Source organism: uncultured Succinivibrio sp. (genome assembly GCF_902756765.1).
GTDB lineage: Bacteria > Pseudomonadota > Gammaproteobacteria > Enterobacterales > Succinivibrionaceae > Succinivibrio.
Genome location: NZ_CACVSS010000007.1, coordinates 1 through 57,671 on the forward strand (window position 1 = coordinate 1; position 57,671 = coordinate 57,671).

The following is a 57,671-nucleotide window of genomic DNA, read 5'->3' on the forward strand; positions in this document are numbered from 1 at the left end:
AAAAAAAGTTGGACGATAAGTTTTTTTCCATATCGTCCAATGTATGTTATTTTTCGAAAAGAATTAGTTTGAACTGGTTTTAAGAGCTTCTTCAAGGGCATATGTCAGCTGATCTGCACATGAGGTACCCTTGTTTCTACATTCATTTCCTCTTAATAATTCAATTATATCCTTTGCTTCCTTGCCAATAACAAGTTTGCGAATTGCTTTAAGGTTACCATCGCAGCCACCGATAAATTTAACATCTTCAATAATGTTCTCATTCAGTTGCACGAAGATTTTCTTACAGCAGGTTCCGTGTGTTGTATATTCAAACATGTAATAACCTAGTCAATTGATGAAATAACTTCATCATAGCTTAATCGTGATTTAGGTCTATCGGCATTTGAATCGTTTTCTGCTCGATATCCTAGGGCGACAATCATAACAGATTTTAGGTTTTTATTCTTAAGATTTAAGATTTCATCTGTTTTCTCAAAATCCATTCCCTCAATAGGAGTGCTGTCGATGCCTTTTGACGCTGCTGCATAGAGCAGGGCAGTCATTGCAATATATGTCTGTTTGGCCGTCCATTGTGCAAAATCTCCCTGCTCCTCATGCATATGAGCAAAGATTTTTCTGTGCGAATCAACGGTATCTCTGATTTCTTTTTTAGGATATCTGCCATCCTGATCTTCTTTCTGAGTAATTGCTGTTAATTCCTGATCTGTAATCTTGTTTTTTGCACAGAGAACCACGAAATGTGAGCAGTCCTGTATTCTAGGAATATTGAAATCTGGAATTGCAGGAAGGATCTTCTCCTTGGCTTTCTTTGTTGATCCTACGTAGAAATGCCATGGCTGAATGTTTACTGCAGAAGGTGCAAGTCTTAGCACTTCTAGTAAATCTTTCATATCCTTATCTGAAATTTTTCTTGTTGGATCATAATGTTTTGTTGTATAGCGTTGCTTTGATATATCAAGAAAATCCATAATTATCTCCGAAATCGATTGTATTAAATTATTATTGTTTTTGATATTTTATTACAAAAAAATCAATAATTCTTATTAGCTAGCGAGAGAATTTATTAGTTTTTTTGATACATATCACTATTTATTGTAAACGCTTACATGTTTCAAAAGAATTCTGTTTATAATGACCGCTGTATGTAAAAATGAAGAATATAAAAATATTCACAATAATAGACAACATGATAAGGAATACAAAATGAGCGAACAGTATTCAGTAAATCCAAATCTGGAAACAATCTCAAATTCTAAGGGAATGTCTGTAACTGTAATGGACTGGGGTGCAACAATCATTTCCTGTAAGGTTCCTGTAAAGGGCGAATCTTCAAGAGAAGTTGTATTAGGACTTAAAGATCCTTCTGACTGGTCAAAGCAGAGCTGTTTTTTCAATGCAACTATTGGAAGATTTGCAAATAGAATAGCAAATTCTGAATTCGAAATTGATGGCAAAAAGTATAAGTTGAATTCAGGGGCAAAACACTGTCTGCATGGTGGTGTTGACGGTTTTGACAAGAGACGTTTCAAGCTACTTTCAAAATCAGCAAGTTCATTAACCTATACACTGCATTCTCCTGATGGTGATATGGGATTTCCTGGCAATTTCGACCTGACTGTTGTTTATACTGTGTCAGAGGAGAATGAGCTTAAGGTTGAGTATGTTGGAAAATGTGATGCCAAGTGCTATGCATGTATTACCAACCATGCATACTTTAATCTGAATGGTGTTAACAGCTCTGTGCTGAATCATACCGTTAAGATGGATTCTACAGAATTCCTTCCTTTAGATGACACTTCTATTCCTACAGGAGAGGTCAGAAAGGTAGCAGGTGGAGCTTTTGATTTTACTTCCGAGAAAACATTAGCCCGTGATTTCAGAAAAGATGACCAGATGACTGCAGCTTTAGGCTATGATCATCCATTCCTGATTAAAGGTGACATTAACAATCCTTTCATCAAGCTAACTTCAGACGACAGAAAGCTTTCTCTTGAAATGTATACTGATTATCCTGCATTCCAGATGTATACCGGTAATTATGTAAATCAGGGGGATAGTGCTATCGAGGCAAGAGATAATGGTTTAATTTATAAGGATCAGTGCGCAGTTTGTATTGAGCCAGAATTCTATCCTGACTGTCCTCATCTTCCACAGTTTGCTGATTTAAATCCAATTGTTACTCCAGAAAAGCCTCTGGTTAAGTCAATTATTTATAAATTCAGCTAATTTTTCAGAATGCAGGCTCTATATCCATCTATAGATCCTGTTATACATATAGTAAAATATGTCTAAGACTGAGGTAAAAAAATGGTTTTAGACATATATTTCTTCCTTGTTGCTTGTCCTCTTATCTTTCTTGCTGGCTTTATTGATGCAGTCGGAGGCGGAGGCGGATTCATTTCTCTTCCTGCTTATCTATTATCCGGACTTCCCCCTCATCTGGCATTGGGAACGAACAAGCTCTCAAGCACTATGGGAACCTTTCTTGCGACTCTAAGATACGCAAAACTTGGTTATATCAGATATAAAGATGCTGCTGTAGCTGTAATTTTTGCTATTCTCGGATCATCTATCGGAGCTGAACTTGTACTGTGGATACCAGATATGGCTCTTAAGATTTCTATCATGGTTATCCTTCCCTTAACCGCTTTTTATCTTCTAAGATACAGAAAATTCGGTGAGCCAGATCAGAGTAAATACAGTCGTCTATACGTAGTCTTAACCTGCGCAATGATAGCTTTCTTTGTTGGTATCTATGACGGAATTTATGGGCCAGGTACTGGTACCTTTCTGTTATTAGGTTTTTGTGCTTTGGCAAAATACTCAGTACAGAATGCTAACGGCTTAACAAAGGCAATTAATCTGACTACAAACATTGCCGCTTTATCAGTGTTCCTTCACCATGGTTCTGTTGTTATATATATGGGACTAATTGCCGGCTTGTTTAATATCGCTGGAAACTATGTGGGATGTTCTTTCTTTGTCAGAAAGGGAATGAAGGGAACAAAACTGATAATGCTTCTTGTGATTGCTCTTTTTGAGGCTAAGCTCTGCTGGGATTTACTTTCATAGAAATTCAGCACCAGATTTGGTGCTGAATATTAGATGTTTTTATTTTGTCCCGTGAGCCATCCACTCTGGCATTCTGGACTCGTAATCACTGATTTCCTTTTCATGCTGCAGGGTTAATGAAATTGCATCTAAGCCCTCAAGCATACAGTGTCTGCGGAAAGGATCCAACTCAAATTTAAAATTAAGCTCTCCGCATTTGACTGTCATATCCTCAAGAGAGATGGTTATTTCTGTACCAGGTTTCTTTTGCAGTACCTTGAATATCTCATCAACTTCCTGCGCTGTCAGTTTCAATGGCAGCAGACCATTTCCAAGTGAGTTGTTGTAGAAAATATCTGCAAATGAAGGGGCGATAACAGCTCTAAAACCATAACCCATTAAAGCCCATGGAGCATGTTCTCTTGAAGAACCATTTCCAAAATTGTCTCTTGCTACCAGAATACTTGCTCCTTTAAATTCAGGTTTATTCAGATTAAATTCTGGATTTGGCTGTTTTTCCTCATCATCAAGATAGCGCCAGTCATGAAACAGATGTGCTCCGAAACCATTTCTGTCTACTGCAAGCAGGAACTGCTTAGGAATAATCTGGTCTGTATCAATGTTTGCTGAGTCTAGTGGAACTGCAACACCTGTATGAACTGTAAATTTCTGCATATTTTCCTCCTAGATAAATTCTCTTACATCAGCAAGGGCGCCTTTAATAGCACAGGCTGCAGCAGTTGCAGGACTCATAAGATGAGTCTTTGAGCCTTTTCCCTGTCTTCCAACGAAGTTTCGGTTTGATGTTGAGGCAACACGAATGCCTGAAGGAGCCTTATCATCATTCATGGCAAGACACATTGAACAGCCTGGCTGTCTCCACTCAAAACCTGCCTCAATAAAGATTTTATCTAGACCTTCTGCTTCGGCCTGTCGTTTTACCCATCCTGAACCTGGAACTGCTATTGCCAGCTGAATGTTTTTAGCAATCTTATGCCCTTTCAGAACCTTAGCAGCTTCTCTGAAATCTTCTAATCTTCCGTTTGTACATGAGCCAATGAAGACATAATCAACTGGAGTTCCAATGAGTTTATCGCCACTTTTAAGTCCGATATAATCAAGCGCATCTGAGCAGGATTTTGCTACAACCTGATCGGTGTAATCTGAAGGAGAAGGGACTGTGGAGGTGATTGGTGCTCCCTGTCCTGGATTTGTTCCCCAGGTTACGAAAGGTTCAAGTTCAGAAGCTTCTATGGTTACTTCCTTATCAAAAACAGCATCATCGTCTGATTTTAAGGTCCTCCAGTATTCAACGGCCTTATCGAATTCTTCTCCCTTAGGAGAGAACATTCTTCCCTTCAGGTACTCAAAGGTGGTTTCATCTGGTGCAATCATGCCAGCCTTTGCGCCAAATTCAATAGCCATGTTGGATAGTGTCATTCTTCCTTCCATAGATAAGGCTCTTACCGCTTCACCACAGAACTCCACTGCATATCCGGTTCCACCTGCTGTGGTAAGCTTTGCAATGATAGCTAGGATCAGATCCTTTGCATAAACTCCTTTTTTGAGAGATCCTCTGCAGTTGATTTTCATTGTCTTAAGGCGTCCCTGTTTCAAGGTCTGTGTTGCCATTACATGCTCAACTTCTGAGGTACCGATTCCAAATGCCAGGGCTCCGAATGCACCGTGTGTTGCTGTATGAGAATCTCCGCATACCAGGGTAGTACCAGGTAGCGTAAAACCGGTCTGAGGTCCAATGATATGAACAACTCCCTGGTTATCATCGCCAAAGCCAAAGAACTTAACTCCAAACTTCTCTGTGTTTCTCATTAATGCACGAATCTGTTCCTGAGCCATTGGAGAGCATGCTTCAATTGTCTGTTCCCTAGTGGAGATATCATGATCCATGGTTGCCAGATGTAAATCTGGTCTGTGAAGTTTTCTTCCTGAATTCTCTATTCCTGAGAATGCCTGAGGAGAGGTAACTTCATGTACAAGCTGTCTGTCTATATATAGGGTTGGTAACTCGCCTTCCTGTTCAAAGACAATATGGCTGTCATAAACCTTCTGATAAAGTGTTTTTCCCATTTTAAAAACCTATGTGTTCTAATAATCTTATGAAAGCCTATCTGCTTATTTCTTCTGCTATTCTGTTGCCCATATCTGAGGTTGACTGTGCTGGATAAGGTGATGCACCGCTTTCCATCAAATCAGTGGTCAGATAACCGTTCTTAAGTACTTTGGCAACTGCATCTTCGATACACTGTGCTGCATCATATTCTTTTAATGAGTAGCGTAACATCAGAGCAGCAGAGAGAATTTGAGCAACAGGATTTGCAATGTTCTTTCCTGCAATATCAGGTGCGGAACCACCAGCAGGCTCATAAAGACCAAAACCGCCTTCTCCAAGAGATGCTGAAGGTAGCATTCCCATTGAACCGGTTATCATTGCGCATTCATCTGAAAGAATATCTCCAAACATATTTGAGCATAGCATTACGTCAAACTGAGATGGAGCCTTAACAAGCTGCATGGTTGCGTTATCCACGTAGATGTGTTCAAGCTCAACATCTGGGTAGTCTTTTGCGATTTCGTTTACAACCTCTCTCCACAGAACAGAACTCTGAAGAACATTTGACTTATCAACAGAGGTAACTTTCTTTCTTCTCAAACGAGCTGCTTCAAAAGCGATCTTTGCAATACGTTCAATTTCAAAACGGTGATAAATTTCGGTATCGAAGGCTTTTTCCTGAGGTCCAGTGCCTTCTCTTCCCTTTGGCTGACCGAAATAAATGCCTCCAGTCAGTTCTCGAACACAAAGCATGTCAAATCCACGCATTGCGATATCTGCTCTCAATGGAGATAGTGAACCAAGTCCCTGATAAATCTTTGCCGGTCTGAAATTACAGAATAAGGAAAACTCTTTTCTTAAAGGTAGAAGAGCACCTGCTTCTGGTCTCTGTGAATTTGGGAGGTGGTTCCATTTAGGTCCGCCTACGGAACCGAATAAGATTGCGTCTGCCCATTTACAGGCTGCCATTGTCTGCTCTGGCAGAGGAGTACCGCATTCATCGATTGCACAGCCTCCAACAAGTTCTTTTTTATATTCAAGAGTAAAGCCGAATTTTTTCTGTACAGCATCAAGAACTTTTAATGCTTCTGCCATTACTTCTGGACCAATGCCGTCACCAGCCAAAACTGCAATCTTATAATTATTAGCCATTTCTATACGTTCTCCTTTTCATTCTTTTCTTCTTTAACAAGCTGGGCTCTGTAGATACTGTTACATGCTGAAATCAATGCCAGAGCTGATGACTCGATGACATCAGTTGAAAGTCCTTTTCCGTGGTAATGGCTGCCATCATAGATTACGTCCACGTCTACCTGACCCTGGGCATTCATACCTGAACCCTTTGCGGAAATCACAAAATTGTCCAGCTGAAGCTTAATGCCTGTAAGTCTTGCAATGCAGTTGAATACTGCATCAATAGGACCATTTCCTGTACCAGAGTCAGTTCTGGTTCTCTTTCCTATCTTCAGTCTAACAGTTGCAGTAGGAATGATATTCTTTCCTCCGGAAAGTACTGTCAGGTTATCAAGCTCAAACTGTGATTCTTCCTCCTGTTCATGTGAGAGAAACAGTAATGCTTCAAGATCGTAATCAAATACCTGTCCTTTACGATCTGCAAGCTTTAGGAATCTTGCATATACATCATCTAGATTGTATGAATTTTCTCTATATCCAAGTTTTTCCAGTACAGCCTTGATCATATGTCTGCCAGAGCGTGCTGTCATATGCATATTGTTTTCTTTAAAGCCAACGCTCTGTGGTGTTAGAATTTCATATGTGCTCTTGTTCTTGAGTACACCATCCTGATGAATTCCTGAACTGTGAGCGAAGGCATTTGAGCCAACAATAGCCTTATGACTTGGTACTGGTTCATTGGTAATGCCTGATACAACCTGAGATGCTCTGGCAATATTTTCGGTAACAATATTGGTATATACACCTTTCATATACTGTTCGCGAAGCTTCATTGCCATTACAACTTCCTCTAATGAGGTATTTCCGGCTCGTTCACCAAGTCCGTTTACTGTACATTCGATCTGACGAGCGCCCTCAATTACAGCTGAAAGTGAATTTGCTGTTGCCATACCCAAATCATTGTGGCAGTGAACAGAGATTGTTGCTTTATCAATGTTAGGCACTCTGTTGAATAAAGTCTTGATAATGCCACCGAACTCATATGGTAGGGTGTAACCTACGGTATCGGGGATATTGATAGTGGTGGCACCTGCCTTGATTGCATTCTCCACCATTCGGCAAAGGTGGTCTATAGGTGTTCTGCCGGCATCTTCACAAGAGAACTCTACATCATCAGTGTAGTTTCTTGCTCTTTTAACAGCTTTTACTGCCATTTCTACAACGTCGTCAAAACCTTTTTTCAGTTTATCTTTAACATGCACATCAGAGGTTGCAATAAAGGTGTGAATTCGATAGTGGTCGATTCCGTGGAGAGCCTCGTAGCAGGCGTCAATATCTTTATCCAAAGCTCTTGAAAGACCACATACTGTAGAATTTTTCACTGCAAGTCCAATCTCTCTTACAGATTGAAGATCTCCTGGAGATGAAATAGGGAAGCCTGCTTCAATAACATCAACACCCAGCTGTTCAAGGCATAGCGCAATCTGAAGTTTCTGTTTCGCTGTAAGAGACTGCTGAAGAGCCTGTTCACCGTCTCTTAGTGTTGTATCAAAAATAATGACTCGGTTTTTATCTGAAGTTCCCATATTACCGTTCCTTATTTTGCAAAATTCGTTTGTTTTGTAAAAAAATAAATTAAACAGTGTATTTTATTTTTGACATCATAACACTAGAGAATTGCAATTCAATAAAATAATACAAAAATATATTTAATAAAAAATCAACTTATTGAAATTGCTAATTAAAATAATGCAATTAGTGTTAAATATGTAATATTTTAGTGCAACATTAATATTGCAAAAATAGGTTATTTTGTAAAAAAACGTATAAATGTGACGCAGAGAAAATTATTCGCAAAAAATATGCTTTTTGTAGTGAATGAAGCTAATGGAAGTTTAGCTTATAAATCAATATATAAAAGAGTTTTGTATAATTAACTAAATAAAATATTGCAACATTGGTCACAATTTAAGTATAATTGCACGATTAGTTTTGAGGCGTGTCTATTTTTCTTTTCTTGAGCCGCGGGTTTTTGGCTCATTTATGTGTGTCTGTATAGTATTTTCAGATTAGTTAATCTATAGGTCATATAGATCATATCGTTAAGAAGGGACGCTCCTCTTTTTTCGGAGCAAAAATGTCAGAGTTAATTGAAAAAAATATCGCTACCACTGTTGGCGGCGACGAGAGTTTATTGGTTTCACAGTCTGAAGAGGCAATCGTTACATTTGACGATTTAGGCTTAAGTAAAGAAGTACTTCACGCTGTTCACGACCTTGGTTTTGAATCTCCAACCCCAATTCAGGAAAGATCAATTCCGGTTGTTCTATCTGGAAAAGATATGATTGGTCAGGCTCAGACCGGTACCGGCAAAACAGCAGCCTTCTCACTGCCAATTCTTTCTAGAATAGACTGCAAAAGAAACTGCATTCAGGCCTTAATTCTTGAGCCTACTCGTGAACTTGCAATTCAGTCAGCTGAAGCATGCCAGAGTTTTTCAAAGTATATTAAGGATTTTAGAGTTGCACCTATTTATGGTGGTGCCTCATACGAGAATCAGATCAGAACATTAAGACACGGAGCTCAGGTTGTTGTTGCAACACCAGGTCGTCTTATCGATCTGATTGAGCGCGGCAAGGTAGATCTGTCCAATCTTTCATTTATGGTTATTGATGAAGCTGATGAGATGCTTAGAATGGGCTTTATCGATGACGTGGACTGGATTTTGAGCAATACACCTGATTCAAGACAGACTGTACTTTTCTCAGCAACCATGCCTCCTGTTATCGCTAAGATTGCCAAGAATCATCTAACAGATCCTGTTGATGTGAGAATTGAGTCTAAGACTACAACAGCAACAACCGTTCATCAGAGATACTGGATTGCATCAGGAGCTCATAAAATTGATGCAATGACTCGTATTCTGGAGGTTGAGAACTACGACGCAGTAATTGTGTTCGTTAGAACCAAAACTGATGCTGAAGATGTCTCTAATAAGCTTATGGCCCGTGGTCTTGCCTGTGCTGCTTTACATGGTGATATTCCACAGCGTCAGCGTGAGAAGATTATCGACAGACTGAAGGCTGGTCAACTTGATATCATTATTGCAACGGATGTTGCAGCCCGTGGTCTGGATGTCGATAGAATCACTCACGTATTTAACTACGATATTCCTTATGATGCCGAGTCATATGTTCACCGTATCGGCAGAACAGGACGTGCCGGCAGAACTGGTGAGGCAATTTTGTTTGTATCACCTCGAGAGAGAAGAGCTCTTCGCTTGATTGAAAGAGTAACCGGTCAGAAGATTGAACCTATGCAGATGCCTTCTGTTGCCGATGTTAACAAAGCTCGTCTTGAGAACTTCAAAAATCAGGTTATGGAAACCATTGCCGAAGGCAATCTTGAAATGTATGAAGAGGTTATCTCAGAACTTCTGTCTGATGACTCAATTGAGGTTGAAACCCTGTGTGCAGCCTTAGCAAAGATGGTTCAGAAGGATGGCACTCTACTTTTAGATGATTCTAAGCCTGAGCCTCGTATGAGAACCTTTGACGATGACAATTATTCAGAAAGAGGTCAGAGAAGAGGTCTTCCATCAGCTGAAGCCGCTCCATTACGTGAGTATCCTGAGATGGCAATGGTTCGTTTCAGAGTTGCTGTTGGAAGAAAGGATGGCGTAAAACCAGGTCAGATCGTTGGTGCTATCGCTAATGAAGGTAATATCGAGTCTAAGTTTATTGGTGAGATCTCCATTTTCGATACTTTTACCACAGTAGATCTTCCAGACGGTATGCCAAAGGACACCATGCATATCCTTGCTCAGGCAAGAGTTTGTGGTAGACCTTTAGATCTGCGTTTATATACTGCAGAACCTCCTCGTTCCCGTGGTAGCAGAGATAGAAACAGAAAGGGCGGTCGCTTTGGTGAAGAAAAATTTGATCGTCAGGGACAGCATTCTGGAAGAGATTTCAAAAAATTTGAAGGAAGTTCAAGAGGATCCCGTTCTGATAGAAGAGAACGTCTTGATTTCGGCTCAGACAGAGGTCGTTTTAAGAGAGGTGATAAAGGCTCTAAATCAGGATTCAGATCTTCATTCTCAGGAAGAAGAGAAGGCTTTTAAAATCTGATATAAGACATAAATAATCCCACTAATACAGTGGGATTTTAAAACTTGGAAAAGGCCGTAAGTCCTTTTTTGTTAACCGATTCTCTTTAATTTTGCCATGTAGAAACCATCAAATCCTGATGATGGCATAATGTGTTTATCTTCTACAAGTTCAAATTTACCCTGATTGTTTTCAAGGAACTTTTCGATCTGCTTTTCATTTTCTGATGGCAGAATTGAACAGGTTGAATAAACCACGAATCCACCGACTTTAGCCATTTTGCTATATCGTTCAAGGATATCTGCCTGTATTTCTCTTAGCTCTTTTAAGTGTTCGCGACCATCTCTCCACTTTGAATCTGGCATTCTTCTGATTACACCTGTTCCTGAACAAGGAGCGTCAATCAGTACCTTATCTGCGGATTCGGTCATTCTTTTGATAACTTTAGTTGAATCAATCAGTCTTGGTTCAATATTAAAGGCTCCTGCTCTCTTTGCTCTCTTTTTCAGATCCTCAAGTTTCCATCCTTCGGTGTCCATGGCAACGATAACACCTTTACCTTCCATGGATGCTGCAAGCTGGAGAGTTTTACCTCCTGAGCCTGCGCAGGCATCAATAACCCTTTCTCCACTCTTGGCATCGACAAACTGTCCAATCAGCTGAGAACCGGCATCCTGCTGCTCGAATAAACCTTCCTTAAAGGACTTTGTTCTGAATAGTGCAGAATTTGAGGTCACTTCCAAAGCAAGAGGTACTCCTGCTACAGATTTTGTAACAACCCCTTCTTCTGTCAGTTTATGAGCAAGCTCATCACGAGTTCCCTTGATAGTGTTGGTTCTGATGTAGCGATGAGATTCACCTCCCAAAGCTTTACGTTCCTCATCCCATTTAGCTTTTAATTCAGAGTAGCCAAGTTCCTGTAACCACAGAGGACAGCCATCATTGTATAAAGGATCGTCTTTAGCTTCTGCGATACGTTTTTTTAAACCTCTTCGATCAAATCCCTCTTCCCCCTCAAGTTCAGGAAGCGGCCAGTCTTTGTATGCACAGTAGGCAAAGGTAAGTCTGCCAACATGTCGTTCAAAATCGGAAGGTCTCTTTAAATTAGACACAAAGGCAAATAAAGATAGTCTTGAGAACATAAAGTTAATCTGTTTAATCAGGAATCCCTGTTCGACAGGATCAATTTTTACCTTGTTAAACCAGAACGCATAGGCTCTATCCAGAGAGTTGTGCATTACAAGTACATCCTCAAGAATTGAGGTTACAAGTCTTAACTGGAATTCGGAAAAACCTTTGCGTTTTACATGTTCTGTATGTGCCTGAGTATCAGCAAGTCTACTTTCTTCTCTCAATCTTGTTTTATCTGTATTTCTTGGTTTGAATGAGGCTCTCTTGTTATCGCTGTTTCTTGCAAAATCCTTCTTGCCTGAGAATTTTCTGTCCTTTTTGAATTCGGTCTGATTATCCTTTTGATTATTTGAGTGTGCTACAGTTTTATTTTTGTTTTTATAACTTGCAGAAGTTTTTCTGCTTTCTTTCTTTTCAAATGTCATAATGACCTCTCAATTCTTATTTAGCACGCTTGTTTTTCTTTAGTCCGTAACCAGATTCCTTTAAGGTGAATCCTTCTCTGTTTAACCATACATCAAGTCCGTTTCTTACGTTGCCTGCAACTATTGCAGCAGCGGCACTTGCACTTTTGAACTTGAGATCTTTTGCAAAAATAAAACAGTTATTTACAGGATCTAATTCCAATGTCCCGTCAGAAAGCAAAGCTTCTCTTATATTGCTGATATTCTGTGGTACTGATTCGACTGGCTGTAGAACTGCCTGAGAACCTTTTAATACCACAAAATGAGGTTTGCTTCGTGTCCCTTCAGGGTATCCTTTTGCACTTATGTTTCTGATACTGAATGTATAAATTTCGTGAGCTCCCAAAGGTGCGGTGTTTTTTACAAGCTCACGCAGGGCAATCAGCTGGTTATATACGTTGATAGGCAAAATAGCGTGTGTTTTCTTGCCCTGAAGATCTGTTATAAAACTTACTTCTTTTTCTGCCATAAATAGATGCTGATTATTATTACGTTATTTATGACAATTTTATCATAGAAAAGGGACTGCATAGGCAGTCCCTTCTGTTAATAATGTGATTTTTCGTAGCTTATTGACGATATGTCTTTAAGAAATGTTCAAGTCGATCACAGGCATCATTAATGATGTCAATTGAAGGCAGGAATACCATTCTGAAATGGTTTGGCTCTGGCCAGTTGAATCCTGTACCCTGAACAATCAGCATTTTTTCCTGACGTAGCAGATCCATAGCGAATTTCTGATCATCTTTAATATTGAACTTCTTGTCAATCTTAGGGAACATGTATAGTGCACCGTGAGGTTTTACAACTGAAATTCCATCAATGGAGTTCAGTCTCTCATACATTGCTGCTCTCTGCTGATATAGACGTCCGCCTGGAATAATCAGCTCGTTGATACTCTGATATCCACCTAAAGCGGTCTGAATGGCATGCTGCAGAGGAACGTTGGCACATAGTCTCATTGCCATCATGATCTTGATTCCATCCAGGAAGCCCTTATTTCTCTTCTCTGGACCAGTAATCAGAATCCAGCCCATTCTGAAACCACATGCACGGTATACCTTTGAAAGACCATTGAATGTTACAATTGTAACGTCATCTGCAAGGGTGCAGATACTTCTGTGGGCAACATCATCATATAAGATCTTGTCGTAGATTTCGTCAGCAAAAATAACTAAATCATTCTGTCTTGCAAACTCAACAATTTCCTGAAGAATTGGAGTAGGGTAAACTGCACCGGTTGGGTTATTTGGGTTGATTAGAACGATACCTACAGTTCTTGAGCTTAATTTCTTTTTCATATCTTCAAGATCTGGATACCAATTAGCCTGTTCATCACACATGTAGTGAACAGCCTTACCTCCGGCAAGATTGATTGCTGCAGTCCATAGAGGATAATCTGGGGCAGGAACTAACACCTCGTCACCATTGTTTAGCAGTGCGTTCATGGTCATGGTGATAAGCTCTGATGCGCCATTTCCAATAAAGATATCATCAGCATCAACGTTTTTCAGTCCTTTCTGCTGATAGTACTGAGCAATAGCCTTACGGGCAGAGAAAATTCCGTTTGATTCGCAGTAGCCCTGAGAGTTTGGAATATTTCTGATTACATCACGGACTACTTCTTCTGGCGCCTCAAAACCAAATGGCGCGGTGTTACCGATGTTTAATTTGAGGATTCTCTGTCCTTCTTCTTCCATTCTTAAAGCTTCTTGATGGATTTTTCCTCGGATGTCATAACAAACATTATCAAGTTTGTGAGATTTTTGTAGTAATTTCATATTAAGTTTTTACACCGTATTTATTATTGGTTTTGAGTAAACTTGATTTTACAACATAAAGCCCTTTTAGTGAACATGAAGCTCACGGGGCTTAAAAATAATATTAGTTAGATCAGAAATCTCTTCCCATAACTTTCTCATCATAAATCTGCTCTAGTACATAACGTTCATAGCCTAAATGAGGAGAAGCGATCTTGTGATATTTAACCAAATCTCTGGTTTTCTGATCGTATGACAGAGAATTTGTATAGAACACAAATGGAACTCTAGTGCCGGATTTTGTTCTCATAAATCCCATGAGATTTGAAACATTCTGTAGTGAACCGGTTTTGGCGGTAACGTTCTTTCCCAGAGGAGGATTCTTTGTTGAAGCTCTCCAGTGAAGTGTTCCAGATTCATCTGCAACAGGTAGCAGTTTGATAAAACCGATTTTGTCATCGTTAAGATTGATGAATTCAAGAATTTCCAGCATTTTGTGAGGTGTTACCAGGTTGTGAGGAGACAATCCGTTGCCGTCAACAATGTAGGTGTTTCCTAGATTGATATTGGCATATTTCTGAAGAACTGCTCTTAAGGCTCTGGTAGTACGAGGATAAGTTGCAGGTAGCTTATAGAATTCTGCTCCAACGGTTTTTGCGATAGCATCTGCATATAGGTTATTTGAACGGTACAGCATATATTTTACCAGCTCTGACATAGGCTTTGATTCAATTGAGCCTACGGTTGTGTATCCATCTTGTGGCGAACGTGCGATTTTTATGGATTTAACTCTGATTCCTTTTTCCTTTAGGATCTGGTCAGTCCAGTCAACTGCCCACTGATCAGGATCAGATACTGATAAAGATAATGGCCAGGGCTGATTCTTTCCTATAACTGGTACACATCCTGTTATGTGGTACTGATTTTTCATATAAAGGTTGGCTTCGAGTTCACAGTTGCCGCCGTAGTTAGACTGTTTAACTCCGATAGCATCTGACTGAATGGATATTGGACTTGCAGAAGTCAGCTTTGCAGTTGCTATCTCTCCAATTCCATTTGGCTGGAGCTGGGCAAACACACAGTTTCTGTTGATGATTGCGGTGCTGGCAGGAGAGGTAAAACAGATTGGAAGATCATTCCATGACCAGCCTTCACCCTTGGACATACCTGCAAACTTACTTACATCGATAATAACATCCCCTGTGATCTGTTTGACTCTTGCAGTGGCAAGGGTATTTAAGAGGGTTCTGTATGACTGAGTTGTGAAGCTAGGATCCCCGTCGAATTTAATTAGGACATTTCCCTGCAGAACTCCATTGCTGTCTACCTTGATATTACCCTGTGAGCTTACTAGTCTCGTTGAAACTTCAAGATTTGTTTTGAAGCGGTAATCGTGTCCTAAATACAGAATTGCAGCTAGTCCTGTTATCACCTTTAAGGTTGAGGCAGGATGCATGTAGGTATCTATATTTTGTCCATAAATATTGTTGTCATTTGGTCTTAAATACGCAACACCGATCTGAGAGCCAGGAATTGGATTTGGAGTAGATTTTATAGCTATGGATGAAGATGAATATAGGAGCACTGATGCTGCTAGTAATTTTAAATATTTGTTCATTTTTTTTCGTAAGTTAAGTTATCTAATGTACTAGCGGAGAATTATACACTAAATAATGGTTCTAAGAGGCGGTTTTAAACGGCATATCACAGTGTTTGTGACGCATTGGCGGTCGTTGTGTTTAAAATATGATAAAATCTCTGCAGTTTTTATAAATACGCTCATTAAAGGAGATATTTTTCATGATTATCGAGCCAAAGGCACGTGGTTTTATCTGTGTTACAACTCATCCAACAGGTTGTGATTTAAACGTAAAAGATCAGATTGAATTAGTTAAAAAGAAAGGTCCTGTAGCAAACGGTCCTAAGAAAGTTTTAGTAATCGGTGCTTCAACTGGTTATGGTTTGGCTTCACGTATCAGTGCCGCATTTGGCTCTAACGCTGCTACTTTAGGTGTATTTTTTGAGAAGCCTGGTTCAGAGAAGAGACCTGGTTCTGCAGGCTGGTACAATACCTGTGCATTTACAAAATATGCAAAGGAAGCTGGATTATATGCAAAGAACATTAATGGTGATGCCTTCTCTGATGAGTGTCGTAATAAGGCTATTGAGATTATTAAGGAAGACCTTGGTAAGGTTGACCTTGTTGTATATTCTCTAGCTGCCCCTGTTCGAAAGATGCCTCAGACAGGTGAAGTTGTTCGTTCTTCACTAAAGCCAATCGGACAGACCTACACCTCAACAGCAATTGACACCAATAAAAATGAGATTATCACAGCATCTCTAGAGCCTGCAACTCAGGAAGAGATTGAGAATACCGTAAAGGTTATGGGCGGACAGGACTGGGAACTGTGGATAGAGGCTCTTAAGAATGCAGATGTTCTGGCAGAAGGATGCAAGACTGTTGCATACAGCTATATCGGAACAGAAATTACATGGCCAATCTACTGGCATGGTGCTTTAGGTAAAGCCAAAGAAGATCTTGATAGAGCAGCCAAGGCAAACTCAGAGCGATTAGCTTCTGTTGGCGGTGAGGCAAAGGTTGCTGTTCTTAAGAGTGTTGTAACTCAGGCTTCATCAGCTATTCCTGTAATGCCTTTATATATTTCTCTTTGCTTCAAGGTTATGAGAGAGCAGGGCATTTACGAATCAGTAATCGAGCATATCTACAGAATGTTCTCTGAAATCTATTCAAAGAAAGTAGAAATTGATGATATGAACCGTATCCGTATGGACTCATGGGAGCTTCGTGATTCTGTTCAGAGCAAGTGCAAGGAATTATGGCCTAAGGTAACAACAGAGAATCTGTTTGAGATGTCAGACTATGCTGACTACAAGAAACAGTTCCTACAGCTGTTCGGTTTCGATGTGGAAGGTGTTGATTACGCAGCAGACGTAAATCCAGATGTTCCAATGGATAACCTTGAGAATATGCTTTAATTCTAAGAAAGAGAGTTTCTTTAAAAATAAAAATGCCAGCAGTATAGTACGACGCTGGCATTATTTTTGACTCCTAATCGAAGAAGCTAAACTCTGCTCAGATATGAGGTAACAGTATTCTGCATTAGAGTTGCAATAGTCATAGGTCCTACGCCGCCAGGGACAGGTGTAATGTAGGCTGCGTGCTGAGATGCCTTCTCAAAATCCACATCACCACATAATTTTCCGTCTGGCAGTCTGTTGATACCGACATCAATCACTGTAGCCCCGTCTTTTACCAGATCTCCATCTAGGAATTTAGCCTTTCCAACAGCTACAACCAGAATATCTGCATTCTTAATCAGAGCCTTCTGATCTTCAGGCTTAGAGAATCTGTGGGTAACTGTTGTTGTACAACCTGCCAACAGTAGTTCAAGAGCCATTGGTCTGCCTACGATATTAGAGGCTCCTACAACTACGGCATTTAATCCTTTGAGATCATCTCCAAGGGTTTTCCTTAGAAGGGTCATGATGCCATGAGGAGTGCAGGCACAGATGTACGGAATTCTCTGGACAAGACGTCCGACATTGTATGGGTGGAAACCATCTACATCCTTTTCAGAGGAGATTAGTTCAACAATTCTTGATTCATCCAAATGTGCAGGGAGAGGGAACTGAACTAATATTCCATCGACTTCTGGATTATTGTTCAGTTCTTCAATTAGAGCATCCAGCTCTGCCTGAGAGGTGCTTTCAGGAAGATCGTATGCAAAGGATTTGATTCCAACATCTTCACAGGCTTTTCTTTTATTTCTGACATAAACCTGAGAGGCAGGATCAGAACCAACAAGAACGACTGCCAAACCAGGACGGCGGAAACCTTTTTCAACCTTAGCGTCTACAGTTTTTCTGAGTTCTTCTCTTAACTGTTTTGCAATGTTCTTACCGTCAATGATTTGGGCTGTCATTTATTTCTCCTCGATAAACTGCGATTGTTCAGGGGCTGTTTCTTCAATCTGCTGTACAACCTGAGTTTGAGAAACCTTAGTGTAGTAAGTTATTCCTTTGTACAGCATGTTTGCGCTAATTATAAACAAAGCTACAGCAAAAATGCGTTTTAATGTTACAGGAGCTATTTTTTTACCAATATTGACTCCAAGTGGTGCACAGAAATAAGAAATTGGAACAACACATACTGCAGCTAGAACATTCACAAGACCAAATGTTCCTAAAGGAGCACCTGCTGGAGTAGAGTTTAGATTGGTGAAAAGCATCAGTAGAGCTCCAGGAACACAGACAAATAGTGATACTGCGGAGGAAGTTCCAATTGACTTATGTGGAGGTACAGAACAGGCATTTAATACAGGTACTGTGAGGGTACCGCCACCGATTCCCAGCATTGATGAGAAACATGCAATACAGAAGGCAATGCAGTTTTGACCAAATTTTCCTGGAAGACTGTCAAATGCAGGTTTTGCCTTTGCTCTGAATAGAGTATTGATTGAGTTTAAAATCATCACGCCGCCAAACAGAATTGTCAGCCATGCTCCACCTAGGAATTTAGAAATCATGATTCCTACAAATACACCAACTAGCATTGCGACTGACCATGCTTTTATAACATTTATATCGGTGTTACCTTTTTTATTCTGGGATCTTGCTGCAGATATAGATGTGGGGATCATACACAGCAGGGAAGTTCCGGTTGCAATGATTACTGCAACACTCAGTGGAGCCTTAAAGAAAACAGTAAATACAAAGGTAAAGCAAGGAACGAAGATGATTCCTCCTCCAACACCAAGTAATCCTGCTAAAAATCCTGCCACAACACCACATAAAGCAAGAATAATAACTGTTTCAATTAGTTCATATAGGGGAATACCTAAAATCATTTTCCCTCCTTTTATTTATCAATAACTAAAAAAACAAGGCTATTTTACAGTAATTTAATAATGATGATTAAAAGAGTTGTGTATTAAGAGATTTTTTTTGAGAAAACTGGAAAAGTATTGTTACTACGAATTGCGTCTGGGGTCGGTATTAGATCCGATATAAATGACGTTTATCTTATATTGATAGAAAGAGGAAAGTTAAAAATGAGAAAAAAGTCAAAATTTTTGTTGACGTACTCATATCTCTCTTGTATCATATCACACCGTTAAATCACTTCAGCGTTATGAAGTGTGGTGTTAGGTTTAGTCCTAATTTCCTTACCTTTGCGTCCTTAGCTCAGTTGGATAGAGCAACAGCCTTCTAAGCTGTGGGTCAGAGGTTCGATTCCTCTAGGACGCGCCAACGCTCAATGATTTAATACAATGGTGGCTATAGCTCAGTTGGTAGAGTCCCGGATTGTGATTCCGGTTGTCGAGGGTTCGAGCCCCTCTAGCCACCCCATCTTAAGCACTGATTTTGCGGGAGTGGCGAAATTGGTAGACGCACCAGATTTAGGTTCTGGCGCCTTCGGTGTAAGAGTTCGAGTCTCTTCTCCCGCACCATCCAGGTGTTTCGGTTCTTAAGATTCTTCAAAGTTACAATTTTGCGGGAGTGGCGAAATTGGTAGACGCACCAGATTTAGGTTCTGGCGCCTATGGTGTAAGAGTTCGAGTCTCTTCTCCCGCACCATCCTTAATTTCCCTTTTTTATTCTAAATATTAAGAAGCAAACTTCTTTTCATTTCTAATTTGTGTATTTGATTTTTGACACTATTGTCTGCAGATTTTGTTTGGTCATCTGTGGGTTTAGTACATCAACAAGTGTGTCAAAACTCAGATAGACCATCTCATCTATACAGTCCTTTAGCGAAATCTTTCTATATGTAAGCTCAATGTTATGGAGTCTAGGATCGGATTGTGCCTTTAATCTTTCTTTTATACTCTCAAGTGTATCGAGATGTTCTTTAAAACAGTTTCCGGTAATAATGACATTTGACAGATTATAAATTGGAGCCATTACACTGATCGCAAAATACAGTGCATCCTCTGTATATTCTCCGTAGTTTCCAAGTGATTTTTCAAAGCCGTGAGGATAGGGCAGGTGAGAGCACTCTGGGAATGAACAGTTTTTACCAAGCTGAATTTCTCCATTAAGAAATATTCCCAGAGCAACAGATCCTTCTCCGTTGTTAATAACGAGCGCGTTCTCCGTGTCGATTTCTGAACTGTTTTTTAATTTTAGAAGGGTTCCATAGGCAAAATTGTAAATAAAGGTTCTTATTTTTGTCTGTTTGTACACAATCTGGCCTAAAAGAATATTCTCGTCAGTAAGATTATTGTTTCTGTACATGACACCTTTCTCTCCCTGCTCAACCGTGGCATGAGTTGCAATCACAATTGATTTAATGAGAGCTCTGCTTATAAAACAGTTTTTGGTTAGGGTATCAACAGCAACATCTATGGTTTTTGCAAACTCTTTTGCACTCTCCACATGAGGCAGAGTAACTGCTGCCAGTTCTCTTTTGTGCCCGAAAACATAGACATGTGCAGAAAAATCAGACCTAGTATGAATAATAAGTACTGTACAGTACTGCATATTATCTGATATCTTCAGGATCTGTCTTGGTCTACCTAGATTGTTTTTGTAGTCTGTATCTTCGTGTTTATCGATAAGTTTTGCTTCAAGCAGGTTATTGGTAAGCTTGTGAATCTGTGCTTTGCTCAGGTTTAGTATTTTACATAATACAACCTGAGATGAAGGCTGACGGTGAAGTATTTTAAGTATATTCTGAAGATTGTTGGATGGCATAAAATACCTCTGGCTCAGTCATATTGCAAAAATAATCAGACAGTCATGATATGTTACCTGTCTGCTGTCTAGTATTGTTTTTTTTGTATGTTAGATTGTTCGGAATCAGTGCTGTTTGTTCTGTTCTTCTGAATTAGGATAACAGCCTAAAACCTTTAATGAGGATGTGAATGGTTTTACATCTTCAAGAATATCCTGCATCTCTGGTGAAGACAGATTTCCTTCGATATCCGCAAAGAATATCTCCTCCCAGGTTTCCTTATTTTTATCAAGTCTTGGTCTTGAAATAATCTTTGTTACATTCATCTGATGCTTTGATATTTCATTTAGAACAGAGATCAGTGATCCAGGGGTATATTTCTGAACCCCAAAGGATAGAGAGGTTTTGGCTGGAATTGTTGATGGTACAACTATAGGCGTCATTGATATTACAATGAATCTTGTATAGTTGTTGGTATTATTTGCAATGTTATCAACAATTGGAACAAGATTGTAATAACTTGCCGCCATGTGAGATCCAATTGCAACATGGTGAGGTGAGTTCATATCTCTGATGATATTCATTGCCTCGGAGGTTGCTTTTGTATAGTGAATAGTGGCCTTTGGAAGAATATCTTTTAACCAGTTTGAACATTGGGCAACTGGCTGTGGATGAGAATATACGTCAGTTATATCTTCAAGTTTTGCAGTCGTATTACCAAGAATAGCGTGATCAATCGGAACAAAAAGTTCACCGACAATTGAGGCTGTAGTATTCTGTATAACATCAAGTACGTCGTTAATTGATCCTGAACTTGAGTTTTCAATTGGAAGAACTCCAAATTCAACTTTGCCTGTTTCAACCTGTCCAACTATCTGTTCAAAAGTATCACATCCGCTTGCTGTGATTTTTCCTTTAAAACCATCTAAAAACCGCATAGCTGCAACGTGAGAATAGCTACCGGTTGAACCTAAATGGGCTATCGAAGTATCTCTTACGATGGTAGAACTGTTTGCTTTTGCAATAATGTGCTGCTGTTCAACTGAACAGGTGTTTTTCATGATCAATTTATAAAGATCGGAAATATAGGACGCAGGAAGACCGTGTTCTTTTGCCTGTTCTCTAAGTTTCTGCAGCTTTATATGTTCACGAGATGTATCTGTGATACTTTGATTGTGTGATAACTTGTATTCTGCAATATCCTTAGCTACGTCCATTCTTTTTTCAAGAAGATCCAGAATCTGTCTGTCAATGCTGTCTATATCATCTCTACACTGCAGTAAATCTCGCATGATCATCCTTATTTTGATTAACTTTTTTTGTATTTTACAACAAAAAAAATGCAGACATAGTGTCTGCATTAATTTGATCGATTTTTTTACTCTTTCTTTGAAAGAAGTTTAAGAATTTCAATGTAAAGCCAGCAGATAGTTACCAGCAGAGAGAATGCATTGTAGTATTCAAAGTGCTTTGGTAAGCCCTCGTCAACAGCAATCTGGATGTTCTCAAAATCAAGAATCAGGCTGAATGCTGCAACTGTGCAGACAATTAGTGAAACGATAATTGAAATTGGTCCTGTCTGTGGGATTAGGCTGCCTCCAAATAATGAGAATACAATCTGAATGATGTAAAGTACAAAAATACCAGTAACAGCACCAGTGATGATTGACTTGAATCTCTGGGTTGGAACAACAATCTTGTACTTCCATAAAAATAGCATTGTCATAACAACTACAAAAGTTGACATTACAGCAGTGGTTACGATGCCAGGGTACTGGAATTCAAATACACCTGATAGAGTTCCTAGTGCGCCACCCTCAAGAACAGCGTAGATTGGAGCTGTAATAGGAGCAACATTTGGTTTAAAAATGGTTATAAATGCAACGATCAGGGCTCCAAAAATTGAGCCGTACATGAGCAGTGATGAAATTCCCTGTCCACTGTATATCTGTGCTAAGGTATAGTTCATTGCCAGATAGCCAACAACCATGGTAAGTCCAACCAGCAGAATTGATTTTGTGGTTGTACCAGAAATGGTAGCACCTGCTTCTACACCTCCGAAGTTATAAACACCGGCAGCGTTTCTCATTGCAGAAATTGCTGGATTAGATGACTGCATTATATTCTCCTTAACTTAATGGTCATATTTTATATATGCGGATCTTTTTTGTGTTTTTAAAGTATGCATGTTTATTTTATTTTGAAATTATACAGAATTAAAGATTTCCCATTATACTTATAATCGATTTTTGTGAGTTAGAGTTACTAAGGAATATCTATGAGCAACTGGAAAGATATAATTGGTCCATTGAAAAAAACTGATGCCTTCATTCATGCTTATAATTATCAGAAACTGCAGCGTCAGAAAGGAATAAATGTTTTTCCTCCTCAGAAAGATCTGTTCAATGCTTTTAGCTATACCCCATTTTCAAAACTAAAGGTTGTCATTATTGGCCAGGATCCATATCACGAAAAAGGTCAGGCGATGGGACTGAGTTTTTCGGTTCCTGTTGGAACTCCTATTCCTCCAAGTCTAAGAAACATCTACAGGGAACTTCAGTCCGATATCCCTGGTTTTGAGATCCCTAATCACGGCAATCTAATTCCATGGGCAAGACAAGGTGTTCTGTTGCTAAATGCGGTGCTGAGCGTTGACGAGAATATGGCTGGATCTCATAGAGGTATCGGATGGGAGGAGTTTACAGATGATGTCATTATGACATTAAATGAGAAATGCGATAACCTGGTTTTTATCCTGTGGGGAGGATATGCTCAGAAAAAAGGCTCCAGGATTGATCCTTCAAAGCACCTGATTCTTACTGGCGCTCATCCTAGTCCTCTATCAGCTAACAGAGGAGGGTTCTTTGGTAATCATTACTTTTCAAGAACCAATCAGTATCTTCTATCAAAGTATATCTCTCCAATTGACTGGAGATTACCTCTTTTTCTGGATGGTTCAGAGGAACTTTGAGAACGGTTTTTTATTGAAATATTATAAAAGCTCAAACGATGATTTTTATAAAAACATTGTTTATATGCTTTATTATCATAGTAATTTATTGCCTTTTATTATCAGAGATCTTTAAATAGTTAAAATTATTAAAACGTTTTCGTGAAAATTTTACAGTATACTAAATTATCTTTTTTCTTTTTTTATCTCCGACAGTTAGCATTTGGTTGGTATTTGTAATCATCCCTTTCAATGTGATTTGTATATTTTTGTCAAAAAATATATAGACAAATTTTCTTTATAATCTGAATATTTTTATATAAATACAAAAATCAAAAAAGTGTCATTATCTCTGTAAATTAAAAAATAAATCTTATATTACAAATAGTTAATATAAAATTTATAAGCTAAGTTTAGACCAAAAAATTTTATGTGAAATTGAGAAAATCTTACTTTTATTTAAGTAAAATGTGACGAATGTCGCTAAATTGAGTTTTCGTTTTTGATAACATGATCACGCTATGTAGTTTAGATGGTTTCTTCCCCAAATTGAACCATCCAAGATGATAGCTTTCATAAAGGTGAATTGATGGATGAGTATCTAAAATGGTACTCATCCTTTTCTATTTTAATAGATTACGAATCTCTCTAACTATATTCTCAATACCCCTCTCTTTGATAAAGTTTCTGCAGTTTTTCTCGAATGCATCATAGTTATGGATAAGCTTGTCAAGTTTATCTTTAATATGCTTTGGGTTGTTCAGGTCGGTTACTGTCGCACATTCTCCAAGGTTATATTTTTCAACAATACCTTTGCAGGTTCCAGCCTGGTTATCTGCTATTTCAACATTGACAGATGGAAGTCCTGCCACAATTCTTTCTCTGAACATTCCACCGCAGGCTCCTATAGCTAGATCCATATTAGAGAATACCTGTGGGAGGTTGTCTGAATTTCTGATAAGTGTGATTTGACTGTTATTGGAAAGTATCTCTTTGATGTCATTATAATCAGGATTGGAAAGCCCACTGATGATCGTAAATACATATTTCTTATATAGTTCACCGTTAATGATAGCTTTTGCTACAAGTTTACATCCATGAACGGGATCTGCACCTCCGAAATTGACAAGAACTCTTGGGTGGGAGTAGGGATTTTGGGTTTTCTTAATTTCAAAGAAGTCTTTTTTTATAAAGTTGTATTTATAACCTAGGCACAGTCTGCAGTCAGGAGGTACTAGCTCCTTATATCTGGTTCTGCCTTCAGACTGATCTATCAGCAGATGACATTTATGGCGACGATTCTCAAGATCATCAATGACTACAACTTTTGCCTTTTCATAGATAGGACTCTCAAATTCTTCATCTAGAAAGTAATGATCAACTATGACAAGATCTGGATTAAGGGAAAGAACTGCACTAGACAGTCTGTCTTTATTGGTTACGATTATATCCTGATACTCTTTACACTGTGGTATAAGTTCTTCTGAAAGAGAATCTGCACAAAGATATAGATTGTAATCATTAAAATAAGGCAGTAAGCCTTTTACTCTCATAAGATGACCGGTTCCGATTTGGGAATCTGCCTTAAGAACGACCACAAGTTTTTTATTCATAATTCAGATCGTTAACTGCTTTTGCCATAGCACATGCCATTTTCCAGTCTTCAGGGGTATCTATATCAATAACCCGATATCTTGGCATGATAAAAGGTCTTGTTGTTTTTACAGAATTCTTTTCAATGGCTTCTTTTGAATAGAAATAAAAGAGTCCGCAATCCTGATAGCATTTCTGCAGATCCTGTGAGCGCCGAGGGGCGAATTCCGGCTCACGGTAATTGAGATAACCATTTTGGTCTATTATCTGTGCTCTTTGAATTGGGAAAGAAAACTCACATACAGACATGACACAGTCACATCTGTTGTTTGTAAAATCTTTGTAGGCATGTGCTAAATGCTCTGCTGTCAGTAATGGAGCTGTTGCATATATGCAGCAGATTGCTTCAATTTCAGGATCGATTGTCTGTATTTTTTTGAAAGCGTCTACGGTAACAGGGAATGTTCCCGTGAAATCATCTGCAAGAGACTTGTCTCTTATAAATGGAACCTTTGCTCCATACTTTTCTGAAATCTCTGCAATCTCGGGATCATCCGTAGATACAATTACATCTTTAAAAATACCGCTATTAAGGGCGGCCTGAATTGGATAAGAAATTAAAGGCCTTCCCAAGAAATCCTTTACATTCTTATGGGGAATCCTTTTTGAACCACCTCTGGCAGGAATACAGGCATAAATACTCATCTAAATCTTCTTCTCATCAATCAACCCCAACAGAGTGGCAGCACACATCTGCAGATCAAGTCTTTTTAATTTTGGATAAAGAGGAAGTGAAAGAGTTCTTTCAAAGAAATACTCTGCCCCTGGAAGCGTAGGGTAGTTCTTTATACTCTGATAGTATGGATGCTTATAGATAGGCAGATAATGAACCTGAACGCATATACCACGATGTCTTAATGTGTTGTATACATAATCACGTTTGCCAAAAGGAATACCTACCTGATAAAGATGCCAGGAGCTTATAGAGTTTTCGGTATCAGCAACCGGCAGGGTAAGATTTTTATCCGCTGAAAGTAATTCTTCCCAGTCCTTCGCAAACTCTCGCCTTCTGGCAAGAAAATCATCAACCTTTGATAGCTGAGATATTCCTAGTGCTGCATGGACATCAGACATACGATAGTTGAATCCTAGATACTGCATCTCATAATAATAGTTTGGTCTGCTTTGATCTGTCATATAAATTGAATCTCGTTCTATTCCGTGGCTGGAAAAGAGTCGCATTTTTCTGTACAGTTCTTCATTGTTGGTCAGACACATTCCACCTTCTGCGGTAGTGATGATTTTTACCGGATGAAAGCTGAAGACTGTTATATCAGAATAGAAGCAGTCTCCTATTTTATGTCCTTTATAAACAGCGCCAAGGGCATGAGCTGCATCCTCTATCAGATAGAATCCATATTTGAGTTTTAATGCGTATATTTTCTCAAGATCCACAGGCCTTCCTGAAAGATGGACTGCTACTACCACTTTAGGTAGGCGATTCTGCTTTTCTGCTTCTATAAGCATTTCTTCCAGATGATTAACATCAAGATTTCCGGTGTATTTATCTGTATCAATAAAATCCACCTCGGCTCCAAGATAACGGGCGCAGTTAGCTGAAGCAACAAAGCTAATGGCACTTACAAAGACACGGTCTGATGATTTTACCCCTAAGGCAAGCATTGCAATATGCAGGGCAGATGTACAGGAATTTACTGCAACAGCATAGCCTGCGTTAACATAGGCTGCGGTCTGTTCTTCAAAATCACTAACGGCCGGTCCACAGGTAAGATAAGGAGAGCGAAGAACACTATTTACGGCATCTATATCATCATCTTCAATTGTCTGAGTGCTGTAAGGGATCATTTTATCTAGACCTTCTTTAGAAATTCTCTAATCTGTTCTATATCCATGTAGTCAGGATTGGTGTGAGAATTGTATTCAAAATTTCTAATTACAGGCCATCCTTTTTCGCCTAACTCTGTAGTCAGGTATCTAAGTGGACCTGAATTTGAGAAGGTGACGATCGAAGGTCTGATGATAAAGAAATCATCAAACTCGATTACATGCTGAAAATCATCTCTGGCACACATCAGTTCATGAATTTTTTCTCCTGGTCTTACACCAATTTCCTTTTGCGGAATCTCAGGTGCAATTGCTGTAGCCAGATCTGTAATTCTGATGGATGGAATCTTTGGTACAAAGATTTCTCCTCCATGCATTCTTAAAAGACTGGTGAGAACGAACTCAACGCCCTGTTCCAGAGAAATCCAGAACCTAGTCATTTCCATATCTGTAATAGGAATAAATTCTGCATTTTGTTCTTTTAGTTTTCTGAAGAAAGGAACAACACTGCCTCTAGAACCAGAAACATTTCCGTAACGTACAACTGCAAATCTGGTTTTACCTTCTCCTACAAGATTGTTAGCTGCAGTGAAAAGCTTATCTGAACAGAGCTTTGTGGCTCCGTAAAGATTAATTGGATTGGCAGCTTTATCAGTGGAAAGCGCTATAACCTTTTGAATGCTGTTTGTCATAGCAGCTTCAATTACGTTGTTGGCTCCGTTGATATTGGTTTTTATGCATTCCATTGGATTGTATTCTGCAGCTGGTACCTGTTTTAGAGCTGCAGCGTGAATAACGATATCAACGCCTTTCATTGCCAGCTTTAATCTCTCGAGGTCTCTGACATCGCCGATAAAGAAACGGAGTTTCTGTGAGTATTCTGAAAGGCGTTGGGACATTTCATACTGTTTTAGTTCATCGCGAGAATAGATTATAACTTTCTTCACGCTGTAGTCTTTAATGACCTTATCAACGAACTTATTACCAAAGGAACCTGTACCGCCGGTAATTAAAATAGTTTTGTTTTTTAAGAATTCTTCCAATTCCTTATTATATTTCATTTAAACGTATTTCCTTTAGTTTGCAGCGGCAATTCCGTATTTCTTCATTTTCTCAACTAGAGTTGTTCTTCTTAATCCAAGGACCTCTGATGCTTTTGCAACAACACCGTTGCTCTGACTTAATGCCTGTTTGATCATACTGATTTCAATGCTTGCAACCATATCTTTAAGATTGATTCCTTCTGGAGACAGCGTAGGCATGAAGGCCTGAGCCATATCTCTTTCGCCTTCAATTACAGGTAAAGGAGGCAGATCAATTGGTCTGTTGTCATTATCTTCAAAGAATCCTTCTTCCTGAAGCTCGTCTCCCTGAAGAGGAACAGAGAAGTTATCCAAAAGGGCCATTCTCTCCTCATAAGGATCGTCCTCAAGTTTTCCTCCTCTATAGGTTAAAGGCAGATCTGGAACATCTACGATTTCATTGGGGTGAAGGATCAATAGTCTTTCAACTATATTTGACAGTTCTCTGACATTTCCTGGCCAAGGACATGACATCAGCTGAAGCATTGCTCTCTGCGTAAATCGTACCGTTGCTTTTTGAATTTTGCTGTGACGATTAACCAATTCCTGAACTAAAAGCGGAATATCGTCAGTACGCTCTCGTAGAGGAGGTGTTTCAATAGGGAACACATTGAGTCTGTAGAACAGGTCCTGGCGGAAAGTTTTTTCTGCAACCATCTTCTCAAGATTCTGATGTGTTGCTGCAATGATTCTTACATTAGATTTGATGGGCTTGTTGGAGCCGACTCTTTCAAACTGTCTTTCCTGAAGAACTCTCAGCAGTTTTACCTGCATCTGAAACGGCATATCTCCTATTTCATCAAGAAATATGGTCCCTCCTTCAGCAAGCTCGAATCTTCCCTCATGGGCGCTGATTGCTCCTGTAAATGCGCCTTTCTCATGGCCGAACAGTTCTGATTCAAGCAGTTCGGCAGGAATAGCTCCGCAGTTTACTGGCACAAAAGCTTTGTCTTTTCTGTCTGAAAGCTCGTGAATTGCTCTTGCTACGACCTCTTTTCCTGTTCCTGATTCTCCTAAAATAAGAACAGAAGTGTCTTTTGGGGCAACCTGTTCAATCAGTCTTCTAACATTTGTAATCGCTTTTCCCTGACCCACCAGCATTTTAATCAGGGCTGTTGCTCCATCACCTGATTTGCTTGACAGTCTTCTCATTGAGCGGAATGACTGACAGTAGTGGAGCAGAGATACTATTTCGTCGTAGTTAGGATCATTGCTGATCTTCCCCATGAAATTTGTCTGCTCTTTGAGTTCATCCTGTGTATTCTCTGAACAAAGCAGAAATGCAGTATTTGGATGATCTCCAATGAATTCCTCGTAATTAAAGTTATCTATATCTCCAAGAATGCAGATGTCAATGTTTGCATCTTCTGCATTGAAGTAAGAAATGCAGTCTTCTACGTCACCACTCTGACAGGACAGGCCTAAAAAGGAGAAAATAGTTTCGAGTGATTCTCGCTTGTGAATATCCTTCTCAAGAATTAGGAGATTTCCTGAAAATTGCATGTATCACCTTCATTGATCTGTAAATTTCATTCCCAATAAACTAAACAGATATATAACACTGGATAAGAATGTTATGAAATCTGACTGTACTGATTAGAAATTTATATTGACTAAAAATGCATCCATTCAGAAGCTGATGTTGATTTTTTGACTGTCTGAATGAATATCACAACCTAATAATGTATTTTTTTGACTTATTATTAATAATACATCTGTACGGAAAATTGACAAATTTTTGACATATTTTAGATTGTATAAATGTGATTAATGTCGTTAAAAAATGGAGTAAAAATTTTATTTTTTCGTCTGAATCAAAAAAAATTCTTTATTTTTCATAGAGTATCACGAAATAAAAATTTTTCAAAAAAAGAAAAAATATTATTTAAAAAAGATTAATTATTGATGCCTGAATCGTCAAAAAAACGTTTTTTTAAAGTCCGTTTTCCAAGTAAATTTCATTTCTTTTTCTAATTGGCATAAACATTGCTGTTCTCAAAAAAAAGATTATAGACAGCAATGGTGTAGTTATGACTGATTTTTCATCCGCTAATACGAAAACCGATCTTGATATAGGATTGGTCGGTGATCATCGTAACTTGTCCAAGATAAAAAAACTTGGATTAGGAGATAAGAAGGCTCAGGCTCTGGCTCTTAAGGCCGCAGCAGAGCAGTTCCAGTCATTGCTTAATCAGTACTGGGTTGATGCTATGCGTAAATCCAACGATACACTGAATCCTGATTCACCTCTGCACTCTAAATATTCCGGTTTTTTTGAGGATATGCTTGCTCAGCAGAATGTTTCTGCTATGACTTCAAATGCAGGTGTCAACAAGAATTCCATCACTTATCTTCTGACCAAACAGTTTGCCAAGTCATTAGGCGACGAAGGCAAGGAACTGATGGCGGAGCTTGATAAGCTTTCTGTATCTGGTCGTGGTGGCCATATTAAAGGCTCATCTGTTCCTAAACTTACTAATTTCATTTCTTCACATGTGGATGGAGAAGCAAGCATTTCCAAGCTGAGAAAACTCTATGCAGGTCTGCCTGATCCGGAAACCATGAAGAATTTTGAATCTCATGAGGATTTCGTAGAAAAAATGATGCCTTATGCAATTAAAGCTGTTGAAGGCTTAGGCTTTAATCCTCTGGTTCTTGTGGCTCAGGCAGCTCTGGAAACAGGCTGGGGAAAACATGTTTCTTCCGGAAACAATTACTACGGTATCAAGGCAAATTCTTCCTGGAAAGGTGATAGCGAAAAACTGACATCTCCTGAGTTTAGAAATGGAAAAATGGTCAATGAAGTAAGTGCTTTTAGAAAATATTCTGACGTTCTTGAGAGTATGAAAGATTACATTTCGTTTATTAAAGAGAATCCAAGATATAAAGATGCTGTAGATAAAAGTTATTCGCCAGATGAATATTTCGAGGAAATTCAAAAGGCTGGGTACGCAACAGATCCAAACTATGCGGAAAAACTTAAGACAATTTCAAGAAAAATTGCATTTATGGCATACAAATAGCATGTAAGTTTATAGAGGATAGGATGTAGGCAATTATTGCCACTTTAGAGGATTATTATAATGGGTAGTACTGATCTGATTATCACCGGAAAATATGGTGTGCTTAACCAGCAGAAGTTATTGAATGCTACCTCAAATAACATCAATAACGTAAATACTGTTGGTTTTATCCGTAAAGAAACTCAGACATATACTTCCTGCGTTGACTGGGGAGTAGGAGCTACTTATACCCGTCGTATTTATGATCAGTATGTGCAGCGTCAGATGTACTCTGACTGCAGTGATTTCAACTACTTTAAGGCTTACGGAGAAGGTCTGGATACAACCGACAGGCTACTGTCAGATGAGAATATGTCCGTAGCAAACTCCATGTCTGATTTCTTTGATGAGATGTCTACAGCAGCAAGTCTTCCTACTTCAACTGCAAATCGTCAGGCTGCAATGGCAAAACTGGAAACCGTAGTTAATCGTTTTCATACAGCAAACGAGAGTATGTTTGACTCATTGGATGACGTTAACAACAGAATTCATGACAATGTTACCGAGATTAATTCTCTGACACGTTCGATTGCTAACATTAATTACGAAATCCGTTCCATGGCTTTGTCGGATAATCATGTTAATAATGAAATCTATCTGCAGATGCTAGATGAAAGAGATCGCCTGACAGGTGAACTCTCAAAGCTTATGAGTGTTAAGGTTGTTGAGCAGGATGATGGTACTTATGAGATTTACATGAGTACTGGTATGCTACTTGCCAACGGTGATTCCTATGGCTGTCTTACTGATGAGAGAGATAAGTTTGACTCTACAAAACGTCATATTTATTTAAGCTACGAGAATACAGAAGATGCCAGCCGTAATATAGCATCTGTTCAGCTTACCATTGATTCTATCGGAGGATCTCTTGGAGGCTATCTGAATGCCTCTAAGGAACTGAGAGACACCATGCGTGAGCTTGGAAAACTCGCTGTTTCCTTTGCTGATGCAATCAATGAACAGAATAAGGCTGGTTTTACACTTGAAGACAAGGCAGGTCAGGATCTGTTAAAAATTGAACATGTTCAGGGCGTAAGCTCAAGTACTTCTGTTGGCGTAACCTGTAATTTCATTGAAGGTAAAGGCGAGAATGTTCAGGCTTATGATTTTGAGATAATATTTGTTCAGGGGGCAACAAAACCTGCTGTTTACCTCAGAGGTCAAGATGATAAAAGAACTGATATTTCTGACGTAGCTGTTATAGATGGTTCAACACTAACCTTTAAAAAGGATGGACAAGCTGACGGTGAGGATTTATATGGAGTTGTTTTTGATTTTGGAGAAGATGTTTCAAATTTGCCTCCAACCGGAGAGGCAAGAACAGTCTTTTATGTTCAGCCAACAATTCTTTCGGCAAGCACTCTTTCAACTTTAATCAATAAACCAGAGGATTTTGCGTTTGCATCTGCTGTAAGAACCAGAACTGGTGATGATAATTACGGAAATGCTGTAATTTCTCTTACTTCCTGCACTGCAACAGGTACAGATTATGGTGTAGTAGTTGATCAAACAACACAGAAGCCTGTTTTTAATCCAGTCGTTTCTGCTCCTAACATGATTGTTATAGATGATTCCGGTAATTATGTTGTCTATAACAAGGACGACCCAACTACTATTCTAGGAACAGCTCCATCATCATGTAAAGGTGTTAATGTATTTGCAAATACTACTTGGACTACACCTCATATCGATGGCTATCCTGGATATGAAGTATCTATTGCCGGAACAGTAAAACAGAACGATAAATTTTATGTGGAATTAAATGAAGGTGGTCAGGCTGACAACTCAAACGCTAATGCTTTAACTGCTTTAAGAAGTGAGAAGTTAACTAGAACAACAGGTTCTGAACAGGTTACAACTTTAAATGAAGGTTATGCTAACTTATTAGCCAAGATTGGTTCAGCATCAAATTCTGCAAAGACCAATACAGAGGCGGCAGAGGCTAAATACGAGCAGACTGTAAAGATGTTTGAGTCTAATTCAGGTGTAAACCTTGATGAAGAAGCCACCAATTTACTGATGTTTCAACAGTCTTATCAGGCATGTGCAAAGATTATTGAAGCATCTCAAACTATATTTAATGCACTGATAGCTGCATTCTAGAGGAGGTATCTGTATGAGAATTTCAACAACAATGCAGTATACCAATAGTCTTGGTTACATCAAGAATTCTAATTCCAAGGTTGACGAGCAGGCTACTAAATATAATTCTGGTCTTAAATTTCAGTCTGCAGGTGAAGACCCTTCAGGAATGGCTTCTAAGGTTAAGTATGAAGGTGCAATCGCGGCTTATAAGCAGTACATAGAGGCCGGTGGAATTGCAAATAACAGTCTTTCTGAAGAGGAAACCGCGTTATCGTCAATGTGGGACACTTTATCAAGTGTGCATACCAGATTGCAGCAGTGTGTAAATGGCTCTAATGACAGATCTAGCTTAAAGGCTCTTTCAGCCGAAATTGCTCAGTTAAGAGATCATCTATTTGATCTGATGAATACACAGAATACAGAGGGAGAGTATATCTTTACTGGAGCTCAAAGTGATATTGAAACCTATACCTTGACCTCAACTGGTAAGTATGAGTGTCAGGCTGATGGCTCTACTCGTGGTGTAGTTGTGTCTCCTAGTGTGAATGTTCAGGTTTCTGATTCCGGTCTGGATATTTTCGAGAACTGTAAGACCGCCTACACTGTAAAAGTTGATGAAACTCCATCAATAGCCGCTTTTGAACGTTGTGAAATAAAATCATATGGAACTTTCAATAAAGTTTTTGAAGATAACTATGATCCTTCCGCAACATATAATCCACTGGATCCTGATAATTCCAAGAATAAACTTACAATCGAACTGGATGGTAAAGGTAATTTTAAATTATTAGGAGCTGACGGAGCAGAAATAGAATCTGGTGTAGTAGATACTACAACAAGTATCAATAAGATTTCAGTAAGAGGCATGGAGTTTACAATTTCCGATGCAAATGCTAATGGAAAAATTTATATTGAACTTGAAAAACCTAAGACAGAGAACATGCTCAATATTCTAACTGATATCGTTGCAACTATAGATGACGAATCAGTATCTAATGTAGACAAGATTGCTGCAATTACAAAGTGTCAGGTGGATGTTGAGATTGCCTTATCCCACTATGACTCATATCGTGGACAGATAGGCGCAAGACAGAACGCTATCACAAATATTTTAAATGCGAATGAATCTCTATCTGCAATCAAGGTTGAATCCAAAGCAAATGTTTCTGAGGTTGATGCTTTTGAAGCTGCTTCTGAACTTATAAGAGCCCAGAATCAGCTGACAGTTTCAAGACAGATTTACAGTATGTTAAATAAACAATCCCTATTTGATTTTATATAAAAGTAAAAGAGAGATGAGGTGAGAAAATGATCAATTTAAATAATGTTTCAAATGTTGTAAATAACATTCACTCTAATCTTCAGACAAGCAACAGAATTGGCGAAAAGTCAACAGAAGCAGTTGCTCGAAATGAATCTTCAACTGTGGTTAATCTGCAGTCAAATTTAAACAGAATGAGTGACAAGAATAATATTGTTGTAAATTCAGCAAATGCTAAGAATATTGCTGCAGACATTGCTTCACTGTTGAGTAAGTCAGATGGTAAGGTTCAGGCAAATATAAGCCCATTTGATGCAGCAAGTTTATTGTCTTAAATTACTAAAATAGTATCGGTCCCCTCTCTCTATCCTCTAAACCGATACTATTTTTTTTTATTTTTTTAACGAAAAAATCAATTGGTTATAAAAAAGTTTAGATTTTTTTATAAATTATCGTTTTTTTTTCTAAAGTTCCTAATGAAAATGTCCGTTAAATTATACAAATGGGAGAGTAATTGTGCTTTTTCATCAGGAGAGAATTTACTCCTCAAAATAGAGGGGGGATAGAAAATGAGCGATATTAGTATTAAAGATGCCATATCCTCGTTATTCGGTGTGTCAAAGACTTCATTTAGGAACGTTGATGACGCCGTTAACAATGAGGAAGAAAAGAAAGTTTTCATGGGTGAAGATAGCAAAGAGACCAAAGAAAAGTTTGGTCAGGTATCTTCATTACAAGATGATAAGAAATCTTCAGAGAGTCTAAGCGAACGCAGTAAAGACAAAGTTGAAGAAGATAAAAAGATTTCCAAAGCTCTGCAGGAGCGAAATGAGAAAATGGCTCAGGAGCGTATGTATGCGCTGAACCAGCAGAATATTGGTTTGTCTTTCTCATTTGATGATTCTGATAATACCTTGGTTAAGGTTACTGACTTGAACACAAAGAAACTTGTGCGTCAGATTCCTTCAGAGGAATTCTTGGAGTTTGCAGAAAAGTTAGATAAGATGATAGAGGACAATCAGAGCTCCCTGTCTCTGGATAAGGATGAGATCAAAGGTCTGCTTTTGGACGATAAGGTTTAGTTCGTTCTTATCCTCTCTCTCCTGTAATAGAACCGCTATAATATGGCGGTTTTATTTTTGGCTATAATTTAAAAAAAAGGCTTAAAGAAAATCGTATTTGGCCGATAACTAATTATAAATACAATGCTTTAAGATTATATAAATAAAATGCAGGAGTTAAATTATGTACGGACGTAATTTAAAAGCCTATAAGAAAACTAATATAGAGGCTGAATTAGCGGTTGCAGATCCTCACAGAATTATTCAGATGCTTTATGAAGGACTTCTGGAAAGATTGTCTCAGGCAAAGGGCGCAATTTTAAGAAACGATTTCTCTTATAAGGCAGACAGAATAGCAAAGGCTCAGGGTATTATTTATGGTCTGGAGAATTCTCTAGACAGAAATGCAGATCCCGCCTTGTACGATAGAATGCTGGCTTTATATGAGTACATGAGAGACCGTCTGACCACAGCTGCTTTGTCACTGGAAATTGGACCTATTGATGAATGCATAAATCTGCTACTCCCAATTAAACAGGCTTGGGATAAGATTCCGAACGATGTAAAAGAAAAGGTTAATGAAAAGTTAGTAAACAAATAATAGTTTTATAATACAGCAGAGTATAAATTAAATAAAAGGCCAAAACTTCCGAAATAAGGGAGCTTTGGCCCAATTTTTTGTATCTTAGTCTGGATGCAGTTCATACGAGTAGAAACGAAAAAGGACCTGAATGGTCAGGTCCTTCTTATCAGTGAATACTGACTATTAGATAGTCTGAACAGACATGGTGTTGGTGATTCCTGATGGAACTAATGCACCGTTAACCATGATAATCTTATCACCAGCCTTGGCTAAACCTAGCTCAACAGCTAATTCCTTACCTAACTTGAAGAACTCGTCTGTTGACTTGATTCTTTCAACAATCTTAGGTAGAACGCCACGAGTTAAGCATAACTGACGAGCTGCCTTGTAGTTAGGGGTTAATGCAAGAATAACTGCATTAGGGTTGAACTTGCGGATTGCGCGAGCTGAATTACCGTGCTCGGTTGCAACAACTATAACAGGGGCATTTAAGCTCTCGGAAGCTTCAACTGCAGCTAAACAAGCTGAATCAGTTACGGTTGGAGCAGCTTCTACATAACGATAAACTTCGTCTGCGTACTCTTCACAGTAAGAGTCAGTTCTTTCACAGATGGTGTTCATGGTTCTAACTGCTTCACGTGGATACTTACCCTTAGCAGATTCACCTGATAACATAACTGCATCAGTGCCGTCTAAAATAGCATTGGTTACGTCACCTGCTTCTGCACGGGTAGGGCGTGGATTCTTAATCATAGAATCTAACATCTGAGTTGCAGTGATTACTGGCTTACCAACTTCGTTACAACGCTTGATAATGTGCTTCTGGGCAAAGATAACTTCCTGAGCAGGAATTTCAACACCCATGTCACCACGAGCAACCATGATGCCATCAGCAGTTGCAAGAATATCTTCAAAGTTATCTAAGCCTTCCTGATTCTCGATTTTGCAGATGATCTTGATTTCGTTACCACCGTTAGCATCTAGGAAGTTTCTGATGTCTAGAACGTCTTCCTTGGTTCTGGTGAATGAAGCTGCGATGAAGTCAACATCTCTCTTGATACCGAATAACAGGTCACCCTTATCTTTTTCTGATAAGAATGGCATTGAAATATGGGTATTTGGTAGGTTTACACCTTTGTGCTCGCCTAGCATACCGTTATTCTGTACTTCACACTCAACATCTTTGCCGTTAATTGCAGTAACAGTTAAACCGATTAGACCATCATCTAAAAGAACAGTTGAACCAACCTTTAAGTCCTTTGCTAGGTCAGGGTAGGTTACACCAACTTTAGTCTTGTTACCTACGAAAGAAGCATCTGAAGTTAGGGTAATCTTATCGCCAGTAGATAACTCTACATCTTCACCGTTTTCTAAGTCACAGGTTCTTATCTCAGGTCCCTTGGTATCTAGAAGAACAGCAAATACTTTACCAGTCTCTTCCATGATAGCATTGATGTTGGTAATACGACCACCGTGCTCCTCAAAGTCACCGTGAGAGAAGTTCAGACGCATTACGTTCATGCCTGAATTTAATAAGGTTTCCATTACTTCGCGTTTCTCGGACTTTGGTCCGATAGTGCATACCATTTTAGTTTTTTTCATTTTTTAGGCTCCCAAGCGGAGTTAACAAGATTAATTCAAAATTAGTTGAACTGTTTCTAAAAAAATCATTTACGAATTTAGAAACTTCCTCTTTCAAAAAGAATATTAAGATCTTTTTCTATTGAGGCTGTAATGTATGGACAGTTCTGATGCCCTACAAATTCACTTACCAAGAGCTTTGAAATATTTCATAAGCTATCTGGTGTTCTTATATAACAAATCATTGCAGAATAACTCTGTCATTTATTGACATATTTTCTGCTGAAATCCATATGATATGTCATATACGCTTATAACTTTATTGTTATGTTTTTTAAAGACGTATTTATTCATGTATTCGTTTACAAGAAGCCTAGTATAAATACCATTGTCTTCAAAAATTTTAGCTGAATTATAACAGAATTAAAAATTATGGAAAGAGAAAAAACTGTGATTGACATCACATAAGACTACAAAGTGAAAGTTAATAAAATCAATCAGTTGATTTTTATTAAAAACTATTAAAAATCAACGGATAAGAATGAATATTTTCTGTAAATTTACTTAATTAACCTCCTTAATAAAGTAAAAGGATTTCATATGTATAATGTTAGTTTTGTTTTCAGATAAAAAAAAACCGAGCTTTAAGCTCGGTTTTTTTACTGCTAATTCATTCTTTTTTAGAAGAATTTTACATACATTAACAGCTGTAAGCCTAATGAAATAAAGGTTACAGCGGCTGCTGAACCGTATGCAATGTACCATGTTAACTTAGAGTGAATTCCAAAGTCATGGCTTGAGTGGTGCATTCTGTGTAAAGCATAGAAGCTTAGTAGGAATACAACACCGAAAACAACAAGGCTTAGGAACCAGTTAGAGAAAATGCTTGCTACCTGTCCTAGGTTTAATACGCCATGCTGTAAATCATCAGAGGTTAAGCCTGCAGCGATCAAAACAACAACAATTGCAGGTAATACAATTGAGGCTACCATACCGCCAGCACCGAACATTAACCAGTACATTGGTTCATCAGAACGAGTTGGAAGAAATTGACGCATTTGTAATTCTCCTTATACGGTTAAAAATGCTACGCCAAGGATTACAACAGTAGCACCAGCTAGAGCTGCATACAGACCTGCTGTAATAATCCATCTAGGTAGTAGTTCGGTTGAATTCTTGTTCATAAATACACGAACAGCTGATGGCATCAGAGCAAACCAGGTAATTGCATGGTATAACTGAGATACTAGTACAACTACGTTTAAGGCAATAATAACAGGATTGCCAAGGAAGCTCTGTAAGTACCATGCATATGGAGCAATTCCAGATAAGGTTGGAATTGGACCAATGTCGCATAGAGCCAACATAAAGATACCGAAAACAATCTCTAAAACAGCAAATAAAGCTAAGACTGCAGTACCTTCACGAATCATGTATTTTGTGTAGAATGAATTTTCTAACCACCAGGTCATTTTCTTGACTGGAGGATTATATGGTTTGCGGAATGACTTAACTTCGCTCATTTTAATGCTCCGGTTTGATCATGTTAAATACGTAGTCAGTTGCACTCATCTTCTTTCCTAGCTGAATTGCTGAAGATGGATCAACATGCTTAGGACAAACTTCTGAGCAGTAACCAACGAATGTACAGCTCCATGCACCTTCCTCTGAATTTAGGAATGGAGCACGTAACTTAGCACCAGCATCTCTGTTATCGGTATTGTAACGATATAACAATGTTAATGCTGCAGGACCGATAAACTTAGGATTTAGCTTGTACTGTGGGCAAGCTGCATAACAGCAACCGCAGTTAATACACTGAGCAAACTGTAAGTAAGCTTCCATCTGCATAGGAGTCTGCTTGAAGTTCTTGTTCAGAGGCATATTTGCATTCTTAGCATCTGGAATGATGTAAGGCTTGATGCGCTCGATCTTCTCAATCAGATCAGATAGATCTACAACAAGATCTCTTTCAATTGGGAAGTTGGCAAGAGGCTCAATCTTCATATCTTTGCCTTCGTAGTCACGAAGGAAAGTCTTACATGCTAGATGAGGAACACCATTTACCATCATACCGCATGATCCGCAAACAGCCATACGACAGGACCAACGGAAGGATAAACTTGGTTCAAAGTTATCTTTGATGTAGAAAAGAGCTTCTAGAACTGAAGTATCCTTGTGGTAAGGAACATCAAAAGTCTGCTCCCAAGGCTCTTTATCCTGTTCTGGACGATAACGTAGAACAGTTACTTTCATAGTCTTCTGAGTAGCTTCCATTATTTAGCCTCCTGTGCTGCTTTTCTAGCTTTTTCTGCTGCTTCTGCCTCTGCACCATATACACGCTTAGCAGGCTGGAAGGTTGTAATCTTAACATCGCTGTAATCGATGCGTGGTTCATCAGCACCGTCAGTTGACTTGAATGCTAATGAGTGCTTTAAGAAGTTTACATCATCACGCTGCTTGTATGCTCCGTTTGGACCATCTAAACGCTGATGTGAACCGCGAGATTCCTTACGGTTAATAGCAGAATGAACCATACACTGAGCTACATCTAAGGTATAGCCCAACTCGATTAAGTTCATCCATTCGGTGTTGAATACACGACCGCGATCTGTCAGACCAACGTTAACGATACGCTTCTGCAGATTCTTCAGCACATCAATAGTCTTCTGCATTGATTCTTCTTCACGATAGATACCAACACCTTCTTCCATTGACTGACCCATTTCGTGGCGGATCTTTGACATTGACTCGGTACCCTTAACATCGAACAGACTTAATGCTTTCTTCTCAGCAGCCTCAGCCTGACGGGTTAGTTCAGCAGAATCGAAGTCCTTAACGTTGTGAGCTCTTTCAACCATTGCATCACCACCGATCTTACCGAATACGATGGTTTCAACTAGTGAGTTAGAACCTAGACGGTTTGCACCGTGAATGCCAACTGAAGCACACTCACCGCCAGCATATAGACCAGGCATGCGAGTTGCGGTATTTCCGTCTGTCTCAATACCACCCATGGTGTAGTGAACAACAGGACGAACTGGAACAGGAGCCTTAACAGGATCAACACCAGAGTAAGTCATTGCAAGTTCGCAGATTAGAGGTAGACGCTCATGTAAGTACTTCTCACCTAAGTGAGTTAAATCCAGATGAACAGCTTCACCTAATGGATATTTGATGGTACGTCCTTTCTTTGACTCGTTCCAAAATGCCTGAGACAGACGATCACGTGGTCCTAATTCCATGTACTTGTTCTGAGGTTTGCCAACAGGAGTCTCTGGGCCTAGACCGTAATCCTGAAGGTAACGGTATCCATCCTTATTATATAGAACACCACCTTCACCACGGCAGCCTTCAGTCATCAGCAGTCCGCAACCTAGAAGACCGGTTGGATGATACTGAACGAATTCCATATCACGTAGTGGTACACCGTGACGATAAGCTAAAGCCATACCATCACCGGTAACAATACCGCCGTTTGTATTGAACAGATAGCAACGACCTGCACCGCCGGTTGCCAGGAATACTGCCTTGGCATTGATCTGGCGGAATACACCATTCTGAAGGTCATAGCAGACTACACCACGGCACTCGCCATCTTCCTCTAGAAGGTCTAGAACAAAGTGCTCATCGAAACGGTGGATAGAAGGGAACTGTACAGAAGTCTGGTACAGTGTGTGTAACATGTGGAAACCTGATTTATCAGCAGCAAACCAGGTACGTGGAACTTTCATTCCACCGAAACGGCGAACGTTTACGTCACCATCTGGTTTACGGCTCCAAGGGCAGCCCCAGTGTTCTAGCTGGTATAATTCCTGAGGTGCCTGACGAACAAACTTCTCAACTACGTCCTGTTCGCATAACCAGTCACCGCCAGCAACGGTATCTTCGAAGTGTTTCTGATAAGAATCGTCGTCACGAACTACACCTGCAGCACCACCCTCAGCAGCAACAGTGTGTGAACGCATTGGGTAAACTTTGGAAATGAGTGCAACTTTCAGTTTAGGATCAGCCTGAGCAACTGCAATAGCAGCACGAAGACCAGTTCCACCAGCACCCACGATCGCAACATCGGCTTGATATTTTTCCACGTGAATCTCCTAATTACCTATTGGATAATCTGTCAAAAGCGACATTTACCAAGGTTAGCAAGCAAAAAAAACAGCATGATTATAACTGTAAATTAAAGTTTATTTTAATTTAAAATGTCTGTTTTTGTTAATATCTTGAAATATAAAATAAAAAATAATCTACAATTTTAGACAGTTGTCTAAATTCCACGGTATATCACAAATGTGACACATTATGATCCAATGATTTTACACAATCATTGAACGTCCCATTTTTACAGGAAAATTCTCCTGTAAATCCTTTGCAACATTTCCTCCATTTTCTGGCCAGAGAGTAATAACCGTACTGCCGTACTTGAAATATCCGATTTCATCGCCTCTTGAATATCGAATATCATCACTCTCGTAGTTTCTGATATCTAATCCTACCTTTCGATCTATTGTTCCCGACCAAGAGGTGTGAATTGAGCCTACCAGTGCTGCACCAACCATTACTACACACAGTATTCCCAGTGAAGTTTCAAAAAAACATACAAGTCTCTCATTAGCTGTGTATAAATCTGGCATATTTGATATATTTTTCTTTCCAACTGGAAACAATTTTCCTGGAATATGAATTGTTTTTATGAGTTTTCCGTCGATTGGCATATGAATTCTGTGGTAATTTGCTGGTGACAAATAAATACAAGCAAATTTGCCATTTTCATATATCTTTGTATCCTGCTCACTTCCTCCGATCAGGGCTTTAAGTGAGTAATCCAGACCTTTTGCCTGAATCAGTCTACCTGCTTTGATTGTTCCTGCCTGACCTATTGTTCCATCAGTAGGACATACGGCGATACATTCTTTATCTATAGGTCTTAATTCGGGCTTTAGTTTTCTGATAAAAAAATCATTAAAAGTTTTGTATGAGGTTATATCTGTATCTGCAACCTCATCTAAGTTAATGTTAAAGGTTTTTATAAAGTTTTTTATTAGAAACTGAGTGAACTTACCCATTGGAACATCTGTTAGTTTAGCTGACAGCGATGTTAATGTTGTGAACGGAGTAAGTGTTTCAACTGTTTTTAATAAAAAAGACGTAAATGTCATATTTATCCTCTTCAAATCTGCGGGGCAGATCTCTTAAAGTTTAGTAGATATTTGAGTAAGCGTTAGATTTTACCAAAAAAACAAAAGTACAAAGACAGTGTTTTTAATTAAATTGGGGGTAACATCAAATTTTGTGATAGTGAAACAGTACTGTAACAGTACCTTTAATCAATGACTAAAAAAAATTATAAAAATATGTTGACATATTAGGAAAATAATCTATAATGTGACGCGTTGGATGCGGGAATAGCTCAGTTGGTAGAGCATAACCTTGCCATGGTTAGGGTCGCGAGTTCGAACCTCGTTTCCCGCTCCAAACTAACAAATGGATTTGCTTAGGCAAATCTTTTTTTTTGCCTCTATAGTTCGAGGCTCCTATATTTCTCTTTTCTGTTATTTCTTTTATTTCTGTGGAAAATAGATTATTCGTTTTCCTCTTTCGTCTGCGTGGCAGTGCACAAATTTGTACTTTAAATATCTCTTTGCCAAAATAAGGTTGTAAAATCCGTTTTTTCTATGACTTTCGTGCTGACCTTCAATAAGGTATAATCTCAGTTATTTAGAAACTAGTTTTAGCTAATCAAATTGATCAATTTTTAAAAGATAAAAAAATGTTTGTCACTTCTATTGTTACCAAGATTATTGGTAGTTCAAATCAAAGAACAGTTAAAAAGCTATCTAAGATTGTTAAGGTAATTAACTCTCTTGAACCACAGTATGCAGATATTAAAGATGAAGACTTCAAGGAATTAACCGACAAGTTTAAATCCCGTATTAAGAATGGAGAGACTTATGAGGCTCTTTTACCAGAAGTATTTGCTGTTGCAAGAGAAGCCGCAAAAAGATCTTTAGGCTTAAGACCTTTTGATGTCCAGCTGATGGGTGGTATTGTTCTGAATGCCAACCGTATCGCTGAAATGAAAACTGGTGAAGGTAAAACTCTTACAGCTCTTCTGCCATGTTATCTGAATGCACTTTCCGGAGAAGGTGTTCATGTTGTTACTGTTAACGACTATCTTGCTAAGCGTGACAGTGACTGGTCAAGACCTTTCTATACTTTATTAGGTATGACAGTTGGTGTAAATGTCCCTGGAATGTCTCCAGAGGAGAAAAGAGCAGCTTATGCCTGTGACGTAACTTACGGCACCAATAATGAGTTTGGCTTTGATTATCTTCGTGACAATATGGCATATTCAAACTCACAAAAGGTTCAGAGAAAACTTAATTATGCTCTTGTTGACGAGGTTGATTCTGTTCTTATTGATGAGGCAAGAACTCCTCTGATTATTTCTGGTGCAGCTGAAAATTCTGCTCAGGCCTATATGGCTGTAGACAGACTTATTCCTGGGCTTATCTATCAGGAAAAGGAAGACACTGAGACCTATACCGGTGACGGTGACTACACTCTTGATTTAAAGAGCAAGCAGGCTTTTTTAACCGAGCGAGGACAGATCAAGATTGAAGAGCGTCTAATTGATGCTGGACTTCTTCCAAAGGGAGATAAGCTGTTCAGTTCTGAGCATATTTCCCTACTACATCACGTTATGGCAGCATTAAAGGCTCATACCTTATTTAAGAAGGATGTAGATTATGTTGTTGAAAACGGTGAGGTTCTGATTATTGATGAACATACCGGAAGAAAAATGGAAGGTCGCCGTTGGTCAGATGGACTTCATCAGGCTGTAGAGGCCAAAGAAAAGGTTGAAGTGCATGCAGAGAATCAGACTCTTGCATCAATAACCTTCCAGAATTATTTCCGTATGTACAAGAAACTGGCCGGTATGACCGGTACTGCTGATACCGAAGCATACGAATTCCAGCAGATTTACGGGTTACAGACTATCGTCCTTCCAACCAACAGACCAATGATCCGTAAGGACATGGCTGATCTTATCTATCTGACAGAAGATCAGAAATATGCTGCTATTGTAGAAGATATCAAGAAAACTATCGAAACTGGAAGACCTGTTCTGGTTGGTACCATTTCTATTGAAAACTCTGAAAAATTATCACGTCTACTAACCAAGCTTGGAATTAAGCATCAGGTTCTTAATGCTAAGTTCCATGAAATGGAAGCTCATATTGTTGCTCAGGCTGGTCGTCCTGGTACAGTCACAATTGCTACCAACATGGCTGGTCGTGGTACTGATATTATTTTAGGTGGCAACCTGCAGTCTGATATTCTTGCATTAGGCGATAATCCAAGTGAAGAACAGATTGAACAGGTAAAGAAAGATTGGCAGGAACGTCATGATGCTGTTCTTAAGGCCGGTGGATTACATATTATTGGTTCTGAAAGACACGAATCTCGACGTATTGATAACCAGTTAAGAGGTCGTGCTGGTCGACAGGGAGATCCTGGCTCATCAAGATTCTATCTGTCTATGGATGATAATCTGATGAAGCTTTTCGGTTCTGAGAAGTTAAAGGCATTTATGCACAGAATGGGAATGAATGATGGCCAACCTCTAGAACATAAGTTCATTACACGTGCCATTGAGTCTGCCCAGAGAAAAGTTGAGACAAGAAACTTTGATATCCGTAAGAGTCTGCTTGAGTATGACGATGTTGCCAATGAGCAGCGAAAGGTTATTTATGAGGAGAGAAATGCTGTACTGGATGGTGAAGATATCTCTGAAACCATTCATACCATTTTTGAGGATGTTATAGATAACGTTATATCAAAATACATCGAACCAAATTCTCTTCTTGAGAACTGGGATCTTGATGGACTGAAGAAAGAGCTATTAGGAGCCTATATGATTGATGCTCCTGTTGATCAGTGGCTCAAGGATGATGAGAAACTGGTTGAATCAGATATTCGCCAGAGAATTATCGATATTGCACACAAGCAGTATGCCGCCAAATGTGAACTGATTGGTCCTGATAATCAGCATCAACTAGAACGTCAGATTATGTTGCAGTGTATAGATACTTTGTGGAAAGAACATCTATCCGCAATGGATTACATGCGTCAGGGTATTGGTCTTCAGGGGTATGCTCAGAAGAATCCTAAGTACGAATATAAGATTCAGTCATTCAATCTTTTCACTAAGATGCTTGAGAATCTTAAGATTCAGGTGGTTTCCTTCCTATCTAGAGTTCAGGTTCGTTTAAAGTCTCCTGAAGAAGCTGCTGCCGAGAGAGTTCAGCTTGAGGCAGCTCAGGAAGAGCAGAGAATGAGAGAGGAAGCTAAACAATATGCAAACATGCATATTGGAAGAAATGATCCTTGCCCATGTGGTTCTGGTAAAAAATATAAAGTCTGCCATGGTAGATTTGTTTAGCATTTTAAGAATCGCTTAAAAAACGTATTCTAAGACCTTATCCTGTTTTGTGACTGAAAATGGATAAGGTCTTTTTTGTTTGTTTTTCAAGTTTTTTTAATAAAAATTTTTATAAATTGCTTGACTGAAATACTGCTATATGGTTTAATAACCGCCGTTGCCCAGATAGCTCAGTCGGTAGAGCAGGGGATTGAAAATCCCCGTGTCGGCGGTTCGATTCCGTCTCTGGGCACCATCTAAAAATATACTTCTTTTTGCCCAGATAGCTCAGTCGGTAGAGCAGGGGATTGAAAATCCCCGTGTCGGCGGTTCGATTCCGTCTCTGGGCACCATTCTTTTGAAAAAAAATCGCACTTAAAAAACTAAGAAAAAAAACGAATTTGCCTTGTTGATTTTGTATAAAAGAACTGACACTTTTTTGAGTTCTGTCATTACTAAATCCTTATACAACAATGAGTAAACAAAATTTCTTTGTATTTTGGGATGTTAAAAAATATCTCAATTATTGTTATTACATTAAGCAATATTTTTAATATAATATGCGCGTCTTTCAAGAATGCTTATAAATACCAATTTGCCAATTTAATTGGTATTTGTTTTTATGATTCTTCTTAGAAAAGAATTGTCGGAATACGATATAACCTCTGAACAGAAAAGTTTTGATTAGTTGTTTTTTTGTCTTGAGGTTAACTAGTTTGTTCAAAACTGTTCGTAGATTTATCCGATGATTTGGGCAGGACTTGCCCTGTTTGTTTGCGGTAAGTTTTAATTGACATATTTGCAGACATGAACCAAACGAAGTGTTTTCACTTCTGGAAATCTCTCTCTTGAGGGAGGTTGGATGTCACTAAAATAATAAAGCATGGATTATAATGAAAAAACAAATTCAATTATCTGCTAGTGCTGAGAGCGCTTTAAAGAAGTTAGGCAGAAGCATCAAAACTGCTCGTATTAGAAGAGGTATCACAGCAACTTCTATGGCTGAGCTTATGGAAACAACCCGTGTAACCTTAGGTTCAATTGAAGATGGTCTTCCATCTGTTTCTATGGGTCATTATATTAAAGCCTTATCTGTTTTAGGACTTGATCTTCGTTTAACAAATATTTTGCTAGAAGAAACAGCAAGAGTCTAATTAGTTTCTGTGTCCCGATTTTTTTTTGTCGGGACACATCATTATCAAATCATTTCTTTCTAATCCTAATATCCCTATTCTTTGATCGTAAATATTTTTCATTCAGTCTCTATCGCGTGATAAAATACCAAAATTCTTTATAAAGATAGGAGTTTCTATTTTGTCATCTCAAGCATGTATTAAAGCAGGCGTAAGAGTCTTAAAAGAAGAGGCTCAGGCTATAATTGATTTAATTCCTTCCATCAATGAAAACTTTGTCAAAGCATGTGAGATTATCCTAAATACCAAGGGTAAAGTGATTTTAACTGGTGTTGGTAAGTCAGGACATATTGCTACTAAAATAGCTTCTACTTTTGCTAGCACCGGTACTCAATCTTTCTTTGTGCAGGCTGGAGAAGCTGCTCACGGTGATTTGGGTATGATAGGTAAGGATGACTGTGTCATTGCAATCTCAAATTCAGGTGAAGGCTCAGAGCTAAAAATACTGATTCCGATTTTAAAGCGCAGATGTATTCCTCTTATTGCTATTGTTGGTGATACAGAATCAAGTCTTGGCAAGGCTGCTAATGTTACTCTTTCTGCTCATGTAGAAAAGGAAGCCTGCCCATTGAATCTTGCTCCTACTTCTTCTTCGACAGCTGAGCTTGCTTTAGGTGATGCCCTTGCTGTTGCTCTGATTGAGTCTAGAGGCTTTACGGAGAGAGATTTTGCTATGAGTCATCCAGGAGGAGCTCTTGGTAGACGTCTTCTGGTTCACTGCCAGGATATTATGCACAAGGGAAATGAGATTCCTGTTGTTAAATCTACTGTATCTTTAAAGGATGCACTGTTTGAAATGACACAGAAAACACTTGGTTTCATATGTATTGTTAATGATAAACACGAACTTGTTGGTGTTTATACTGACGGTGATTTAAGACGTTCTCTTGAAAAGGGCGCAACTATAGAAGCAAATATTGCAGATCTGATGAGCAAAACTGTTCGAGGAATAGTAAGTTCTGATACGCTTGCTGCAGATGCTCTGGCAATGATGCATAAACTGAAGATTAACTCAATGATTGTAACTGATGAGAATAATCATCCTATTGGTGCATTTAATCTTCATGATTTAATGCGGGCCGGAATTATTTAGGAAATATAAAAATGAGTTCTGATAAGACTGTTAATTTTACTGGCGCAGTAACAGTAGTTGGCGATGTTATGCTGGATAGTTACTGGAAAGGTCCAAGTAGTAGAATTTCACCTGAAGCTCCTGTCCCTGTTGTTAGAGTTACAGATAAGGAAGAGAGAGCAGGCGGAGCAGCAAACGTTGCAATTAATATTGCTTCTCTTGGTGCTCCATGTAATCTGGTCGGTATTGTCGGTGAAGATAAGAATGCTGAGATTTTAGAGAAAATAGTAAGATCTCATTCAATCAAAACTGATTTTGTTCTGACAAAGGAGCACCCTACCATAACCAAGCTCAGAGTCCTTTCAAGAAACCAGCAATTGTTACGTTTAGATTTTGAAGACTCCTTTTCTAATCTTGATGAGGAGATGATTCTAAAGTCTTTTAAAGATTCTGTTAAGAACTCAAAGGTTGTTATCTTTTCCGACTATGGAAAAGGATCTCTTTCATCAGTGAGTAAGATGATAGAGATTGCTTCATCTCTTGGTATAGCAAGTTTGATCGATCCTAAAGGAACCGATTTTGAGAAATACAGAGGGGCTACTCTTCTGACTCCAAATATGTCTGAATTTGAAGCTGTTGTAGGTAAGGTTGCAAATGATGATGATTTGGAACAGAAAGCTCTTGCCTTAATAAGTAAACTTGATCTTAAGATGTTGCTGGTTACCAGATCTGAAGACGGTATGTCTCTGATCAGACCGGGAATGAAGGCAGTTCATCTTCCAACCTATGCTCGTGAAGTTTACGATGTAACCGGTGCCGGTGATACTGTAATCGGTACTTTGGGAACCTGTCTTGCAAGTGGAATGGATATTGTTACAGCTTGTGAGTATGCGAACAGTGCCGCAGGTATTGTTGTAGGTAAAATAGGTACTTCTACTGTTTCTCCAGCTGAACTTGAGAAAGCTTTAGGAAAAAAGACCGAGTCTCAGGGAGTTCTTTCAGAGGATGAGCTTTATAAGGTCGTAAGAGAGCTGCAATCTCGCGGTGAGAAGGTTGTAATGACCAATGGCTGTTTTGACATTATTCATCCTGGACATGTAACTTATTTGAAACAGGCTAAGGCACTTGGCAACAAACTTATTGTTGCAGTTAACTCTGATGATTCTGTTAAGCGTTTGAAAGGGGATTCAAGACCTATTAACACGTTGGAAGATAGAATCGCTGTTTTAAGTGGTCTTTCTTCTGTTGATTATGTTGTTTCCTTCGGAGAAGACACTCCTCAGAAACTTATTTCAAGAATTCTGCCAGACATTCTTGTAAAAGGTGGAGACTATAAGGTAGAAGAAATCGCAGGACACAAGGAAGTAATTGCAAATGGAGGAAAAGTTGTAATTATTCCTTTTGTTGAAGGGAAATCAACCACTAGCATTGTTAAGAAGATACAGAAGACCTAGTGTTAGTGTATGAGCTCATTTCTATGGGGCTTTGATAGCAAACTTAAAAAAAAAACTCTCACAACTGTGAGAGTTTTTTGTGAATTTCTTTTTTACTATTCTGCATTTTTTTCTGCAGGAATAACTACAGCACCATTATCATATCTTTTCTGATGATTAAAGCTTCCTCTTGATGAAGGAGGTTCTGCTTTCTTTACGGTAATTGTTGAAATCTTATCCTTATAAATCATTTGCTGGTGATGCTTTACATCAGTAATACTAATTGTAAAAGCATCAAAAGCACTAACTAGGCCTTCAAATTTTACACCAGTGATTAAAAAGATACTTACAGGAGTGCGGGAATCCATCAGCCATTTTAGAGCTGCGTTCTGTCCTTTTCCCTGAACAAAGGCGTTAACCATACCTTTCTGACGATCTTTGCCTTTGCTTCCCCCATTCTTATGAGGTTTTCCTCCGAGTTTTCCCATTGGTCTTTTGTGCTCGGATGATTTATCTGAAAACTGTCTGTTTGAGGTTTGAATATTATCTTTCTTAAAGTCTTCCACTTTATCCACGCTCTTTATATTAGTAATGCTTCCACTAATTTACCATGAATCAATACTTTTTGATACGAATTGATAGTAAATTTGTTTTGTTGCTGTGATTTTTGTGTGCATTGTCTTTCTATCTGAGGTCCAAATGCTCCATATAAATACAGTTGAAAAATTTTTAATAAAAATTTGTGAAAAAAGTCGCATTTTATTAAAAAAACAACTAAAATTACACCGTGAAATTTTAATGCACTTCACCTTCATTTTTTATGACTAAAGTTAAGAAAACAGTCCATAGCAAGAATTTTGTGTACATATGTGTAGCTATTGTCTCATGTATGTCGACTATTTTCGGCTTTAATCTGGGGGCTATCCTATCCAGTAAAGTTCGTTTGATCAATGTGTTCATGCTTGAAGTGTACAATGTTGACAGCATGATTAACACCTTCCTTTTAGGCGCGCTGGTGGGAACCTTTCTTGGTGGCAGATTGGTTTATGATACTGGTCGCCTGCAGTCTCTATTGGGGGCATTTACATTTGGAGTTATTGGACAGTCAATTTCTCTGATGTCTCCAACCTTCAGTACTCTGTTTATTTCTGAATTTGCTGTTGGTGCAGCTTTTGGTGTTTATCTTATTTCATCTGTAAGCTATATAACTGAAATTTCGCCCTCTTCACATAGAGGTGCCTGTTCATCTTTAGTTGCTGTCTTTTTCACTTTAGGTTTACTTCTATCCTCAATTTTAAGAGACGTTATTCCTAATTATGGTTTTTCCTGTGTTTCAGGAATAGTTCTTTTTTCTCTGCCTCTTTTAGTTTATGCCTATCTGCGTCTTCCTGATTCCCCAAGATGGCATGCTCTGACTGGCGCATCTGACAAGGCTTTGACAGAACTGATAAAGCTTAGAGTTTCCACATCCGAAGCTGCCAGAGAATTAGCTGCAATCAATGAGTGTATCTTAGGTGAAGAACGCGGTATGGCTCTGTTTTTTAGAAGTCCGGTTTTCAGATCTGTGGTGTGGTTCTTTATATTTATAAGTATTGCCTGTCAGTTCTCTGGTATGGCAATTCTTCCATATATGTCTCTGCAGCTGATTAAGTCCTTTCAATCTGCAATTACTTTAGGTGTGATTTCTCACACCCCTCAATCAGACATTAATTTCGTTTTTCTGAGCTTTATTCTTTTATCTGCCTTCATGGGGGCTGTTTTTACATTCTTCACGGTTGATAAGATCGGCAGAAAGAAATTGTTTTTATTTTCTGTTTTCTCAAATGAAATAATTATTGCTGTAATATACGTGCTTTTATATGGACATTTTAGAGAATTAGGCCAGTATGTAGTTGTTCTTCTGATGTGTCTGTTTGTGTTTGGGTCTACAGTTTCTTTAACACTGGTTTTAACCGTTCTTTCTTCTGAACTGTTAGCAGTTAAGGGTAGAGAATTCGGTTTAACTGTTATTTATTTGTTTAATTTTGCTGCGGTTATGATGGGAATGTATTTCTTCCACAGAGCTGAGCAAAGTCTTGGTCTACTGATGCTTCTGAGTTTCTTCCTGATAGCGGGAGCATTTCTTTTTTCATTGATTTATTCTGGAATGCCTGAAACAAAAGATAAGCTTCTTGAATCAATGGAAAATACAATTTTCAACGGTCGAAATCTGTTAGCGATAAAATCCGATTCGCGAGACTAATAGAATTACTTTTTTTTAACTCTGTCTTTATAGATAGAGGGGATTTTTATAATTATTTTATTTTGGTAAGAGGCAAGTGAGCCAAGGATTGTCAGATGTCAGATATACCGACAAATGGAAATTCATCAATAGTAACGTATATTGATAAATTTTTTAAATTAAAGCAGAAAAAAACAAGTATTAAGACTGAGTTTTTAGCCGGTCTGACCACTTTCTTCTCAATGGCTTACATTATATTTGTGGTACCTTCAATGTTGTCAGCTGCAGGTATGCCAAAGGATGCTGCTCTTGCTTCATGTCTTCTTACTACAGCACTGTGTACAATTTATATTGGTATTTATGCTAATTATCCTGTAGCTGTCGCTCCTGGAATGGGATTAACTGCTTTCTTTGCTTTCTATGTTTGTGGAAGCCAGCATCTTCCATGGCAGACTGCTTTGGGAGCTGTTTTTATATCAGGTATTATTTTCTTTATTTTATCTGTAACAAAGATTCGTCAGCTGATTATTGACGCGGTGCCTCCAAGCCTTAAAATTGCGATTGTTGTAGGTATTGGCTGTTTTATTTCCTTTATCGGTCTTCAGGGCTCAGGAATCATTGTTGCAGATCCTGCTACAAAGGTTACTCTTGGAGATTTGACCTCTATAAATGTAATTTTGACATTGCTTGGTATTTTATTTACTGCGGCATTGATTTCAATAAATGTTAAAGCAGCAATCCTGATTGGAATTGTTGTTGTAACAATCATAAGCATGATTATTGGCAATTCTGCAGTTCCATCTTCTATGGCGGATGTGTTCAGCTTTGAAATTCCAAATTTTGCAGGAACATTTATGCAGATGGATCTGATAGGAGCTCTACACTACGGTATCATTTCAATTATCTTTACTTTCACAATCGTTGAACTTTTTGACACAATAGGAACTCTGATTGCTGTTACCAAGATGGCAAATATGGTCGATGAAAACGGTAAGATTGAGAATATTGATAAGGCTCTGATTTCTGATTCAGTGGGAACCATTGCCTCTGCCGCCATTGGAACCTGTACGGTCGCTACCTATGTCGAGTCTGCAACTGGTATTAATGCAGGTGGAAGAACCGGCTTAACAGCCGTGTTTGTTGGTCTGTTATTCCTTTTAGGGTTCTTTATTACTCCTCTAGGAGATCTGATCCCTGCCTGTGCAACTGCTCCTGCACTGATTATTGTTGGAGGTTTAATGGTATCGAATATCAGTTCTATTGATTTTAAGGATTTCTCTGAGGGATTCCCAGCATTCTTAACAATCATTATGATGCCTTTAACCTACTCAATTGCTAACGGTTTTGCATTCGGTTTTTTAAGCTACTGCTTTATAAAGGTGTTCTCTGGTAAATTTAAAGAGATTTCTCCAACTATGTGGGGAATAACCATATTTTTAGCAGTAAGCTTCTTCCTAAGATAATTTTTAATAAGGTTAGGCTTGAGTTTTCAGGCTTAACCTGTTTTCTTAAATTTTTCTTTTCTCTTTTTATAATTCGATTTTTTTGCATAATTTTGCGTACAACGGTGTATTGTGCTAAAATTGTTCGTTGCGAATTTGGTAAAGAACGGCTAATAAAAGCTTGTCTTTCTCAGGTTCATTATCTTTATGTGTAAGCTTTTTTGAGTTTATTCTTTTTCATAACAAGTTCTGTTTTAGAAAGATTTCATAAAGATTAGTCCTGTAGTATTGGATTTTAAGGTTCAAAAGCAATCCTCGTGTTTTATTCTCTGAGGTCCTTTTTGCCATTTAATGCAGGTTTATTTTCGATTAGTTTGTCCGTTTGGTTCCTATATGCTGTTCGGCTGAACTTTTATTATGTTGAAAATTAACCGAATGTCTTCTTTTATACGGAAGTTAATGATGAAGTTATTTGCTTCATAACCTTCTGTTGTCGGAGTTGCTCTTTTCACTACTATGTTTTTTTTTCTGCTATTGCAGAAACGAATTTTCAATGGTGAATGAAAATCTAATTCTATGGATGAAATCTCCTTAAGTTTATTTAAGGATAGAGCGCCGTTTTATTCGGTTAAATAAATTAACAATCTGTATCTGCAAATTTTTATGTTTGTCCTACAGAATATAAGTAATAAAACTTAACGATGAATACATCTAATAACTCTATAAGAGAGATGACTCTCAGAGGTATTATTCTTGGTACCTTAATCACTTTGGTTTTCACTGCATCTAATGTTTATTTAGGTCTTAAAGTGGGAATGACCTTTGCATCCTCAATTCCTGCAGCTGTTATTTCAATGGCTGTCCTGAGAATGTTTAAGGATTCTTCTATTCTTGAAAATAATATCGTTCAGACACAGGCTTCTGCTGCAGGCTGTATTTCTTCTATTATTTTCGTAATGCCTGCAATGGTAATGATCGGATATTGGAATGATTTTCCCTTCTGGCAGACATTCCTGATTTGTGCTGCAGGTGGAACTCTTGGTGTTATCTTTACTGTCCCATTAAGATATGCCATGGTTGTTAAATCAAATCTGCCTTACCCTGAAGGTGTGGCTGCGGCTGTTATTTTAAAGACTGCTGACAAGAAATCTTCTGATGGAGAGTCTCAGGCACAGAGCGGTGTTAAACTTTTGGCCTTAGGTGCTGGTTTATCTTCAGTGTTTACTTTCTGCACCAGTGGCCTACGAATTCTTGTTGATGGCTTTACTATGACAGGAAAGCTTGGTGCTGCTGTATTCTCATTAGGCACAGGCTATTCTTTCGCTTTACTGGGAGCTGGTCTTCTGATTGGTATTGGTGGTGGTTTCTCTCTGCTTATTGGTACAGTTCTGTGCTGGGCTGTTGGAGTTCCTGTTTTAACCTCAATTCTTCCAAATCCAGATGCTCTTCCAATTGAGGATTTTTCTTCAGTAGTATGGGCTACTAAATTAAGATTTGCTGGCGCAGGATGTATTGCTATCTCTGCTCTATGGACTTTAATTGTTCTGATAAAGCCTATTATTAAAGGTCTGATTGACTCTATGGAACTTGCCAAGGAAGCAAAAGCTGGTGATATCGACTCAAGATTCACTGATTTAAGCTTCAAGCAAATGATCATCTATACAGTCGTTTCTATTCTGATTATATGTGGTGTGTTCTATAAGTTCACAAACAATATTGATATTCCTGCACTATGGGCTTGGTCGTTTGTTATCCTTGGAACTCTTCTTGCTGTACTTATAGGTTTCCTATTGGCTGCATCGTGTGGTTATATGGCTGGTCTAATTGGTTCGTCTTCAAGTCCTATTTCAGGTATTACCATTATTTCTGTAGTTGTCATTTCCCTAAGTTATCTCCTATTGTCAGGTGCTCAGGGTATTTTCAATATAGAAGGTGGAAGAGACTTTGTTACAGCCTTTACTCTGTTTACTGCAACTGTAGTTAATGCAACTGCATGTATTTCTAATGACAATCTTCAGGATCTAAAAACAGGTCAGCTTGTTGGTGCATCACCTAAACATCAGCAGGTTGCACTGATTATCGGTACAATTATTGGTGCTTTTGTTATTGCTCCTGTATTAGAGCTTCTATATAACAGCTATGGATTCCCTGGAGCTATGCCACGAGAACACATGGATCCAAATCTTGCTTTAAATGCGCCTCAGGCTACTCTGATGGCTTCTATTGCGAAGGGTATTTTTAATCATCACCTTGAATGGACATATATTATTGTTGGTCTGATTTTAGGTGCAGTTATCATTGCGCTGAATCTTTTTATTAAAAAGGTTACCAAAGGAAAGATGTTTGTTGCTCCATTAGCCGTTGGTCTAGGAATTTACCTGCCATCAAGTGTTAATGTCGTAATCATTATTGGTTCAATCGCATCTTATTTCATTGTTCGCAGACTTAAGCGTAAGTTTACTGATAAAGCTCAGCTTCAGGAGAAATTGTCTGTTTTAGATAGCCGCAATAACCTGATGGCTGCTGGTCTTATTGTCGGTGAAAGCCTGATGGGCGTTATTATGGCTCTTGTACTGACAGTATCTATCTCTGCAGGAGGTTCTGACGCTCCTCTTGCTATTGATTTAGGATTGAATTCTACAGTTATCGCAGTGTTATCATTTGTAATCTTCTTGGGTGGATTGGCTTATGTGTTACGCAAGATAGTTGCAGGAACATCTAAATAATCAAGTTTCCAATTGAAATATAAACTCCTCATTAGAGGAGTTTTTTCAATAGATTATTTCTACATTAATTCTACTATCTGATGTTTGAAATTTAATTTTTCTTCTCATCAATCTCTTTTCTTCCAAAAATATATTTCACATTTGCAGTTCTCAAAATGTCCATATACTGAAAATAAGTGGTCATACATTCGTGGATAATCCTAGAAATATAATAAGCCCCTAGGAATGCGAGAGTTGGAATTATCAGAAGATTTATTTAAAAGTGATGAAAAACAGGTTTGGTAATCTTAATTCTGGTATTTGGAGAAAACAGGAAGATAATAAAAAACAATGGAGAACAGTGTTCTCCATTGCGATTGAAATGAAAATTAAATTGGTTATTTTGCAATCAGACTACTGTTGATCTGGTTAATGTGTTCGACTTTCAGATCTCCCTGTGTGTACAACAGATTCAGCCTTGAAAGAATATAATCGTATCTTGCCTGAGCTGATTGCTGCATAGCATTATACAGATTCTGTGTTGCATCAAGAACATCTGTCATAGTTCTGGTTCCGACATCATAACCAGCCATAGTAGCATCTAAAGCTGATTTTGCAGAGGCAACAGAGTTCTTGTAGGCTTTTACCTTACTGATAGCTGCATTCACATCGTTAAAACTGTTATTAACATTTGATAGCAGAGATCTGTGGGCGTTTTCCAGAGCTTCTGACTGTGCAACATAATTTGCTGTTGCCTTATCAACTGCGGCAGATGTAGCACCGCCGTGGTAAATAGGGATATTCAGAGTAAGGCCAACGGATTTAGACCATGAATTATTGTCAACCCATCCTGCAGCAGGAACCTCATTGGTGTAGTCTGTATATCCTGTCTTTATATTTGCGTTAAAATCAAGAGTTGGCTCATGACCTGTTCTTGCCAGAGTGATGTTATCTTTAGCTATATCTCTTGAAACAACAGCCTGCTGAAGGGCGATGTTATTATCTTCAGCTCTCTTGATTAGCATCTTTAAGGTTTCATTTACCTTAGGCGTATCAAATTTGCTGATATCAAGTTCTGCAAGCTGATTTGCGGTAACTGTGTTTCCTGTCAGAATACGAATTTGTTCGTATGAGTTAATGAGACTGTTTTCTGCAGAAATAACCTGTGCAGTTGATAAATCATATGCAGCCTGAGCTTCGAGTTTATCTGTTTCAGCTATAAGACCAACGTTAAGTCTTTTCTCGGCTTCATCAAGCTGTCTTTTTAGAGCATGATTATTGGCCTGCTGGTATTTTAGCGTTTCAGCTGCATTTAACACATTGAAATACGCAGTGCTGACTCTTAGAACTAGGTTCTGCTGAGCGTCAGCGTAAGCTAGATCATTTAATGTTGCAGTTTTTTCTGCAATTGAACGGTTAACCCAGCTTGAGTGCCTCCAGATTGCCTGCGAAAGAGTTGCTCCTGCAGATGCGACCTTGTTGCTACCCCTAGCGCCATAGGCATCAACGTAGTTGGTTCTGGTTTTAGTTAATGAACCTACAACGTCAATCTGAGGTAAAAGAGCGGCTGTTGCCTGTGATATTCCAGCATGAGCAGCATCAGCATTTGCTTTAGCCTGATTTAGCTGGGTATCTTTTTGCAGAGCCTCTTTAT

At 38.6% G+C, this 57,671-nt stretch carries 46 protein-coding genes and 7 tRNA genes (1 of these 53 running past the window's edge); 25 read left to right on the forward strand and 28 right to left on the reverse strand.

Annotated elements, in window-relative coordinates; translation table 11 throughout:
- Positions 1-63 precede the first annotated feature (63 nt).
- Together QZU45_RS01845 and nfsB are read right to left on the reverse strand one after the other, a co-directional pair.
- Entirely contained in the window at positions 64-318 is a 255-nt protein-coding gene (locus QZU45_RS01845) for a TIGR03905 family TSCPD domain-containing protein (RefSeq protein ID WP_074839965.1), read from the reverse strand.
- A gap of 8 nt (positions 319-326) precedes the next feature.
- Positions 327-971, reverse strand: a complete 645-nt coding sequence (gene nfsB / locus QZU45_RS01850) for an oxygen-insensitive NAD(P)H nitroreductase (RefSeq protein WP_295350917.1) — start codon at positions 969-971, stop codon at positions 327-329.
- 235 nt (positions 972-1,206) lie between these two features.
- Here nfsB and QZU45_RS01855 point away from each other — a divergent pair, with 235 nt between their 5' ends.
- Positions 1,207-2,229 carry an aldose epimerase family protein gene (locus QZU45_RS01855; RefSeq protein ID WP_074839970.1) on the forward strand — a complete coding sequence of 341 codons (1,023 nt, stop codon included), beginning with the start codon at positions 1,207-1,209 and terminating at the stop codon, positions 2,227-2,229.
- Between the two features lie 81 nt (positions 2,230-2,310).
- Positions 2,311-3,075 (forward strand): TSUP family transporter, encoded by a 765-nt coding sequence (locus QZU45_RS01860; protein WP_295350920.1) that lies wholly within the window; start codon positions 2,311-2,313, stop codon positions 3,073-3,075.
- Between the two features lie 39 nt (positions 3,076-3,114).
- On the opposite strand, the gene leuD is transcribed toward QZU45_RS01860, so the two are convergent.
- From leuD to leuA, 4 genes are read right to left on the reverse strand one after another with little or no spacing between them, the layout of a single operon-like run.
- Entirely contained in the window at positions 3,115-3,729 is a 615-nt protein-coding gene (leuD, locus tag QZU45_RS01865; RefSeq protein ID WP_074839960.1) for a 3-isopropylmalate dehydratase small subunit, read from the reverse strand.
- 9 nt (positions 3,730-3,738) lie between these two features.
- Positions 3,739-5,142, reverse strand: a complete 1,404-nt coding sequence (gene leuC / locus QZU45_RS01870; RefSeq protein WP_074839958.1) for a 3-isopropylmalate dehydratase large subunit — start codon at positions 5,140-5,142, stop codon at positions 3,739-3,741.
- A gap of 37 nt (positions 5,143-5,179) precedes the next feature.
- Positions 5,180-6,277: a 3-isopropylmalate dehydrogenase gene (gene leuB / locus QZU45_RS01875; protein ID WP_074839956.1), complete on the reverse strand. Its 1,098-nt coding sequence runs from the start codon at positions 6,275-6,277 to the stop codon at positions 5,180-5,182.
- A 2-nt stretch (positions 6,278-6,279) separates the two neighbouring features.
- Positions 6,280-7,845, reverse strand: coding sequence for a 2-isopropylmalate synthase (leuA, locus tag QZU45_RS01880; protein WP_295350924.1), 1,566 nt, complete (start codon positions 7,843-7,845; stop codon positions 6,280-6,282).
- A gap of 551 nt (positions 7,846-8,396) precedes the next feature.
- Between leuA and QZU45_RS01885 the strand changes: the two genes are divergently transcribed.
- The gene (locus QZU45_RS01885; protein WP_295350927.1) at positions 8,397-10,382 is read left to right on the forward strand and encodes a DEAD/DEAH box helicase; all 1,986 of its coding nucleotides are present in this window, start codon (positions 8,397-8,399) and stop codon (positions 10,380-10,382) included.
- 78 nt (positions 10,383-10,460) lie between these two features.
- Here QZU45_RS01885 and QZU45_RS01890 read toward each other — a convergent pair whose 3' ends face one another.
- The 4 genes from QZU45_RS01890 to dacB form a co-directional block, all read right to left on the reverse strand.
- Positions 10,461-11,924, reverse strand: coding sequence for a methyltransferase domain-containing protein (locus QZU45_RS01890; RefSeq protein ID WP_295350930.1), 1,464 nt, complete (start codon positions 11,922-11,924; stop codon positions 10,461-10,463).
- 16 nt (positions 11,925-11,940) lie between these two features.
- Positions 11,941-12,432, reverse strand: a complete 492-nt coding sequence (locus QZU45_RS01895; protein WP_074839951.1) for a DUF4357 domain-containing protein — start codon at positions 12,430-12,432, stop codon at positions 11,941-11,943.
- A 100-nt stretch (positions 12,433-12,532) separates the two neighbouring features.
- On the reverse strand, positions 12,533-13,744 hold the full coding sequence (locus QZU45_RS01900; RefSeq protein WP_074839949.1) for a pyridoxal phosphate-dependent aminotransferase: 1,212 nt from the start codon (positions 13,742-13,744) through the stop codon (positions 12,533-12,535).
- 112 nt (positions 13,745-13,856) lie between these two features.
- On the reverse strand, positions 13,857-15,341 hold the full coding sequence (gene dacB / locus QZU45_RS01905; RefSeq protein WP_295350934.1) for a D-alanyl-D-alanine carboxypeptidase/D-alanyl-D-alanine-endopeptidase: 1,485 nt from the start codon (positions 15,339-15,341) through the stop codon (positions 13,857-13,859).
- Between the two features lie 182 nt (positions 15,342-15,523).
- Between dacB and fabV the strand changes: the two genes are divergently transcribed.
- The gene (fabV, locus tag QZU45_RS01910) at positions 15,524-16,720 is read left to right on the forward strand and encodes an enoyl-ACP reductase FabV (protein WP_295001409.1); all 1,197 of its coding nucleotides are present in this window, start codon (positions 15,524-15,526) and stop codon (positions 16,718-16,720) included.
- A gap of 86 nt (positions 16,721-16,806) precedes the next feature.
- On the opposite strand, the gene folD is transcribed toward fabV, so the two are convergent.
- Entirely contained in the window at positions 16,807-17,667 is an 861-nt protein-coding gene (gene folD, locus QZU45_RS01915) for a bifunctional methylenetetrahydrofolate dehydrogenase/methenyltetrahydrofolate cyclohydrolase FolD (RefSeq protein WP_295350938.1), read from the reverse strand.
- Positions 17,668-18,591: a sulfite exporter TauE/SafE family protein gene (locus tag QZU45_RS01920; RefSeq protein WP_295350942.1), complete on the reverse strand. Its 924-nt coding sequence runs from the start codon at positions 18,589-18,591 to the stop codon at positions 17,668-17,670.
- Positions 18,592-18,917: 326 nt separating this feature from the next.
- Here QZU45_RS01920 and QZU45_RS01925 point away from each other — a divergent pair.
- The 4 genes from QZU45_RS01925 to QZU45_RS01940 all read left to right on the forward strand — a co-directional run bounded on the left by QZU45_RS01925 (position 18,918) and on the right by QZU45_RS01940 (position 19,321).
- Positions 18,918-18,994, forward strand: a tRNA-Arg gene (locus tag QZU45_RS01925).
- 23 nt (positions 18,995-19,017) lie between these two features.
- Positions 19,018-19,093, forward strand: a tRNA-His gene (locus QZU45_RS01930).
- 17 nt (positions 19,094-19,110) lie between these two features.
- A tRNA-Leu gene (locus QZU45_RS01935) sits at positions 19,111-19,194 on the forward strand.
- 43 nt (positions 19,195-19,237) lie between these two features.
- A tRNA-Leu gene (locus tag QZU45_RS01940) sits at positions 19,238-19,321 on the forward strand.
- A gap of 54 nt (positions 19,322-19,375) precedes the next feature.
- On the opposite strand, the gene QZU45_RS01945 is transcribed toward QZU45_RS01940, so the two are convergent.
- The 3 genes from QZU45_RS01945 to QZU45_RS01955 all read right to left on the reverse strand — a co-directional run bounded on the left by QZU45_RS01945 (position 19,376) and on the right by QZU45_RS01955 (position 22,539).
- Entirely contained in the window at positions 19,376-20,440 is a 1,065-nt protein-coding gene (locus QZU45_RS01945) for a hypothetical protein (RefSeq protein ID WP_295350944.1), read from the reverse strand.
- A gap of 105 nt (positions 20,441-20,545) precedes the next feature.
- On the reverse strand, positions 20,546-21,712 hold the full coding sequence (locus QZU45_RS01950; protein ID WP_295350947.1) for a prephenate dehydratase domain-containing protein: 1,167 nt from the start codon (positions 21,710-21,712) through the stop codon (positions 20,546-20,548).
- Between the two features lie 86 nt (positions 21,713-21,798).
- Positions 21,799-22,539, reverse strand: a complete 741-nt coding sequence (locus tag QZU45_RS01955; protein ID WP_074839935.1) for a Bax inhibitor-1/YccA family protein — start codon at positions 22,537-22,539, stop codon at positions 21,799-21,801.
- Between the two features lie 159 nt (positions 22,540-22,698).
- Between QZU45_RS01955 and ung the strand changes: the two genes are divergently transcribed.
- Complete coding sequence (ung, locus tag QZU45_RS01960) at positions 22,699-23,391, forward strand: uracil-DNA glycosylase (RefSeq protein WP_295350952.1); 693 nt, start codon at positions 22,699-22,701, stop codon at positions 23,389-23,391.
- A 602-nt stretch (positions 23,392-23,993) separates the two neighbouring features.
- Here ung and pseG read toward each other — a convergent pair.
- Genes pseG through QZU45_RS01985 form a run of 5 tightly spaced genes read right to left on the reverse strand, consistent with a single transcriptional unit; the run spans position 23,994 to position 29,393 of the window.
- Entirely contained in the window at positions 23,994-24,983 is a 990-nt protein-coding gene (gene pseG, locus QZU45_RS01965) for a UDP-2,4-diacetamido-2,4,6-trideoxy-beta-L-altropyranose hydrolase (protein WP_295350955.1), read from the reverse strand.
- Positions 24,976-25,668: a pseudaminic acid cytidylyltransferase gene (gene pseF / locus QZU45_RS01970; RefSeq protein WP_295350958.1), complete on the reverse strand. Its 693-nt coding sequence runs from the start codon at positions 25,666-25,668 to the stop codon at positions 24,976-24,978. Before pseF ends, pseG begins: the two co-directional genes overlap by 8 nt.
- Positions 25,669-26,829, reverse strand: coding sequence for a UDP-4-amino-4,6-dideoxy-N-acetyl-beta-L-altrosamine transaminase (gene pseC / locus QZU45_RS01975; protein ID WP_295350961.1), 1,161 nt, complete (start codon positions 26,827-26,829; stop codon positions 25,669-25,671).
- Between the two features lie 5 nt (positions 26,830-26,834).
- On the reverse strand, positions 26,835-27,869 hold the full coding sequence (gene pseB, locus QZU45_RS01980) for a UDP-N-acetylglucosamine 4,6-dehydratase (inverting) (protein ID WP_295350964.1): 1,035 nt from the start codon (positions 27,867-27,869) through the stop codon (positions 26,835-26,837).
- A gap of 15 nt (positions 27,870-27,884) precedes the next feature.
- Positions 27,885-29,393 (reverse strand): sigma-54 dependent transcriptional regulator, encoded by a 1,509-nt coding sequence (locus QZU45_RS01985; RefSeq protein ID WP_295350967.1) that lies wholly within the window; start codon positions 29,391-29,393, stop codon positions 27,885-27,887.
- Between the two features lie 527 nt (positions 29,394-29,920).
- Between QZU45_RS01985 and QZU45_RS01990 the strand changes: the two genes are divergently transcribed.
- From QZU45_RS01990 to fliS, 6 genes are all read left to right on the forward strand, one after another.
- On the forward strand, positions 29,921-30,913 hold the full coding sequence (locus QZU45_RS01990; protein ID WP_295350970.1) for a glucosaminidase domain-containing protein: 993 nt from the start codon (positions 29,921-29,923) through the stop codon (positions 30,911-30,913).
- A gap of 60 nt (positions 30,914-30,973) precedes the next feature.
- The gene (flgK, locus tag QZU45_RS01995) at positions 30,974-33,055 is read left to right on the forward strand and encodes a flagellar hook-associated protein FlgK (RefSeq protein WP_295350973.1); all 2,082 of its coding nucleotides are present in this window, start codon (positions 30,974-30,976) and stop codon (positions 33,053-33,055) included.
- A 13-nt stretch (positions 33,056-33,068) separates the two neighbouring features.
- Positions 33,069-34,319 (forward strand): flagellar hook-associated protein FlgL, encoded by a 1,251-nt coding sequence (gene flgL, locus QZU45_RS02000; protein ID WP_295350976.1) that lies wholly within the window; start codon positions 33,069-33,071, stop codon positions 34,317-34,319.
- Between the two features lie 26 nt (positions 34,320-34,345).
- Positions 34,346-34,633, forward strand: a complete 288-nt coding sequence (locus tag QZU45_RS02005; protein WP_295350979.1) for a hypothetical protein — start codon at positions 34,346-34,348, stop codon at positions 34,631-34,633.
- A gap of 234 nt (positions 34,634-34,867) precedes the next feature.
- Positions 34,868-35,380 (forward strand): flagellar protein FlaG, encoded by a 513-nt coding sequence (locus tag QZU45_RS02010; protein ID WP_295350981.1) that lies wholly within the window; start codon positions 34,868-34,870, stop codon positions 35,378-35,380.
- Positions 35,381-35,543: 163 nt separating this feature from the next.
- Entirely contained in the window at positions 35,544-35,960 is a 417-nt protein-coding gene (gene fliS / locus QZU45_RS02015) for a flagellar export chaperone FliS (RefSeq protein WP_295350984.1), read from the forward strand.
- A 165-nt stretch (positions 35,961-36,125) separates the two neighbouring features.
- On the opposite strand, the gene pykF is transcribed toward fliS, so the two are convergent.
- From pykF to asd, 6 genes are all read right to left on the reverse strand, one after another.
- Positions 36,126-37,544 (reverse strand): pyruvate kinase PykF, encoded by a 1,419-nt coding sequence (gene pykF, locus QZU45_RS02020; RefSeq protein WP_294997899.1) that lies wholly within the window; start codon positions 37,542-37,544, stop codon positions 36,126-36,128.
- 659 nt (positions 37,545-38,203) lie between these two features.
- On the reverse strand, positions 38,204-38,581 hold the full coding sequence (gene frdD, locus QZU45_RS02025) for a fumarate reductase subunit FrdD (RefSeq protein WP_295350987.1): 378 nt from the start codon (positions 38,579-38,581) through the stop codon (positions 38,204-38,206).
- Between the two features lie 12 nt (positions 38,582-38,593).
- The gene (locus tag QZU45_RS02030; RefSeq protein WP_294997898.1) at positions 38,594-39,046 is read right to left on the reverse strand and encodes a fumarate reductase subunit C; all 453 of its coding nucleotides are present in this window, start codon (positions 39,044-39,046) and stop codon (positions 38,594-38,596) included.
- A 1-nt stretch (position 39,047) separates the two neighbouring features.
- Entirely contained in the window at positions 39,048-39,800 is a 753-nt protein-coding gene (locus QZU45_RS02035; protein WP_202108243.1) for a succinate dehydrogenase/fumarate reductase iron-sulfur subunit, read from the reverse strand.
- Positions 39,800-41,614, reverse strand: coding sequence for a fumarate reductase (quinol) flavoprotein subunit (gene frdA / locus QZU45_RS02040; RefSeq protein WP_294997897.1), 1,815 nt, complete (start codon positions 41,612-41,614; stop codon positions 39,800-39,802). Before frdA ends, QZU45_RS02035 begins: the two co-directional genes overlap by 1 nt.
- Before the next feature lie 228 nt (positions 41,615-41,842).
- The gene (gene asd, locus QZU45_RS02045; RefSeq protein WP_294997896.1) at positions 41,843-42,685 is read right to left on the reverse strand and encodes an archaetidylserine decarboxylase; all 843 of its coding nucleotides are present in this window, start codon (positions 42,683-42,685) and stop codon (positions 41,843-41,845) included.
- A 240-nt stretch (positions 42,686-42,925) separates the two neighbouring features.
- On the opposite strand from asd, the gene QZU45_RS02050 reads away from it, so the two are divergent.
- From QZU45_RS02050 to hldE, 7 genes are all read left to right on the forward strand, one after another.
- Positions 42,926-43,001: transfer RNA gene (locus tag QZU45_RS02050), tRNA-Gly, on the forward strand.
- A gap of 295 nt (positions 43,002-43,296) precedes the next feature.
- Positions 43,297-45,972: a preprotein translocase subunit SecA gene (gene secA / locus QZU45_RS02055; RefSeq protein ID WP_295350992.1), complete on the forward strand. Its 2,676-nt coding sequence runs from the start codon at positions 43,297-43,299 to the stop codon at positions 45,970-45,972.
- 159 nt (positions 45,973-46,131) lie between these two features.
- Positions 46,132-46,207, forward strand: a tRNA-Phe gene (locus tag QZU45_RS02060).
- 21 nt (positions 46,208-46,228) lie between these two features.
- A tRNA-Phe gene (locus QZU45_RS02065) sits at positions 46,229-46,304 on the forward strand.
- A gap of 540 nt (positions 46,305-46,844) precedes the next feature.
- Positions 46,845-47,105 carry a helix-turn-helix transcriptional regulator gene (locus QZU45_RS02070; RefSeq protein ID WP_074839894.1) on the forward strand — a complete coding sequence of 87 codons (261 nt, stop codon included), beginning with the start codon at positions 46,845-46,847 and terminating at the stop codon, positions 47,103-47,105.
- A 160-nt stretch (positions 47,106-47,265) separates the two neighbouring features.
- Entirely contained in the window at positions 47,266-48,237 is a 972-nt protein-coding gene (locus tag QZU45_RS02075; RefSeq protein WP_295350997.1) for a KpsF/GutQ family sugar-phosphate isomerase, read from the forward strand.
- Positions 48,238-48,248: 11 nt separating this feature from the next.
- Positions 48,249-49,670, forward strand: a complete 1,422-nt coding sequence (gene hldE / locus QZU45_RS02080; RefSeq protein WP_295351000.1) for a bifunctional D-glycero-beta-D-manno-heptose-7-phosphate kinase/D-glycero-beta-D-manno-heptose 1-phosphate adenylyltransferase HldE — start codon at positions 48,249-48,251, stop codon at positions 49,668-49,670.
- A gap of 95 nt (positions 49,671-49,765) precedes the next feature.
- Here the strand turns inward: hldE and QZU45_RS02085 are convergent, their stop codons facing one another.
- Entirely contained in the window at positions 49,766-50,215 is a 450-nt protein-coding gene (locus tag QZU45_RS02085; protein WP_295351003.1) for an RNA chaperone Hfq, read from the reverse strand.
- Positions 50,216-50,469: 254 nt separating this feature from the next.
- Here QZU45_RS02085 and QZU45_RS02090 point away from each other — a divergent pair, with 254 nt between their 5' ends.
- The 3 genes from QZU45_RS02090 (at position 50,470) to QZU45_RS02100 (ending at position 56,038) form a co-directional block, all read left to right on the forward strand.
- Positions 50,470-51,891: an MFS transporter gene (locus tag QZU45_RS02090; RefSeq protein WP_295351006.1), complete on the forward strand. Its 1,422-nt coding sequence runs from the start codon at positions 50,470-50,472 to the stop codon at positions 51,889-51,891.
- A gap of 95 nt (positions 51,892-51,986) precedes the next feature.
- Complete coding sequence (locus QZU45_RS02095; protein WP_295351009.1) at positions 51,987-53,333, forward strand: NCS2 family permease; 1,347 nt, start codon at positions 51,987-51,989, stop codon at positions 53,331-53,333.
- A gap of 680 nt (positions 53,334-54,013) precedes the next feature.
- Positions 54,014-56,038, forward strand: coding sequence for an OPT family oligopeptide transporter (locus QZU45_RS02100; RefSeq protein ID WP_295351012.1), 2,025 nt, complete (start codon positions 54,014-54,016; stop codon positions 56,036-56,038).
- Positions 56,039-56,415: 377 nt separating this feature from the next.
- Here QZU45_RS02100 and QZU45_RS02105 read toward each other — a convergent pair whose 3' ends face one another.
- A protein-coding gene (locus QZU45_RS02105; protein ID WP_295351015.1) for a TolC family outer membrane protein crosses the window boundary here: on the reverse strand, positions 56,416-57,671 show its 3' portion. Its footprint extends 88 nt past the window's final position; the window shows 1,256 of its 1,344 coding nt (coding positions 89-1,344); its start codon lies beyond the right edge, outside the window; its stop codon occupies positions 56,416-56,418.

Excerpts from the sequence above, each read along its gene's own strand:
- QZU45_RS01860 (WP_295350920.1), top strand. The coding sequence starts at position 2,311 with ATGGTTTTAGACATATATTTCTTCCTTGTTGCTTGTCCTCTTATCTTT.
- QZU45_RS01945 (WP_295350944.1), bottom strand. The coding sequence starts at position 20,440 with ATGCCATCCAACAATCTTCAGAATATACTTAAAATACTTCACCGTCAG.
- fliS (WP_295350984.1), top strand. The coding sequence starts at position 35,544 with ATGTACGGACGTAATTTAAAAGCCTATAAGAAAACTAATATAGAGGCT.
- leuB (WP_074839956.1), bottom strand. The coding sequence starts at position 6,277 with ATGGCTAATAATTATAAGATTGCAGTTTTGGCTGGTGACGGCATTGGT.
- QZU45_RS01920 (WP_295350942.1), bottom strand. The coding sequence starts at position 18,591 with ATGATTTTAGGTATTCCCCTATATGAACTAATTGAAACAGTTATTATT.
- leuC (WP_074839958.1), bottom strand. The coding sequence starts at position 5,142 with ATGGGAAAAACACTTTATCAGAAGGTTTATGACAGCCATATTGTCTTT.
- dacB (WP_295350934.1), bottom strand. The coding sequence starts at position 15,341 with ATGAACAAATATTTAAAATTACTAGCAGCATCAGTGCTCCTATATTCA.
- QZU45_RS01855 (WP_074839970.1), top strand. The coding sequence starts at position 1,207 with ATGAGCGAACAGTATTCAGTAAATCCAAATCTGGAAACAATCTCAAAT.
- asd (WP_294997896.1), bottom strand. The coding sequence starts at position 42,685 with ATGACATTTACGTCTTTTTTATTAAAAACAGTTGAAACACTTACTCCG.
- QZU45_RS02090 (WP_295351006.1), top strand. The coding sequence starts at position 50,470 with ATGACTAAAGTTAAGAAAACAGTCCATAGCAAGAATTTTGTGTACATA.
- leuD (WP_074839960.1), bottom strand. The coding sequence starts at position 3,729 with ATGCAGAAATTTACAGTTCATACAGGTGTTGCAGTTCCACTAGACTCA.
- ung (WP_295350952.1), top strand. The coding sequence starts at position 22,699 with ATGAGCAACTGGAAAGATATAATTGGTCCATTGAAAAAAACTGATGCC.
- leuA (WP_295350924.1), bottom strand. The coding sequence starts at position 7,845 with ATGGGAACTTCAGATAAAAACCGAGTCATTATTTTTGATACAACACTA.
- QZU45_RS01845 (WP_074839965.1), bottom strand. The coding sequence starts at position 318 with ATGTTTGAATATACAACACACGGAACCTGCTGTAAGAAAATCTTCGTG.
- QZU45_RS02095 (WP_295351009.1), top strand. The coding sequence starts at position 51,987 with ATGTCAGATATACCGACAAATGGAAATTCATCAATAGTAACGTATATT.
- QZU45_RS02100 (WP_295351012.1), top strand. The coding sequence starts at position 54,014 with ATGAATACATCTAATAACTCTATAAGAGAGATGACTCTCAGAGGTATT.
- pseB (WP_295350964.1), bottom strand. The coding sequence starts at position 27,869 with ATGAAATATAATAAGGAATTGGAAGAATTCTTAAAAAACAAAACTATT.
- pseF (WP_295350958.1), bottom strand. The coding sequence starts at position 25,668 with ATGAGTATTTATGCCTGTATTCCTGCCAGAGGTGGTTCAAAAAGGATT.
- QZU45_RS01900 (WP_074839949.1), bottom strand. The coding sequence starts at position 13,744 with ATGAAATTACTACAAAAATCTCACAAACTTGATAATGTTTGTTATGAC.
- pykF (WP_294997899.1), bottom strand. The coding sequence starts at position 37,544 with ATGAAAAAAACTAAAATGGTATGCACTATCGGACCAAAGTCCGAGAAA.
- QZU45_RS01895 (WP_074839951.1), bottom strand. The coding sequence starts at position 12,432 with ATGGCAGAAAAAGAAGTAAGTTTTATAACAGATCTTCAGGGCAAGAAA.
- pseG (WP_295350955.1), bottom strand. The coding sequence starts at position 24,983 with ATGAATAAAAAACTTGTGGTCGTTCTTAAGGCAGATTCCCAAATCGGA.
- QZU45_RS02010 (WP_295350981.1), top strand. The coding sequence starts at position 34,868 with ATGAGCGATATTAGTATTAAAGATGCCATATCCTCGTTATTCGGTGTG.
- QZU45_RS01885 (WP_295350927.1), top strand. The coding sequence starts at position 8,397 with ATGTCAGAGTTAATTGAAAAAAATATCGCTACCACTGTTGGCGGCGAC.
- flgL (WP_295350976.1), top strand. The coding sequence starts at position 33,069 with ATGAGAATTTCAACAACAATGCAGTATACCAATAGTCTTGGTTACATC.
- nfsB (WP_295350917.1), bottom strand. The coding sequence starts at position 971 with ATGGATTTTCTTGATATATCAAAGCAACGCTATACAACAAAACATTAT.
- QZU45_RS02070 (WP_074839894.1), top strand. The coding sequence starts at position 46,845 with ATGAAAAAACAAATTCAATTATCTGCTAGTGCTGAGAGCGCTTTAAAG.
- QZU45_RS01990 (WP_295350970.1), top strand. The coding sequence starts at position 29,921 with ATGACTGATTTTTCATCCGCTAATACGAAAACCGATCTTGATATAGGA.
- QZU45_RS02005 (WP_295350979.1), top strand. The coding sequence starts at position 34,346 with ATGATCAATTTAAATAATGTTTCAAATGTTGTAAATAACATTCACTCT.
- flgK (WP_295350973.1), top strand. The coding sequence starts at position 30,974 with ATGGGTAGTACTGATCTGATTATCACCGGAAAATATGGTGTGCTTAAC.
- secA (WP_295350992.1), top strand. The coding sequence starts at position 43,297 with ATGTTTGTCACTTCTATTGTTACCAAGATTATTGGTAGTTCAAATCAA.
- QZU45_RS01985 (WP_295350967.1), bottom strand. The coding sequence starts at position 29,393 with ATGCAATTTTCAGGAAATCTCCTAATTCTTGAGAAGGATATTCACAAG.
- QZU45_RS01950 (WP_295350947.1), bottom strand. The coding sequence starts at position 21,712 with ATGCGAGATTTACTGCAGTGTAGAGATGATATAGACAGCATTGACAGA.
- QZU45_RS02035 (WP_202108243.1), bottom strand. The coding sequence starts at position 39,800 with ATGGAAGCTACTCAGAAGACTATGAAAGTAACTGTTCTACGTTATCGT.
- fabV (WP_295001409.1), top strand. The coding sequence starts at position 15,524 with ATGATTATCGAGCCAAAGGCACGTGGTTTTATCTGTGTTACAACTCAT.
- pseC (WP_295350961.1), bottom strand. The coding sequence starts at position 26,829 with ATGATCCCTTACAGCACTCAGACAATTGAAGATGATGATATAGATGCC.
- QZU45_RS01890 (WP_295350930.1), bottom strand. The coding sequence starts at position 11,924 with ATGACATTTGAAAAGAAAGAAAGCAGAAAAACTTCTGCAAGTTATAAA.
- QZU45_RS02030 (WP_294997898.1), bottom strand. The coding sequence starts at position 39,046 with ATGAGCGAAGTTAAGTCATTCCGCAAACCATATAATCCTCCAGTCAAG.
- QZU45_RS01955 (WP_074839935.1), bottom strand. The coding sequence starts at position 22,539 with ATGCAGTCATCTAATCCAGCAATTTCTGCAATGAGAAACGCTGCCGGT.
- folD (WP_295350938.1), bottom strand. The coding sequence starts at position 17,667 with ATGACAGCCCAAATCATTGACGGTAAGAACATTGCAAAACAGTTAAGA.
- frdD (WP_295350987.1), bottom strand. The coding sequence starts at position 38,581 with ATGCGTCAATTTCTTCCAACTCGTTCTGATGAACCAATGTACTGGTTA.
- hldE (WP_295351000.1), top strand. The coding sequence starts at position 48,249 with ATGAGTTCTGATAAGACTGTTAATTTTACTGGCGCAGTAACAGTAGTT.